The following is a 56,398-nucleotide window of genomic DNA, read 5'->3' as shown; positions in this document are numbered from 1 at the left end:
CTCCATCACGAAGCCGATCAGCCCGAAGGCGGCGACGCAATAGACCGCGAACAGGTTGTTGCCTGCCGTGGCGAAGGCGCCGACCGCGCAGAAGATCATGATCACCGGCATCACCGCCGAGCGCGGCGCGCCGACCACCTTGCTCGCCAGCCTGATCATGATGATGCCGAGCGGGATCATGATGATGTTGCCGATGATGAAGATGATGTAGAGCGCGTACATGCTCGACGCCTGCGATGTGAACAGCGTCGGGCCGGGGTTGAGCCCCTTCATGTAGAGCACGCCGATCGCGATCGCGGTGATCGTGTCGCCGGGGATGCCGAAGAGCAGCGCCGGCACCCAGCCCGAGGCGAGCGAAGCGTTGTTGGAGGCGCCGGCCTCGATCAGTCCCTCCGGGTGGCCGGTGCCGAACTTCTCCGGCGTCTTTGAAAAGCGCTTGGCCATGGCGTAGCTGACCCAGGCCGCCATGTCGGCGCCGGCGCCCGGCAGCACGCCGATGATGATGCCGACCAGATTCCCGCGCGCCTGCTGCTTCGGATATTTCTTGGTCAGTTCCCACTGACCCTTCAGGATCGAGCCGAGCCGGCGGTTCTCCAGCTTGGGGGGATCGCGCTCGGTCAGCGAGCGCATCACCTCGGCCAGCGCGAAGACGCCGACCAGCGCCGGGATCACCTCGATGCCGCCCAGCAGGTCGGTCGAGCCCAGGGTGAAGCGCGGCACGCCGCCGGGATTGTCGATGCCGATGCAGGTGATGAGGAGACCGAGCAGCATCGCGGCAATCGCCTTGATCGGCGAGGAACGCGCCACCAGCGTCGAGCACATCAGCCCGAGCATGGCGAGCCAGAAGTTCTCATAGGTCGAGAAGGACAGCGCCATCTCGGCCAGCAGCGGCGCGATCAGCATTAGCGAGAGCGTGCCGGCGATGCCGCCGAGCGCCGAGAACCACAGGCAGATGCCGAGCGCGGTTTCCGCCTCGCCCTTGCGCGTCATCGCATAGGCTTCGTCGGTATAGGCGGCCGAAGCCGGCGTGCCGGGGATGCGCAGTAGGCAGCCAGGGATGTCGCCGGAGAAGATCGCCATCGCCGACGCCGTGATGATCGTGGCGACCGCTGCGATCGGCGAGAGGTAGAAGGTGACGGGGACGAGCAGCGCCGTCGCCATCGTCGCCGAGAGCCCGGGCAGCGAGCCGACCAGAAGTCCGTAAACGGCGGAAGCGAAGATCGCGATCAGCACATCCGGGGCGAAGACGAGGCCGAAGGCTTGGATGACGGTGTTCATCGCGGCCTCACCAGGGGAAGGGCAACAGACCGCCGGGCAAGGGCACGCGCAGCAGCTTGAGGAAGATCAGGTTGATGACGAAGGGCGCGATCAGCGCGAGCGGCACGGCGAGCTTGGGCCTGGCGCCGAAGGCGAGGCTGGCGATCAACACCATGATCGCCGCCGTCGGCAGGAAGCCGAGCCTCTCCGAAACGAGCGCATAGAACAGCAGCAGCGCCGGCGGCAGCAGCGCCAGCCAGTTGCGCCAGGCCGGCAGCGGCTCGAGCAGTTCCGGAGCGCTATGGCTCGCGACATCGGCCTCGGCGACCTCCTCGAAATGCCGGCCGACGCCGAGCACGATCATCACGCCGCAGAGCACGAGCCCGGCGCCGACCACCATCGGGAACGCCGAGGGGCCGACCTGCTGGCCCGGCACCGGCGGCAGTTTCGAGCCATAGAAGAAGGCGGCGGCGCCGAGCGTCGCGATCGCGCCCCCGGTCACGCGGTCTGACAACAACATGCTGCGATTTCTCGTCGAACTGGCATCGCGCCGCGCCGGCGCACTCTGAAACGGACGGGGCGGACGGGCGTCTTCGCCAGTCCGCCCCGTTTCGGAGAGGTCAGGCCTTGGCCAGGCCGGCGGCCTTCATCGCCGAGGCCATCGAGGCGTCGCTATCGGCCATGAACTTGGCGAAACCGGCGCCGTCGGCGAACTTCATGCCGAAGCCGCGCGAGTTCATGAAGTCCTGGTATTCCTTCGAATCGAAGGCCTTCTTCAGCGACGCCGTCAGCTTGGCCTGGATGTCGGCCGGCACCGCCTTGGGCGCGCCGATGCCGCGCCAGGCGCCGACCGAGTAGTTGATCCCCAGCGTCTCGTTCAGGGTCGGCACGTCCTTGAACTGAGGATTGCGCGCGCTCGCCATGATCGCCAGCGCTTTCGCCTTGCCCGCATCGATCATCGCGCGAGCTTCAGGCACCGAGCAGGTGACGATGTCGATGCCGCCGGCAGCGAGATCCTGCATGCCGGGCGCGGCGCCGTTCGACGGCACCCAGGCGACATGATCGGGCTTCAGCCCCATCGCGACCAGCCAGCCGACCAGCGCGAGATGCCAGATGCCACCCTGACCGGTGCCCGACGCCTTGAGTTTGCCGTGCGGCGCAGCCTTGATCGCCGCAGCCAGCTCCTTGATGTCCTTGTAGGGGCTCGAGGCCGAGACCTGCACGCCCGGCGGGTCCTCGTTCATCAGGCCGAGCGCGGCGTAGCTGGTCGACTTGAGATCGGTCAGGCCCTGATGATGCATCATCGCGATCTCGACCGTCAGCATGCCGATCGTGTAGCCGTCCGGCGCGCCCGACGCGATCGCCTGATGCCCGACGACGCCCGAGCCGCCGGTGCGGTTGACCACGTTGAAGGGCTGGCCGAGATCCTTCTCCAGCAACTGCGCGACGATGCGCGCCGTCGCATCGGTACCGCCACCCGCCCCCCACGGGCAGATCAGGGTCACCGGCCGGCTCGGATACTGCGCCTGGCCAATCGCCGGGCCTGTGATCAGCCCGGCTGCGCCGGCTGCCGCCGCGCCCTTGAGGACTGAACGTCTGCTGATTCTGCTCATAGTTAGTCTCCTCCCCGTTCAATCGATTTAAAATTTGAAAGCTTCTTCACCTGACGGCGCGGCTTCCTTGGTCTTCTCGCTATCAGAACCGATTGCCGCTGACGAGGCAACAGTCTTTGTATGCTGTATGCACGATCACGCCGGTGGGATCAGAGCCCGCAGGCGATCGGCACCACGCTCTTGCCGGCAGCCTCAGCAATCGCGCCGGTGCTCAGTTCGCCGCCCGCTGCGGTGGCGGCAGGCTTGGCGTCGGCTTTCTCGAACATCGCCTTGAGCTGCATGACGCCGGCGATCGCATGATTGCGCTGCGGCGCGACCCCGGCGATCAGGGCCTTGTCGGAAGGGTTGGCAGTGACCAGCCCCGCGAGCCGGCCCTGCCGGTCGAAGACCGGGCTGCCCGCACCGCCGGGCTGCAAGGGCGCGAGCACGGCATCGCTCATCACCTCGCCCGGCAGCGCGACCGCGGTGCGCGCGGCGGCGGTTCCGTCATAGGCGAGCACGACCACCGCCTCTTTCGCGGCGGGTGCGGCATCGCGTAGCCCCGGCACGGCGCCGGGTGCCAGACCCGGCACATCGAGCAGCGCAAGCCCGCTCGCCTGATCCTGCAACCGCAGCTTTGCCGGACGCGTGCCAACCTTGATCCCCTTGCAGGGATCGACCGCAACACGCGCCGTCAGCACCAATTCCTTGCCGACGACGAGGCCGACGCCGAAGCGTTCGGTCACCGGCTGGGCAGGGGCGGTCGCCACGGCAGGCGCACCGGGCGCTGCCGGCGTCGGAGCGGGAGCCGGCGCCGCCCCACTCGGGAACGGCTCGAAGCTGTCGGCGATCGCGGTCACCACCTTGTCGAAGGTTGCGGCGACGCCCTTGTCGTAGCCGACCGAGAAACCGCGCAAGCCTGACGGGCCGAGCGCCTGGCGCCGGAAGAACTTTCCGGTCGGCGTCTCGCCGGCGACGACGAAAAAGGTCGGCTGCAGCAGCTTATAAGTGACCTTGCGCTGGATATTCGGATTGACCGCGATGGCGCGCTCGAAGATCGCCTGGAGCGGCTCGGTCGCAGGACCTGCGCTGACGTCGAGGGTGACCTTGCCGTCGCCGCTCTGCCAACGGCTGCCGCCGGCCGCCGTCGCCTCGCGCTTCGGCAGCAGCTTTTGCGGGATGCCGATGCGCACGCCGGTCGGCTGGTCGGTGATCACGGCAAAGCCCGCCGCATCGCGCGCCGTCCTGGCGAGCCGCGCCAGTTCCTGCCGCTCGGCCGGTGTCAATTGCCCGTTCGGCTCGCCGCGCCCGGCCTTGAAGCTGTTCACGGCGCGGAAGGTCAGCGACCCGAAATTGCCGGTGGCGGCACTATTGAGATGCCCGGTCCAGATCAGATCGGCCTGGATCGCCTTGCGCTCGGCCTCGGGCAAGGCGGAGAAGCTCTGCGTCGCAGCGGCCAGGCGCGGATCGGCCGGCTGTTGCGCCTGCGCGACATTGAGGCAGGCGAGGATGGCGGTAATGCCGATCAGCGCGGGAACCTTGAACACGACCATCTCCTCGTTCCAGACCGCGCCGCGACGCGGCGCCATTCAGCGTCAGCCTTGCCGCAGAGGCAAGAGGCGAGAAGGGCTCAACCGATCGCAAGCCGAGTTGCGCCCGACGCGCCCGGTGCTAGCTTCGCGCAGCGCAACGTGATGACCCGTCATCGCGTCGACGCCTGCCGCGGCCAGTATCCTGCCGCCCGCCTTTTCGGAGACCGAGCCATGCGCCATCTCGTCCGTCTCGCCCTCCTGCTCGGCCTGACTGTCGCCGCCGGAACCGCTTTCGCCCAGAAGGCCTATGTCCGACCAGATCTCGCCAGCGACGGCCAGCGCCTGGAGGAACGGCTAAAGCGCGAGATCTCGGTCGGTCAGCGCCCCTTCGCCACGCTGTTGCGCGACGGCACCGCCGCGCTCAATCGCGGCGACGCCCGCGCCGCCCTGCCCCTCGCCACCGCCGCAGCGGTCGCCGATCCCGCCAATCCCGGCGGCTGGCGCCTGATGGCGCAGGCGGCGAGCGGCATCGAGCCGCGCGATTATCGCGAGCGCTACGAGCTGCGCGAGCGCGCGATCAGCGCCGCCTATCTCGCCTATCAGCGCTCGACCTCACGTCCCGACGAAGCCTCCTCGCTCGGCGTGCTCGCCCGCGTCTTCGAGAAGCACGAGCTTTGGCGCCCGGCCCTGACCACCTATCGCCTCAGCCTCGATCTTTCCGACAACGCTTCGCTGCGCACCGACTACGAGGCACTGCGGGCCCAGCGCGGCTTCCGCCTGATCTCCAACAAGGTCGATTCCGACGCGGCGAGCCCGCGCGCCTGCTTCGAATTCTCCGAGCCGCTGTCACGCGGCCGCGTCGACTTCGCGCCTTACGTCGCCATCACCGGCAAGGGCGACTTCGCCGTCAGCGGCGAGGAGCGCCAGCTCTGCGTCGACGGCCTGCGCCATGGCGAGCGCTACGGCTTCGTCATCCGCCAGGGCGTGCCCTCGGCCATCCCCGACGAGAAGCTGCTGAAATCGGCCGATTACGAGGTCTATGTCCGCGACCGCGCCCCGTCCGTCCGCTTCACCGGCAAGAACTACGTGCTGCCGCGCACCGGCCAGCAGGGCGTGCCGCTGGTCTCGGTCAATGCCGACAGCCTCGATCTCGAAGTCATGCGCATCGGCGACCGCAACCTGATCGGCTCCGTCCATTCCGACGACTTCCTCAGCCAGCTCGGCAGCTACAACGCCAACCAGATCGCCTCGGACAAGGGCTCGAGCGTCTGGAAGGGCACGATGGCGGTGAAGTCCGAGCTCAACAAGGACGTCACCACCGCCTTCCCAGTGCTGGAGGCGGTCGGTCGTCTCCAGCCCGGCGTCTACGTCATGTTCGCCAAGCCGACCGGCAGCACGCGAACCGCCAGCTCCTCGGACAGCGATGGCGACTATGACGACGGCACCACCCGCGCGACGCAATGGTTCGTCGTCTCCGATCTCGGCCTGACCTCCTTCTCCGGGCCGGACGGCGTGCATGTGCTGGTGCGGTCGCTCGCCGATGCCTCGCCCGTCGCCAATGCCGAATTGCGCCTGATCGCCCGCAACAACGAGGTGCTGGCGACCGTCCGCTCCGATCGCGACGGCTATGCCCGCTTCGACGCCGCCCTCGCCAAGGGCCAGGGCGGCAACGCGCCGGGTATCGTCACCGCCAGCGTCGCCGAGGATTACGGCTTCCTCGACCTGAAGCAGACCGCCTTCGACCTCTCCGATCGCGGCGTGAAGGGCCGCGTCGCCCCGGCCGGGCTCGACGCCTTCCTCTACACCGAGCGCGGCGTCTACCGCTCCGGCGAGACCGTCTACCTGACGACGCTGCTGCGCGACGCCAAAGGCGCCGCGGTCTCTGGCCTGCCGCTGACCCTCGTCGTCCGGCGGCCCGACGGCGTCGAATATCGCCGCCGCCAGGTCGAGGACCAGGGTGCCGGCGGACGCGCGCATTCGATCCCGCTGATCTCCGGCGCCCAGACCGGCACCTGGCGCGTCCAGGCGTATTCCGATCCGAAGGGCGCCGCGATCGGCGAGATCTCCTTCCTGGTCGAGGACTATGTCCCCGAGCGGCTGGAGCTGACGCTTTCGCCGAAGAAGCAGGTGCTGCAGGCCGGCGAGCCCGCGGAGATCGACGTCAACGCCCGCTATCTCTACGGCGCGCCCGGCTCCGATCTCGACGTCACCGGCTCGATGACCGTGCGCTCGGCCGCGCAGACCGCGATCCCCGGTTTCTCCGGCTATGAGGTCGGCCTGACCGACGAGGCCTTCGAGCCACAGCAGAGCGAGTTCGAGGACGCCGCCAAGACTGGCGCCGACGGCAAGGTCACGATCGCCAATCCCGTAGCCCAACCTGAGACCAACCGGCCGCTCGAAGTCGAACTGACCGTGCGCGTCGGCGAGCCCGGCGGGCGCGCCATCGCCCGCTCCGTCACCATGCCGATCGTGCCCAAGGGCGCCGCCATCGGCGTGCGCAAGGCCTTCAAGGAGGGCGAGCTCGGCAACGGCCAGACCGCGACCTTCGACGTGATCATGGCCCAGGGCGACGGCCGCCGCATCGCCCGTCAGGGCGTGAAATGGACGCTGTCCAAGGTCAGCCGCAACTATCAGTGGTTCTACCAGGACGGCCGCTGGAACTATGAGGGCGTGAAGACGACCCGCCGCGTCGCCGATGGCGAGATCGCGGTTGCCGAGAACGCCCCGGCCCGCATCGCCGCACCCGTGCAATGGGGCAATTACCGGCTCGACGTCAGCGCCGACGGCGCCGAGGCGACCGAGACCAGCGTCTCCTTCAATGTCGGCTATGAGACCGAGAAGACCGCCGATCAGCCGGATGTGCTCGACGTCGCCCTCGACAAACCCTCCTACGCCAATGGCGAGAGCATGCAGGTGCGTCTCACCCCGCGCTTCGCCGGCAAGGCGACGCTCGCGGTGATGAGCGACCGCGTCGCCGAGATCCGTACCGTCGACGTGCCGGTGGGCGGCACCACCGTGACCATCCCGGCCAAGTCCGACTGGGGCGCCAGCGCCTATCTCGTCGTGCTCGCCCACCGCCCGATGGACACGGCTGCCCAGCGCATGCCCGGCCGCGCCATCGGTCTCGCCTGGTTCAGCGTCGGCAAGGAAGAGCGCAATCTCGCCATCGACCTCGGCGCGCCCAATCTGGTGCGCCCGCTCTCGACGCTGTCGCTCCCGGTAAAGGTGACCGGCGCCAAGGCCGGCGAAGACGCCTTCATCACCGTTGCGGCGGTCGATATCGGCATCCTCAACCTGACGCGATTCGAAAGCCCCGATCCGAGCAAGTACTTCTTCGGCCAGCGCCAGCTCGGCCATGAACTGCGCGATCTCTACGGCTATCTGATCGACGGCATGCAGGGCGTGCGCGGCGCGATCCGCTCCGGCGGCGACGCCGCCCCGCAGCTCAATGGCGAGGCCCCGACGCAGGAACCGCTGGCGCGCTATTCCGGCGTGGTCAAGCTCGGGCCTGATGGCACCGCCAAGGTCGACTTCGAACTGCCGGCCTTCAACGGCTCAGTCCGCGTCATGGCCGTGGCCTGGAGCGCCGGCCGCACCGGCCAGGCCAGCGCCGACGTCTTCGTGCGCGACCAGATCGTGGCGCAGGCGACGCTGCCGCGCTTCCTGGCGCTCGGCGACCAGTCGCGCTTCCACCTGCAGATCGACAATGTCGAGGGGCCGGCCGGCTCCTATCTCGTCGATCTCGACGTCAAGGGCCCGGTCGTCGTCGCCGCCGACGCCACTCGCCGCAGCATGACCATGGCCGCCGGCGCCAAGAGCTCGCTGACGATCCCGGTCACCGCCGCCGGCCTCGGCCGCGCCAGCTTCGACGTCAAGGTCACCGGCCCGAACGGCATCGGCACGGTGCAGAACCTTGCCGTCAGAGTGCAGCCCTCGACCCAGACGATCGCGCGCCGCATCGTCCGCCCGATTCCGGGCGGCGGCTCGCTCACCGTCTCCTCCGATCTGATGGCCGATCTCGTGCCGGATTCCGGCGCGGTCTCCGTCTCGGTCTCGCCGGTCGCGGCGCTCGATGTCGCCGCCGTGCTGAAGGCGCTGGACCGCTACCCTTATGGCTGCACCGAGCAGACGATCAGCCGGGCGCTGCCGCTGCTGGTCGTCAACCGGCTCGCCTCGATGGAGCAGCTGGCGCTCGACGGCAATGCCGACGAACGCGTCAACGCCGCGATCGAGCGTGTGCTCGCGCGCCAGGGCAATAACGGCTCCTTCGGCCTCTGGGGCGTCGGTGGCGAGGATCTCTGGCTCGACGCCTTCGTCACCGACTTCCTGACCCGCGCCCGCGAGCGCCAGTTCGCGGTGCCGCAGACCGCGTTCAACATGGCGCTCGACCGCCTGCGCAACCAGGTCGTCAACACCAGCGAGATCAACAAGGAGGAAGCGGCCGGCATCGCCTATGCCCTCTATGTGCTCGCCCGCAATGGCCGGCCGGTGATGGGCGATCTGCGCTATCTCGCCGACAACAAGCTCGGCGATTTCGGCTCGCCGCTGGCCCGCGCCCAGATCGGCGCCGCGCTCTCGCTGCTCGGCGACCGCACCCGCGGCCGTGCCGCCTTCACCAGCGCTCTGGGGACGCTTCAACAAGCCAACGATGACGGTCTGTCGCGCGCCGATTACGGCTCGCGGCTGCGCGACGGCGCCGGCATCCTCACTTTGATCGCCGAGAGCAATGGCGAGCGCGCCGATCTCTCCCGCGCCGCCGACATCGTCCAGAACGCCCGCCAGAACGCGCGCTACACCTCGACGCAGGAGAACATGTGGATGGCGATGGCCGCGGCCGCCATCGCCAAGGATGCCGACGGCCTGACGCTGACCGTCGACGGCGCCGAGCGCAAGGGCGCCTTCTACCGGACGGTTCCGCAGGCCTCGCTCGAAGCGAAGCCGCTGGTGATCGGCAATCCCGGCACCGCCTCGGCCAATGCGGTGATCACCGTCTCCGGCATCCCCGCGACGCCAGAGCCGGCGCTGAACCAGGGTTTTGGGCTGGAACGCACGCTCTTCACCATGAAGGGCGAGCGCGTCGATCCCTCGCGCCTGCGCCAGAACGAGCGCTATGTCGTCGCGCTCAAGGTCACCGAGCCGGCAGCGCGCTATGGCCGCCTGCTGCTGGTCGACCCCGTCCCGGCCGGCCTCGAAATCGAGAACGCCAAGCTGACCGAAGGCGCCTCGGTCGAGGGCCTCAACTGGTTGAAGCAGGAGGTCTCGCCGGTTCATACCGAGGCGCGCGACGACCGCTTCGTCGCCGCCTTCGAGCGCAGCGGCGGCAAGAACGATCCGCTGGGCTACACGGTCGCCTATATCGCCCGGGCCGTCTCGCCCGGCCGCTATGTCGCGCCGGCGGCGGTGATCGAGGACATGTACCGGCCGGATCGCTTCGGGCGGACGGCGTTCGGCACGATCGAGATTTCGTCGGCAAGGTAGGTCTGAGGTGAACGCGCCGCACGACAGGCCAAGCGCGACAGAGCCCCCTCCCACCTCGGGGGAGAGGGATGGGATGAGGGCCGGCGCGACGGATAATGGGCTTGTCGCAAGCTGGGCGGCCCTCATCCGTCAGCGCTTCGCGCTGCCACCTTCTCCCCCGAGGGGAGAAGGTAGGCGCGCCTGGCCGCGCCGGCTCGCCTATACCGGCCTTGGCGTCGTTGCGCTGGCCGCGACCACCGCCGCCGCCCTCTTTTGGTACGCCTCCGCCCTGCCCCCGATCGATTTCGCCGCCGCACGCGATCGCTCGACCGTGGTGCTCGACCGCGAGGGCAAACTGCTGCGCCCCTTCGTCACCAGCGACGGGCGCTGGAAGCTACCGGTCGGCGCCGATGACGTCGATCCACGCTACCTGTCCATGCTGAAAGCCTTCGAGGACAAGCGCTTCGACGACCATGCCGGCATCGACCCGCTCGGCGCCGTGCGCGCCGCGGGACAGATGCTGGCAAACGGCCGCATCGTCTCAGGCGGCTCGACGCTGACCATGCAGGTCGCCCGCCTGCTCGAGCCGCGCCAGGAACGCTCGCTCCCGGCCAAGCTCCGGCAGGCGGTGCGCGCGGTCGAACTGGAGCGTCGCTTCAGCAAGACTGAGATCCTCGACCTCTATCTCACCCTCGCCCCGTTCGGCGGCAATCTCGAAGGCGTGCGCGCCGCGAGCTTCGCCTATTTCGGCAAGGAGCCGAAGCGGCTCTCGACCGCGGAAGCCGCGCTGCTGGTCGCCCTGCCGCAATCGCCGGAGACGCGCCGGCCCGACCGTTTCCCGGAGGCCGCGCGCAAGGCCCGCGAGCGCGTGCTCGCACGCGTCGAAGCCGCCGGCCTCGCTACGCCGGATGAGGTCGCCGCCGCCCGCGAAGAGCCGGTCCCGACGGCGCGAAAACCCTTCCCGAACCTCGCTCCGCACACCGCCGAGCAGGTCGTCGCCGAGGCGCCGGAGCAGCGCAGCCAGCGCCTGACCATCGAGGCGCGCTGGCAGGCGAGCCTGGAGCAGCTCGCCCGCGAGCGTGCCATCGGCCAGGGACCACAGCTCTCGATCGCCATTCTGGTCGCCGACAACGAGACCGGCGAGATCCGCGCCTCAGTCGGCGGCGTCGACTATTTCGACGCCGGGCGCGCCGGCTCGCTCGACCTGACGCAGGCGCTGCGCTCGCCCGGCTCGGCGCTGAAGCCCTTCATCTACGCGCTCGCCTTCGACAACGGCCTCGCCCATCCCGAGACCATGCTGGAGGACCGGCCGACCCGCTATGGCCTCTATGTCCCCGAGAATTTCGACCTCGGTTTCCAGGGCATGGTCAGCGCCCGCAAGGCGCTACAGCTCTCGCTCAACCTGCCGGCGGTCGAGCTGCTCTCGGCGCTGGGCCCGCAGCGCTTCCTGTCGCGGCTGAAGGATGCCGGCGCCGCGATCGCCATGCCCAGGGACGGCGGCGCACCCGGCCTCGCCATCGGCCTCGGCGGGCTCGGTATCACACTCTCCGACCTGACCCGGCTCTATGTCGGCCTCGCCCGTGGCGGCGAGGTCGTGCCGCTGCACGTGAAATCGGCGAGCGGTGCCGGCGAGCCGCCCTTGCGTCTCGTCGAGCCGGTCGCCGCCTGGTATGTCGCCGATACCTTGCTCGGCGCGCCGCCGCCGCTCAACGCCCCGCCGGGCCGGATCGCCTACAAGACCGGCACGTCCTATGGTTATCGCGACGCCTGGGCCGTCGGCTTCGACCGCAAGCACACGATCGGCGTCTGGGTCGGACGACCCGACAATGGCGCGGTGCCCGGCCTCGTCGGGCGTGTGGTCGCGGCGCCGATCCTGTTCGACGCCTTCGCCCGCATCGGTCTCGATCCCCATCCCTTCGTGCAGCCGCCCGGCACCATCACCGCCAGCAGCGCGACGCTGCCGCCGCCGCTCCGGCATTTGCGCCAGGACGTACCAAAGACCGTCGCCGCGCTGGCGACGCCCGGCCTCAAGCTCGTCTTCCCGCCCGAGGGCGCGAAGATCGATCTTTCCGCCTCGGCTGTCGACGGCAGCCCGCAGCTCAACCTCAAGGTCACCGGCGGCGTCGCCCCCTTCACCTGGCTGGTCGACGGCGCGCCGGTGATGGCGGCGGTGAAGCGCCGCGAGGCCGCCTGGCAGCCACCCGGCAAGGGCTTCCTTCGCATCTCGGTGATCGACGCCGCCGGCGCCAGCGAGAGCGTCTCGGTCAGATTGCAGTAGCGGGCAGCGTCACTCGATCTTGACGCCGCTCGCGTTGATGATCAGCGCCCAGCGTTCGATCTCGGCGCCGACAAAGCTTCGCAAACCAGCCGGCTCCTGCAATTCGGCCGAGGGGATTTCGGCGCCGAGCTCGTTGAGCTTGGCCTTCACAGTCGCGTCGGCGAGCGCCGCCTTCAACGCCTGATTGAGCTTGGCGACGACCGGCGCCGGCGTGTCTTTCGGCGCGAACATCGCGTTCCAGACCTCGACCTTGAAGCCGGGCACGCCGGCCTCGGTGCTGGTCGGCACATCGGGCAGGGCCGTGGCCCGGTTCACCGAGGCGACGGCGAGCGTCTTGATCGTACCGGCGCGGTGCTGCGGGGCGACGTTCACCGCCTGGTCGCAGAGATAGTCGACCTGGCCGGCGACGAGATCGTTCATCGCCGGGCCGGTGCCGCGATAGGGTACGCCGTTCGGCTTCACCCCGACGACGGTGTTGAACAGCAGGCAGGTAGTGTGGCTGACCGAGCCGACGCCGGCATGGGCATTGCTGGCCGCCTTCTCGTTCGCCTTCACCCAGGTGACAAACTCGGCGAGCGTCGCGCTCGGATGGGTCTTGCGGACGGTCAGGAAGATCGGGTTGGTGTTGACCAGCCCGACCGGGGCGAAATCCTCGACCGGCCGATACTTCAGGTTCGGATTGAGCGAGACGGCGGCGGCATGCGTGCCGGTATGGCCGATCAGGATGACATGGCCGTCGGCCGACGAGGCCATCAGCCGCTGCCCGGCGAGCGTGCCGGCGGCACCGACAGCGTTCTCGATGATCACCGGCTGGCCGAGCGTACGGCTCATATGCTCGCCGACGAGGCGGCCGACGACATCGGTCGGTCCGCCCGCCGCGAACGGGATCAGCATGGTGACCGGCTTGCTCGGGAAGGTTTGAGCCTGCGCGGTGGAAGCAGAAATCGCTGCGCAAGCGGCGAGCGCCGCAAGCTTGAGCCAGAAACCAGTCCTCATGCCGTTCCTCCCGTCTGTAAACGAGCGGCCGCCTGAGTTCTTGCTCATTGGGCGCCGCCGCCGGACGGGTTAGCGTCGGGCGGCGGCGAAAGCGAATAGACGTTTCCGCTAAGGGCTATCCGGATATCCTCTACCCGAACCGAGGAGCGTGGGCGCTCCGAAACCAACTGCGACGCTGACCCAACGCGTCATGTTCGGCCCTGTGCCGAGCACCCACGTCTTGAACAGCGCATTCGATCAGCGAAGGCGTGGATGGTCGGGACTAGCCCGACCATGACGGAGAAAGCCGGCGCCTACTCCGCCGGTTGCGGATGGGCCTCGGCCGGGGCGTGGCGCGAGCCGTGCTTGGTCCGCGCCATGTAGCTGTAGGCCACCGGCACGACATAGAGCGTGAGCAGCGTGCCGAAGGTCATGCCGCCGACGATCACCCAGCCGATCTGCGAGCGGCTCTCGGCACCGGCGCCTTCAGCCAATGCCAGCGGCACGGCGCCCAGCACCATCGCGCCCGTCGTCATCAGGATCGGTCGCAGACGCAGCTCCGCCGCGTCGACCAGGGCATCGATCATCTCGTGCCCCTCCTCGCGCAGCTGGTTGGTGAATTCGAGGATCAGGATGCCGTGCTTTGTGATCAGGCCGACCAGGGTGATCAGGCCGATCTGGCTGTAGACGTTGAGCGTGCCGCCGGAGAAATAGAGCGCCGCGAGCGCGCCGGTGATCGAGAGCGGCACCGAGACCATGATCACCACGGGATCGACGAAGCTCTCGAACTGCGCCGCCAGCACCAGATAGATGAAGCCGAGCGCCAGCAGGAAGACGAGCAGGATCGACGAGCCAGACTGCTTGAACTCGCGGCTCTGGCCGGAATAGTCGGTCTGGAATGAAGCCGGGAGCACCTTCGCCGCACCCTGTTCCAGCACGTTCAAGGCATCGCCGAGCGAGTAGCCCGGCCCGGGCACGGCGGTGATCGTCGCCGAGCGCAGCTGGTTGAAGCGGATCAGCTCCTTGGGCGCGACGTTCTCCTCGATCTGGACGAGGCTGGAGAGCTGCACCGCCTGGCCGCCGCGACCCATCAGGTAGATCGACTGCAGCGCCTGCGGCGTGCTGCGCTCGGCACCCGCGACCTGCAGCATGACGTCGTACTGCTCGCCGTTCATGTTGAAGCGCGTGACCTGGCGGCCGCCGAGCAGCGTTTCCATGGTCCGTCCGATCACGTCGACGCCGACGCCGAGATCGGCGGCGCGCTGACGGTCGATCGAGACCTTGATCTGCGGCTTGTCGAGGATGAGGTTGGTCTCGATATTGGTCAGCGCCGGATGGCCCTGGACCTCGGCGATCAGCTTGTCGACGTTCTCCTTGATCGTGACGTACGGATCGGAGGAGCGCAGCACGAATTCGACCGGCTTGCTGTTGGCGCCGCCCTGGCCGAGCGAGGGCGGGTTGGTCGCAAACAGGCGGATGCCGGGAATCTGCGACAGCCCCTTGTTGATCTCGGCGACGAGATCCTGCTGCTTGCGATGACGCTCTTCCCAGGGCTTCAGCCGCGCAAAGGCGATCGCCCGTGTCACGTCGGGGAAACCGACGATGACGAGATAGGTCTCGACCTCCTGGATCTTGCTGAAATAGGTCTCGACCCGCCGGGCATAGTCGGCGGTGAAGGCCATGGTCGCGCCTTCCGGCGCGACGCCGATCGCGGTGATGGTGCCGCGATCCTCGACGGGCGCGAGCTCGGAGCGCAGATTGGTGAAGAACCACCAGCTGCCGCCAGCGACGAGAAGCGCCAGCAGCACGACCACCGGCCTGACCGACAGCGCAAAGCGCAGCGAGCGGCGATAGCCGCTGGCAAGCGCCTCGAAGAAGCGCTCCAGGATGTTGTAGAGCCAGTTGTGCTTGTCGTGGTGCTTCAGCAGCTTGGCGCACATCATCGGCGTCAGCGTCAGCGCGACGAAACCGGAGACCAGCACCGCACCGGCGAGCGTCAGCGCGAACTCGACGAAGAGCTTGCCGGTACGCCCGGTCGAGAAGGCCATCGGGGCGTAGACGGCGACCAGCGTCAGCGTCATCGCGACGACCGCGAAGGCGATCTCGTTGATGCCCTTGATCGCGGCCTTGTTCGGCTCCATCCCGTCCTCGATGTGACGGTGGATGTTCTCCAGCACGACGATGGCGTCGTCGACGACGAGGCCGATGGCGAGCACCATCGAGAGCAGGGTCAGCGTGTTGACCGTGAAGCCCATCGCATACATCAGCGCGAAGGCGCCGATCAGCGAGACCGGAATCGTGACGAGCGGGATCAGCGTCGCCCTGAGCGAGCGCAGGAACAGGAAGATGATCAGGACGACGAGGATCACCGCCTCGCCGATCGTCGTGTAGACCGCCTTGATCGAGCGATCGATGAAGATCGAGGTGTCGTAGGAGGTCGCGATCGCCATGCCGTCGGGCAGGTCCTCGCGGATGCTCGGCAGCGCGGCGACGACGCCGGCGGACACGTCGAGCGGGTTCGCCGTCGCCTGCTTGACGATGCCGATCGTCACTGACGGGTTGCCGCCGAACCAGGCGGCATTGCGCTCCTCGCGAGCACCGAGCTCGACCTTGGCGATGTCGCGCAGCTTCACCGGGAAGCCGTTGGCATCCTTGACCGTGATCTCGCGGAACTGCTCGGGCGTGTTCAGGCTGGTCTGCGAGAGCACCGTGAATTCGCGGTCGTTGCTCTCGATCCGGCCGGACGGAATCTCGACGTTCTGTGCCCTGAGCGCCGCCTCGATCTCCTGGACCGTGATGTTGTAGGCGGCGAGCCTGGCGCGATCGAGCCAGATGCGCATGGCGTACTGCCGCTGGCCGAGGATGCGGACCTCGGCGACGCCGGTGATGTTCTGGACGCGGTCGGCGATGAAGCGGTCGGCGAAATCGGTCAGCTCCAGCGGCGAATGCCGCGAGCTGGTCAGCGACAGATACATCACCGGCTGGGCGTCGGCCTCGACCTTGGCGATGATCGGCTCGTCAATCTCGTCAGGCATGCGGCCGCGCACGCGGCTGACGCGGTCGCGCACGTCGGAGGCGGCGACGTCGGGATCGACGTCGGGCCGGAAGCGCACCGATATCTGGCTGCGCTCCTGGCGGCTGGTCGAGTTGATGATCTCGATGCCTTCGATGCCGGCGATCGAGTTCTCCAGGATCTGCGTGACCTGCGTCTCGATGATCTCGGCGCTGGCGCCGCGATAGGTCGTCTGCACCGAGACGATCGGCTCGTCGATGTTCGGATATTCGCGCACCGTCAGGCGCGTATAGGAGACGAAGCCGATCAGGACGACGAGCAGGCTGAGGACGGTCGAGAGGACCGGCCGGCGGACGAAGAGCTCGAACAGGCTCATCGCTGCACGGCGCCCGGCAGCGAGCTGGTCTGGACCACGGTCCGTTCCTTGATCGCGACGGTCGCGCCCTCACGCAGGCGCATCTGCCCGGCAGTGACGATTTGCATGCCGGCCTTCAGGCCCTTGACCACCTCGACCTTGCCGGTCAGGCGCTTGCCGAGCTCGACCGGCAGGCGCTTGGCCTTGCCGTTCTCGATGATGAAGACCGTCTTGCTGAGACCATCGGGCACCACCGCCGTTTCCGGGATGACCAGGGCATTCTCGCGCTTGTCGACCATGATGGTGACGCGGGCGAACAGGCCCGGCTTCAGGACGAGGTCGGCATTGGGAATGGCAGCGCGCAGCTTGACCGCGCGGCCGTTGACGTCGACCACCGGATCGATCGCGAAGATCTTGCCGGCGAAGGGCCGGTCGGGCACCGCATCGACCTTGAGCTGGATCGGCTGGCCGACTTTCAGCTGGGTCAGGTAGATCTCGGGCACGCGGAAATCGACCTTGATCGGGTCGATATTGGTCAGCGTGATCAATTGCTTGCCGATCGAGACATAGTCGCCGACGCCAACCGAGCGCAGGCCGACCACGCCGCTGAACGGCGCCTTGATCGTCGCGAAAGCGAGCTTGGCCTGGGCGAGCTGCAGGCGCGCCTCCTGGGAGGCGAGCTGCGCCGTCGCCTGCTCCAGCGCGACCTGCGTGCCGGCACCGCGCTGCACCAGCGAGCGGTTGCGGTCATAGGTATCGCGGGCGAGCGATAGATCGGCCTGGGCCTGCTTCAGCTCCGCGTCGAGGATGGCGGTATCGAGCATAACCAGCGGCTGGTCCTTTTCGACCCGCTCGCCCTCCTTGAAGCCGAGCGAGACGACACGGCCGGCGATCTCGGGCGCGATCACCACGGATTCGTCGGCCGCCAGGGTTCCCAGCGCCTCGACTTCCTCGGCCACCGAAACGAGCTCGATCGTCCCGACCTCGACCGGAACGGCAGGGCTTTGCGCGCCGGAGACGGCCTGCGCCTGCGCCTGCTGATTGGTCGCCTTGGTGTAGTAGCGGTGACCGTAATATCCGCCGCCCGCCAGCCCGGCGATCAGGAGAAGGAGGAGAAAACGCTTCATCAGGCTGGACGCTCCGGTAAGACGGACATATTCTAGACTGGACGGTCTAGTTTGATAAGCACCCTTTAAGGGCGGAAGCGTGACGGAATGATCAATGCACGGACGCTCTAGCGCCCCCGCTGCAGAAGCAAGACAGATGCCGGCCGAAAGATCACGGCCGGATAAACATGACGCAATCACCCGGGCTGCATCGGAAACGTTCCTGGCCGAGGGCTTCGACCGTGCCAGCCTCGACCAGATCGCCCAGCGCGCCGGCGTCTCCAAGCAGACGATCTACAGCCATTTCGCCGACAAGCAGGCGCTGTTCCTGGCGATCTGCAGCGAACTCACTGAAAAGCTGACGATTCCGCTGCGCCGCCCGCGCAGCGAAGCCGGCGATCTGCGCACCATTCTGCTGCGTCTCGGTGAGGACGCGCTGGCGATGATGCTGCACCCGGCCTCGCTCGATCTGCATCGTTTGATCGTCGGAGCAACCGCCCGTTTTCCCGAACTGGGACAGGCCGCCTACGAGGCGGGAGCAGGCCGCATGATCGCCGAGCTCTCCGCCTTGCTGGAGCAGCGGTCACGATCCGGTGATGGCCTGTCCCGGGCGCTCGCGCGCGATGAAGCCGACAGGCTCGCCGAGCAGTTCATCGGCATGCTGCGCGGCTTCCACCAGGTGCGTGGCCTGCTCGGCATCGACCCTGCTCCCGACGCCGAGCGCAGGGCCTATGTCGCGGCCTGCGTCGACCTGCTCTTGCGCGGAGGCTGACTTTTCCGCCGAAGCCTGATCGCGGGCCGTCTCATGGTTGACGCTTGATGACCGCGGTCCGGGCCTGACCGTCCCGGAATGCGCCGCCTGCTGTCACGGCGCTGTCATCTGCCGCCGATACCGCATCATCCCGCAATCGCGGGAGAGTGTTGATGCTGCGTATCGAAGGTCTGACCAAGCGTTTCGGCGGCAAGGCCGCCGTCGACAACGTCAACCTGTCGATTCCGCGTGGCGAGATGGTCGGTGTCATCGGCCGCTCGGGTGCCGGCAAGTCGACGCTGCTGCGCATGCTCAACCGCCTCGCAGACGCGACCGAGGGCCGTATCCTCAGCGAGGAGCGCGACGTCACCGCCCTGCGCGGCGCGGCTCTCAGGGCCTGGCGGCGCGACACGGCGATGATCTTCCAGCAATTCAATCTGGTCGGCCGCCTCGACGTTCTGACCAATGTCCTGCTCGGCCGCCTCAACCATCGCTCCGCGGCGCTGACGCTGGTCAAAAGCTTCTCCCAGGACGACAAGGTCCGCGCCATCGCCGCGCTTGAGCGGCTCGACATGGGTCACCTCCTCGCCCAGCGCGCCGAGACCCTCTCGGGCGGCCAGCAGCAGCGCGTCGCCATCGCCCGCGCGCTGGTCCAGGAGCCCAAGATCATCCTCGCCGACGAGCCGATTGCCTCGCTCGACCCACGCAATACGCAGGTCGTCATGGACGCGCTGTTCCGCATCAATCGCGAGGACGGCATCACCGTGGTCTGCAATCTCCACCACCTCGACATCGCCGCCAAGTACTGCGACCGGCTGATCGGCATGGCCGCCGGCAAGGTCGTGTTCGACGGCCCGCCGCATGCGCTCACCAGCGAGCTCGCCGCCGAGCTCTACGGCATCGAGGCCAAGGACGCCGGGGCCGAGGCGCTCGATCAGCTCGACGCCATCGCCACCGAGGAAGCCAAGCGCGCCAAGCAGACCGCCGCCTGAAGTCGGCCCGCGCCTTAAGCCTGCAATTGAGCCTGCCCCTTCACTGCTGATCGTCTTTCAAAGGAGCACCACCATGCTGACCCGTCGTCATACGCTTACGCTCGCCGCGGCCGGCCTTGCCGCCACGCTCACCGCCCCGGCCTTCGCCCAGGACTGGAAGGCGAAGTATCCCGAGCTCGTCTTCGCGATCATCCCAGCCGAGAACGCCTCTGGCGTCGTCGAGCGCTACACCCCCTTCGTGAACTATCTCGCGAAGGAGCTCGGCACCAAGGTGACGCTGCGCATCGCCAATGACTACGCCGCGATCATCGAGGGCCAGCGCGCCGGCAACATCCATATCGGCATGTACGGCCCGGCCTCCTTCGCCCGCGCCCTGATGACCGGCGCCAAGATCGACGCCTTCGCGATCGAGACCAATCTCGACGGCACCAAGGGCTACTATTCGGTCTTCTACGTGAAGAAGGATTCGCCCTATCAGAAGATCGAGGACCTCAAGGGCAAGAATCTCGGCCTCGTCGACCCGAACTCGACCTCGGGTAATAACGTCCCGCGCTTTGCGCTCGACGGCATGAAGATCGAGCCCGAGACCTTCTTCGGCAAGGTCGTCTACACCGGCAGCCACGAGAACGCGGTCATCGCCCTGCAGCAGGGCACCGTCGACATCGCCGCCAACTGGTGGAACGACGAGCAGGAATCGAACCTGCTGCGCATGGACCGCAAGAAGATGGTCAAGGCGGAGGATTTCCGCATCATCTACAAGTCCGAGCAGATCGTGAACTCGCCGATGGCGTACCTCTCCGAGCTGCCGACCGAGCTCAAGGCCAAGATCCGCGACGCGGTGCTGAACCTTGCCACCAAGGACAAGGCCGCCTTCGACAAGATCTATGAAGGCAAGCAGGGCCCGCTCGTCGCCGTCGACAACAAGTCCTACGACCCGATCATCGAGCTCAACAAGTTCGTCGACGCGCTTCGCAAGAAGAAGTCCTCGTAAGTCTTCTTACCCGCTCCCCGTCATGGTCGGGCTTGTCCCGACCATCCACGCCTTCGCTTTGCTGATCGCGCGCGGCGTTCAAGACGTGGATGCTCGCCACAAAGGCGAGCATGACGGCGGCGGCGCGCTCTAGCCGCCTCCTCTTTCGGCGACGGACCCCACCATGACACTCGCGATCGACCGCAACGACCCGGCCATTGTCGCCCATGCCGAGCTCTATCGGCGCGAAATGGCGGCGAAGCGGCTGCAGACGCTGCTTGGCGCGGCAGTCTTCATCGTCTGCGTCGTGCTCGCCGGCATCGGTGCCGAAGTCGACTTCGCGAAATTCGCCGAGAACGCCTGGCGCTTCCCGAAATACATCCTCGAGACCATGCCGACGCTGCGCCTGACGACGCTGGGGGCCGACCTCAAGGAATGGTACTGGGGCCTGAACGGCTGGCTGAAGCTACTCTGGCAGACCCTGCTGATCGCCTATATCGGCACCGTGCTCGGCGCGGTCGGCGGCTTCCTGCTCTGCTTCACCGCCGCCAGCAATCTCGGCCGCTCGCCCTGGCTGCGCTGGGGCACGCGCCGCTTCCTCGAGTTCTGCCGCACCGTCCCCGAGATCGTCTTCGCGCTGATCTTCGTCATCGCCTTCGGGCTGGGACCGCTGCCCGGCGTGCTCGCCATCGCCATCCACACGATGGGCGCGATGGGCAAGCTCTTCTCCGAGGTGGTCGAGAACATCGACATGAAGCCGGTCGACGGCCTGACCGCGACTGGCGCCGGCTGGTGGCAAACCATTCGCTTCGCCGTGGTGCCGCAGGTGCTGTCCAACTTCGCCAGCTACGCGCTGCTGCGCTTCGAGATCAATGTCCGCGGCGCTTCGATCATGGGCTTCGTCGGCGCCGGCGGCATCGGCCAGGATTTGATCGAGGCGATCCGAAAATTCTACTTCACCGATGTCAGCGCCATCCTGCTGCTGATCATCGTTACCGTCATGCTGATCGACTACGGAACCGAGCGCTTGCGCCACGCCCTCCTGAGCCTGGAGCACGGCAAATGACGCTCGCCCTTTCCGCCTCCGACCGCGCCGCGCTGATCGCCCGCCACAAGGCCGCGATCGACGGTTCGCTGAGGAATCGCCTTACGACGATCGCGGTCATCGGCGGCCTCGTCGGGCTCTTCCTCTACGGGCTGACGACGCTCGAGACCTCGCTCTGGAAGATCATCGCCGGCTTCGCCAATCTCGGCACCTTCGTGGTGTTGATGCTGCCGCCCGATCCCGGCTCGTTCGCGCGCGCCGTCATCTTCGTCAAGGCGCTGTTCGAGACGATCGCCATCGCCTTCCTCGGCACGATCCTGGCGGCGATCCTTGCCTTCCCGCTCGGCTTCCTCGCCGCCAAGAACGTCGTCGCCAACCGCGTCGTCCATTTCCTGGCACGCCGCTCGATGGACACGGTGCGCGGCGTCGACGCGCTGATCTGGGCGCTGATCTGGGTCAATGTCGTGGGCCTCGGCCCGTTCGCCGGCATGCTCGCCATCATGACCAGCGATCTCGGCGCGTTCGGCAAGCTGTTCTCCGAGGCGATCGAATCCGCCGACCGCAAGCCTGTCGAAGGCGTCGCCTCGGTCGGCGGCGGCAAGCTCCATGAGATCCGCTTCGGCCTGATCCCGCAGGTGCTGCCGGTGATCGCCAGCCAGGTGCTGTACTACATCGAGTCGAACACCCGCTCCTCGACCATCATCGGCATCGTCGGCGCCGGCGGTATCGGCCTCTACCTCGCCGAGACCATCCGCACGCTCGAATGGCAGCAGGTCTCCTTCCTGATCCTGCTGGTCCTGGCGGCAGTGACGGCGATCGACTTCCTCTCGAACAAGCTGCGCTTCGCCATCATCGGCAAGCGGGCGGTGTGACGTCTTCCTTCTCCCCTCGGGGGAGAAGGTGCTGGCAGGCGGATGAGGGCGGCACGACTGGGTGAGGTGGCGGCCAATTGATGCCGCCTTCCCTCATCCGTCAGCGCTTCGCGCTGCCACCTTCTCCCCCGAGGGGAGAAGGAAAATCCTCAAACGGCTCGACCACCATCTCCATCCGCTCGCCGGCGAATACGCTGTTGACGATGTGGATCGGCGTCAGGTCGGGCAGCGCGTCGAGCGCATCCGAGGTCAGCACCGCCGCGCCCGGCTCGATCTTGAGCAGCGCCGCCTCGCGCTCGCTGGCGAGCCGCGCCGCCAGCCGGGTCGAGCGCCGGACATAATCGGCAATATCGCAGGCCTTGAAGGCGGCGGTGATCGATGACCCCGCTTCCGTCAGAATCTCGTCGAAGCGTGGAAAGCGCTCGACGCTGAGATAATGGATGCCGGTGCCGACCGGCGTGCCGCCGGCCCGGCTCAAGGTCTCGATCGCCCAGAGCGGCGTGCCCTCCGGCAGCCCTAGCAGCGAACAATGCTGCGCCTCGCCTGCAACGACCTCGGAGGCCAGTACGGCGCCGGAGACGGCGATGCCGGCCGCCCCGAAATTGGTGCGCATGCTGACGCGGCGGCCGAGCTTGTAGGGGAAGCGCGGCGCCGTCACCTGCGTGCCACGCCCGCGTGAGACCGTGACCAATCCGCGCTCGGCCAGATGCCGGAAGGCCTGGCGCACCGTGTGCCGGTGCACGCCATAGCGCTCGGCCAGCGCGACCGAAGCCGGCAGCGTGTCGCCGGGCTCGTACTCGCCCTGCTCGATCGAGGCCGCCAGCGCGTCGGCGATCCGCCGCCAGGCCGTGCCGCCATCGCCGCCCTGATTGTCCGGCGTTCCCGTCATCAAAATTTCATCCAAAATGTATAGACCTTTTCCGACGACAGACTTATCTTAGTCTAGACATTAGCGCTTGGCGAGAGGCCAACACGGCATGACGGACATCGCGACACGCCAGCATTGGATGGCAGTTCTGGCCCGTGCCACGCAAGGCGAGATCGGCGCCTTGCTGGAGCAGGCGGGACCGCTGCCGACGCATGAAATGCTGAAAGCCCCCGAGACCGGCACCGTCATGGTCGAGGGCCGCGCCGGCGGCGCCGGCCGCCGCTTCAATCTCGGCGAGGCCACGGTGACGCGCTGCGTCGTTCGGCTCGACAGCGGCGCCATGGGCTTCTCCTACGCACTCGGCCGCGACGGCCGCAAGGCGCGGCTGGCGGCGGTCACCGACGCGCTCCTCCAGGGCGAAACCGAGACCGGGCCGCTGCGACGCGGCGTCTTCGCCCTGGCGCAGAAGCAGCAGGCGGCCCGCGAGCTCGCCTCGCGCAAGGCGGCCGCCACCAAGGTCGATTTCTTCACGCTGGTCAGGGGCGGCTGATGGCTCACGACGACACGCACATCGGCGCGGGCTTCGCCGACCCGGTCTTCCAGTCGCAGGGCGCATTTCGCGCTTTGCTGGCAGCACTCTCTGAGCCTGGCCTCGCCTGCGATCTCGGCGAAGCGATCGTGCCGCCCACCGGGCTCGAACCGGCGACTGCCGTCGCCCTGCTGACGCTTGCCGACTACGAGACCCCGATCTGGCTGCCGGCTGCCCTGCGCGACGGTCCCGCCGGTGCCTGGCTGCGCTTCCATTGCGGCGCCGCCCTCGTCGACGATCCCGCGCGTGCCGCCTTCGCCGTGATCGACGGCGCTGCGGTCGAGCCGAAGCTCGTCGCCTTCAATGCCGGTGAGGACCAGTTCCCCGATCGCTCGACCACGGTGCTCGTCCAATGTGGCGAGTTCGAAGGCGGCAAGGCGGTCACGCTCGAAGGCCCCGGCATCGCCGGCCAGCGCAGCATCGCCCCGACTGGCCTGCGCCCCGGCTTCTGGGCCGAGGTCGAAGACAACGCTGCAGTCTACCCGCTCGGTGTCGATCTGCTGCTGGTCCATGGCGGCGAGGTGCTCGGCCTGCCGCGCTCGTCGCAAATCGTGGAAGCCCGCTGAATGCCCCGCCGGGAGCTTTACTGATGTATGTCGCGGTCAAGGGCGGCGAAGCCGCCATCCTCGCAACCCATGATCTCGTCGCCGAGGCAAGGCGCGGCGACGAGAGCGTGCCGGAGCTCGGCGTCGCGCAGATCCGCGAGCAGATGGGCCTCGCCTGCGCCCGCGTCATGAACGAGGGCTCGCTCTACGACCCTGATCTCGCCGCGCTAGCGCTGAAGCAGGCACAGGGCGATGCGATCGAGGCCGCTTTCCTGATGCGGGCCTATCGCACCACTTTGCCGCGTTTCGGCTCCTCCGAGCCGTTGGATACCGCGAAGATGGCGATCCGCCGCCGCGTCTCCGCCACCTACAAGGACCTGCCGGGCGGACAGGTGCTCGGCCCGACCTATGACTACACCCATCGGCTCTTCGATTTCACGCTGATGGACCAGGCGGCTCCCGCGGAGAGCCAGGCTCGCCCCGCCGCGCAGCCGCTCGACGCCTCGATGCCACGCGTGCCCGACATTCTCGGCGCCGAGGGCCTCATGGAAGAGGAAGCGCCCCCTGAAGGTGATCCGCGTCCCTTCGATCTCACCCGCGAGCCCGTCACCTTCCCGGCTGACCGGGATGTCCGCCTGCAGGCGATGGCGCGCGGCGACGAGGGCTTCATGCTCGGCCTCGGCTATTCCGTGCAGCGCGGCTACGGCAACTCCCACCCCTTCGTCGGCGAGGTCCGGGTCGGCGAGGTTGCGGTCGAGTTCGTGCCAGAGGAGCTCGGCTTTGCCGTCGATCTCGGCGACGTCACCCTGACCGAATGCCAGATGGTCAACCAGTTCGCCGGCTCAAAGGAAGTCCCACCGCAATTCACCCGCGGCTACGGGCTCTCCTTCGGCCATAGCGAGCGCAAGGCGATGTCGATGTCGCTGGTCGACCGGGCGCTGAAAGCGCGCGAGTTCGGGGAGGCGACGACCTATCCGGCCCAGCAGGACGAATTCGTCCTCTACCACTCCGACAATGTCGAGGCGGCCGGCTTCGTCGAGCACCTGAAGCTGCCGCACTATGTCGATTTCCAGGGCGAGCTCGAGCTGATCCGCCGCATCCGGCGTGAGCGCGAGCAGCGCCTTGCCGAGCAACAGGAAGCCCTGCCGGAGGCCGCGGAATGACCGTGCACCAGAGCATCAGCGACGAGACCAGGCCAGCCTACAACTACGCCTATCTCGACGAGCAGACGAAGCGGATGATCCGCCGCGCCCTGCTCAAGGCGGTCGCAGTTCCCGGCTACCAGGTGCCGTTTGGCTCGCGCGAGATGCCGCTCGCCCGCGGCTGGGGCACCGGCGGCATCCAGGTCACCGCCGCGATCATCGGCCCGGACGATACGCTCAAGGTCATCGACCAGGGCGCCGACGACACCACCAACGCTGTTTCGATCCGCCGCTTCTTCGAGCGCACCGCCGATGCCAGGACGACCGAAGCGACCGACGAGGCGACGATCATCCAGACCCGCCACCGCATCCCCGAGGCGCCGCTGACGGCCGGCCAGATCATGGTCTACCAGGTGCCGCAGCCCGAGCCGCTCAGGAAGCTCGAGCCGCACGAGGCCGAGACCCGCAAGATGCACGCCTGGGCCGAATACGGGCTGATGCAGGTCAAGCTCTACGAGAACATCGCCCGCTTCGGCGAGGTGACGACGACCTATGACTATCCGGTCATGGTCAATGGCCGCTATGTGATGGCGCCCTCGCCGATCCCGAAATTCGACAATCCGAAAATGCAGATGTCGCCGGCGCTGCAGCTCTTCGGCGCCGGCCGCGAGAAGCGCATCTATGCGGTGCCGCCGCATACCAGCGTGCGCAGCCTCGATTTCGACGACCACCCCTTCCGCATCCAGAGCTGGGAGCAGCCCTGCGCCCTTTGCGGCGCCGCCGATTCCTATCTCGACGAGGTGGTGATCGACGATCAGGGCGGGCGGATGTTCGTCTGCTCCGACAGCCATCATTGCGAGACGCGGCGGGCCGAAGGCCATCGCGGCGCTATGCTCGCCGACGCCTCGGCTCTGCATCTGGTCGAAGACGAGGCCAAGCCATGAATATGCAGGTCAACCCGCACGAGCTCGCGCTCGATCCTGCCCCGCTGCTCTCGGTCGCCAGCGTCAGCCGCTTCTATGGCGAGCGCATCGGCTGCGCCGAGGTCTCCTTCGACCTCTGGCCGGGCGAGGTGCTGGGCATCGTCGGCGAATCCGGCTCCGGCAAGTCGACCCTGCTGCGCTGCCTTGCCGGCATCGACAAGCCTGACGAAGGCGAGGTCCTGTTCCGCGGTGGGCTTGAGCCCCTCGACATCTATTCGGTCGCCGAGCAGGAGCGGCGCCGGCTGATGCGCACAGCCTGGGGCATCGTCCACCAGAATCCGCGCGACGGTTTGCGCATGGACGTCTCGGCCGGCGGCAATGTCGGCGAGCGCCTGATGGACAATGGCGCCCGCCATTACGGCAGGATCCGCGAGACTGCGCTCGACTGGCTGCAGCGCGTCGAGATCGCCGCGGGCCGCATCGACGACCGGCCGCGCCAGTTCTCCGGCGGCATGCAGCAGCGCCTGCAGATCGCCCGCGTGCTGGTTTCCGAGCCCAAGCTCGTCTTCATGGACGAGCCGACCGGCGGTCTCGACGTCTCCGTCCAGGCTCGCCTGCTTGACCTGCTGCGCGTGCTGGTACGCGATCTCGGCCTCGCCGCGATCATCGTCACCCATGATCTCGCCGTCGCGCGCCTGCTCACCGACCGCTTGATGGTGATGAAGGATGGCCATGTCGTCGAGCAGGGCCTGACCGACCAGGTCCTCGACGATCCCCAGCACGCCTACACGCAATTGCTCACCTCGGCGGTGCTGACGGTATGAGCAAGCGCGAGCACGTCATTCTCGGGCGGAGCGCAGCGGAGACCCGAGAAGCTCCGGCCAGAGATGCTCGGGTCAAGCCCGAGCATGACGGCAGCGCTTCCGTCACACCCCCGTCACCGCGCCGGCACAAGGCACTGACACCATGACCACGATGATTCACGTCGAGAACGTCGCCAAGGAATTCACCCTGCACAACCAGGGCGGCGTGCGCCTGCCGGTGTTCGACAACGTCAACTTTTCGGTCGCCACCGGCGAGGCGCTGGTGCTGGCGGGCGCGTCCGGCGCCGGCAAATCCAGCCTGCTGCGTATTCTCTATGGCAATTACCGGCCGACGTCGGGCACGATCGCCATCACCCATGGCGGCCGGCCGATCGACATCGTCTCGGCGGTACCGCGCACCGTACTCGACATCCGCCGCCGCACGCTCGGCTTCGTCTCGCAGTTCCTGCGGGTGATCCCGCGCGTCTCGGCGCTCGACATCGTCCGTGACCCGCTGCTCGCCCGCGGCGCCACACCCGAGGAGGCGAGCGAGCGGGCGAAAACCATGCTCGCTCGCCTCAACCTGCCGCAACGGCTATGGGAACTCGCCCCGGCGACCTTCTCCGGCGGCGAGCAGCAGCGCGTCAACATCGCGCGCTCCTTCGTCGACCCCTCGCCGATCATGCTGATCGACGAGCCGACCGCCTCTCTCGACGCCAATAACCGCAACGTCGTGGTCAAGCTGATCGCCGAGGCGCGCGAACAGGGCTCCGCCATCGTCGGTATCTTCCATGACGAAGCCGTGCGAGAGGCTGTCGCGACCCGCTATCTCGACATCACCGATTTCCGGAAGGCCGCCTGATGTCCACCATCCTGACCAATGCCCGCCTGATCCTCGAGGACGAGGTCGTCACCGGGACCATCGCCTTCGACGAGAGCGGCATTCTTTCCGTCGACCAGGGCCGCTCCTCGCTGCCGGAGGCGATCGACGTCCAGGGCGACTATGTCGCGCCCGGGCTCGTCGAGATGCACACCGACAACATGGAAAAGCACTTCATGCCGCGCCCGAAGGTCTTCTGGCCGAACGGGCTGGCGGCGGCGCTGGTCCATGACGCGCAGATGGCGGCTGCCGGCGTCACCACCGTCTATGATGCGATCTGCGCCGGCACGCCCTTCTCGGCCAAGGACTACCGCAAGGACATCTTCGCGGACGTGATGGATGCGCTGCGGCTCGGTACTGCCGAGAACGTCTTCCGCATCGACCATCGCATCCATATGCGCTGCGAACTGACCAGTCCCGATTTGCTCAGGGACATCGAGCCCTACCAGGACGACAGCCTCGTCCAGCTCGTCTCGCTGATGGACCACACCCCCGGCCAGCGGCAATGGCGCGATATCGCGCATCTGCGCACTTATGCGCTCGGCAACGGCAAGACCGAGGCCGAGTTCGAGGAGGACGTCGTCGTCCGCCAGCGCGAGGGCGCTGACAATGTCGGGCGCAACTGGAGCGCCGTCGTCGAGATGTTCCAGGCGCGCGGCATCCCGATCGCGACCCATGACGACACCACGATCGAGCACGTCGAGGCCGGCATCGCCTCGGGCGCGGTGATCTCGGAGTTCCCAACTACGGTCGAGGCCGCCGAGGCCGCCAAGCAGCGCGGCCTCGCCACCATCGCCGGCGCGCCCAACGTCGTCCGCGGCGGCTCGCATTCCGGCGGCGTCTCGGTCGCCGAGCTGGCCGAGAAGGACCTGCTCGACGGTCTCTCCTCCGACTATGTCCCGGCGAGCCTGCTGCAGGCCGTGCTCAAGCTCAACGACAAGCATGGCATCGCCCTGCCGGCGGCGATGGCCAAGGTCACCTGGAAGGTCGCCGACATCCTTGGCCTCGCGGATCGCGGCCATCTCAAGCCCGGCCTGCGCGCCGATCTCGTGCGCTTCCGGGCGCTGGGCGCGACGCCGGTGATCAGCACCGTCTGGTCGCAGGGGCGCCGGGCCTTCTGAGCGCAGCATGACCCAACCCGCGCCGCGCTACGCGCTCTACTACGCTCCCGCCGCCGACAGCGCCCTCTGGCGCTTCGGCAGCGCGACGCTGGGCTATGACGCCATCACCGGCGCGGACATCGATTTTGCCATCCCGCCGGGCTGCGAAACGCTCGACTGGCCGGAGGTGACGGATGAGCCGCGCCGCTACGGCTTCCACGCCACGCTGAAGGCGCCGTTCGAGCTGGCCAATGGCCGCAACGAGGGCGCCTTGCGCGCCTTCGCGCGCAATTATGTCGCCGGGCGCCCGCCGGTCAGGCTTGCTGGGCTTTCCGTCAATGCGCTCGGCCGCTTCATCGCGCTGACTCCATCCGAGCCGAGCGACGAACTGCAGCGCTTCGCCTTCGACATCGTGCAGGCCTTCGAGCCGTTTCGCGCGCCGCTCTCGCAGGCCGACCTGGCGCGGCGCCTGCAAAGCCCACTGACGCCGGCGCACCGGGCCTATCTCGAAGCCTATGGCTATCCTTATGTCGGCGATGCCTTCCGCTTCCACATGACGCTGACCGGCTCGCTGCCGGACGAGCACGTCTCTCCGGTCAAGGCAACGCTGACGCAGGCCCATGCGCAGGCTGTTCCGACTGGCCCGGTGCTGATCGACCGCGTCGCCATCTTCAAGCAGGAGAGTCGCAGCAGCCGTTTCGTCCTGCTCGACAGCATCCCGCTCGGCTAGCGCATCGTTCAAGGAAGCCCGTCATGGCAGGCAAGAAGCTCGGGCTCGAGCCCGTGATTGATCCGACCGCGAGGGTCCGCGACGCGGTGCTCGGCCGCTATACCGAGATTGGCGCCCGCACCGCCTTCGCGGAATCGACGCTCGGCGACTATTCCTATGTCGTCAACGATTCCGACGTGATCTACACGACCATCGGCAAGTTCTGCTCGATCGCGGCGCATACCCGAATCAACCCCGGCAACCACCCGATGCAGCGGGCGAGCCAGTCGCATTTCACCTATCGCGCCAGCGCCTATTTCGAGGATGCGCAGGACGACGCGGCCTTCTTCGACTGGCGCCGCTCGACGCCTGTGACGATCGGCCACGATGTCTGGATCGGTCACGGCGCCATCATCCTCGCCGGCCGCAGCATCGGTACAGGCGCGGTCGTCGCAGGTGGCGCCGTCGTGACCAAGGACGTGCCGGACTACACCATCGTCGCCGGCAACCCGGCCCGTATCATCCGCCGGCGCTTCCCGGAGGAGATCGCCGAACGACTGAAGACACTGGCCTGGTGGGACTGGGAGCACACTGCATTACGCGCCGCGCTTGACGACTTTCGGGCGCTGCCGGTCGAGGTATTTTTGGAGAAGCATGAGGGCTGACTACTGAAAAGCGTCATGCTCGCCCTTGTGGCGAGCATCCACGTCTTGAGCACCGCACTTGATCCACGAAGACGTGGATGGTCGGGACAAGCCCGACCATGACGGAAACGACTGGTAGGCTTGGCCTCAACCCTTTTTTGCAGCCTTGGCCCGCTCGATCGCCTCGACGATCAGCTGCTTGGCCTTGGCAGCGTCACCCCAGCCGGTCAGCTTCACCCACTTGCCGGGCTCGAGATCCTTGTAGTGCTCGAAGAAGTGCTGGATCTGGTCGAGCGTGATCTGCGGCAGATCGGTGTAGTTCGTCACGTTCTCATAGCGCTTGGTCAGCTTCGGGACCGGCACGGCGATGATCTTCTCGTCGCCGCCACCCTCGTCCTCCATCATCATCACGCCGATCGGGCGGACAGCGATGTAAGAGCCCGGCACCAGCGGGCGCGTATTGGCGACCAGAACGTCGCAGGGGTCACCGTCTTCCGACAGCGTATGCGGAATGAAGCCGTAATTTCCGGGATAGCGCATCGGCGTATAGAGGAAGCGATCGACGAACAGCGTGCCCGCTTCCTTGTCCATCTCGTACTTGATCGGTTCGCCGCCGATGGCGACCTCAATCACGACGTTGACCTCGTCCGGGGGATTCTTGCCGATGGCGATGGCGTCGAGCCGCATGTACCTGACCTGTCGATGACAAAACTTCCGCGGCCTTATGCGCGGTTGCGGCGCAAAGGCCAAGCCCGGCTTTTAGTCGGAGTTACCGATTTGCGCAGCGGGGCCGGCGCTGCTATCGGGCCGGCATGACAGGTGCGATCCCATGCTGAACCGCTGGCGGCGGCCGGAAGACCGCTATGCAAGGCGCATGGCGCGGATCGCGCGCTGGGACCGTCCCTTGAGCGGCCGGCTCGATCGCGCGCGTGCCTGGGCCAACATGCTGCTGGCCGATCACGGCATCTTCCGGCTCGCCTATCTCAACGCCCACCGCATCACGCCGCAGCTCTGGCGCGCCGCCCAGCCCGCGCCCACCGACATCGCCTGGTTCGCCCGCCAGGGCGTCAAGACCATCGTCAACCTGCGCGGTGGCCGCGAGCACGGCGCCTGGCCACTGCAGAAGGAAGCCTGCGAGCGCCATGGCATCGCACTGGTCGAGTTCGTGCTGCGCTCGCGCGGCGCGCCGGACCGGGACACCATCCTCGCCGCGCCGGCTTTCTTCGCCGGCCTCAAGACGCCTGCGCTGGTCCATTGCAAATCCGGCGCCGACAGGGCCGGCTTCTTCGCCGCGCTCTATCTGCTCGTCCATGAGAAGCGGCCGCTCGCCGAAGCGATGGCGGAACTCTCGCTGCGCTACGGCCATTTCCGCTTCGCCAAGACCGGCATCCTCGACGCCTTCTTCGAGACCTATGCCCGCGAAGGCGCCAGCAAGGGTACGCCGTTCCTCGACTGGGTCGCCCGGGACTACGATCCCGAGCGGCTCGAGCGGGAGTTCAAGCCTGGCTTCTTCTCCTCCCTGCTCGCCGACCGGCTGATCCGGCGCGAATAGAGCGGTTCCGGCGGGAATGCGCCGCGGTTCTGCATCGGGAATAATGTCAGAGCGGTCGGATGGCGCTCAGACACGGGCGCCGATCGGTTGCATCTCACCGATCCCGGTCCAGGTCAGGTGCAAATGCAGCAGCAGTCGCGCCAGCGAGACCAGGCCGATCACGGCAAGCAGCGTCTGTGACAGGCCTCCAAAGCCCCAGATCACGACCGCCACGGCCACCAATGCCACTGCATTGGCCGCCATCTGGCTATGGGGACGAGAAGAGAGCGCGCCCATTTCCTGCAGCGGCCCGACAAGCGCGCCGCAGCCATAGAACAGGGCCATGACCGCCATCACCCCGCCGACGCCATCCCATTTGGTACTGCCGAGGATGATTGCGTCTGCGCCCAGCGCCACAAGTGCGATCGCGAGAAAAAGCGCTGCCACGATCACCACCATACCCAGCGTGAGCAGGCGCGCGCGCTTCTGGCGATCCTGGCCCTGATGCTTGCGCAGATCGCTCATCACCAGCGGGATCGCCACGGCACCGAACATCTGCGACGGCATGTCGAGCAGGCGCGACGCCAGAGCCACATGTGCCGCCAGCACCGGATTGCCTGCCATCGGCAGAGCCAGCAGCGGGGCCGCCGAGAAACCGAAAGACAGGAGCGCCGACGGCAACAGATAGGTCGGCGAGCTCCGCCACTGCCAGGCCGAAGTCCGCAGCTCGGCGCGCGACCAGCGCGAGGGGTGCAGCAGCGGCAGCAGCGAGTAGCGCCGGCGCCAGGCGAGATAGATGGCAGCCACGGCATGGCCGAAGGCGTCCGCGGCGAACAGCGCCAGGACCGTCGGTCCCAGCGGCCAGATCAGGAGGATCATCATCGCGGGCTGGACCAGCGCCTGGACGATGTTGCTGTTGCCGATCGTCTCGAAATCGCCCTCCGCCGTGGCTTCCGCCAGAATCAGCCGGATCGCCGCCCGGCTTGCCAGCGAGATCAGAAAGAGCGCTCCGAAGCCGCGCAGCACCCAGCCCTCCGACGCCGCGAACAGGATCGCGACCGCCATCGCACCGAGGACGATCGTGCCGGCAGCCAATGCAAGCCGAAAGGCACGGCCGAGATGCAGGCGGCCGCTGTTTTGGAAGAACACCGCCTCGAAGCGCAGCAGCGCGGCGATCGAGACGAAGTTCGCCAGTGCAGCGAAGATCGCGAAATCGGCGAAGACCTTGGGCGGACACAGCGCGGCCGCCAGCAGCAGGCCCCAGATCGAGAGGAAGCGCGCCTGCACGAAGCGCAGCGCCAGCAGCGCCCCATCCCGGAAACCGGCATGTCGGCTGAGCGAGGCGAAGGCCGCTTTCGGCCCGGCTGGCGGCCCGATCAACTCCTTGGCCAGGCTGACCCGGGTCAGGGCAAGCTGCGCCGCCATATCCGGGTCCTCCGTCAGGAGTTCCGGCAGCTCGTGCGCGCCTGGCGGCTCGCCATGACGCCCCGTTGCCGGAACCTGCGCGTGATCAACCGGCTCGATCACGTCGTATCGCTCCGCGGACAAGAGGCTGCGCCTTTATGGTTAACGCTTGGTAAATCCTAGGGCATCCGTCATGTCACCGGACAACCATCCGTACCGCATGGCTTAGGGCGGAAAAGTGGCGACTGACGTCATTTATCAGTGATCGGGCCGTGACGTTAGATCCATTGCCCGAAATGAAAAACCTCCGCCGGCGATCCGGCGGAGGTGGGGACGGGCCCAACGAGCCGAAAGCTGGTCGTGTTCAGCCGAAGTCGCGCTTCAGCACCTCAAAACGGGCGACCTGATCGGCAAGCAGTTCGCGCGCCTCGTCGCGGCGGACGAAGACCTTGAACATCGCCTCGCCTGCACCGTTGAAGAACTGCACCGAACAGGAGCGGCGGCCATGGAACAGGCGGTCGACCAGATAGATCGCCGTGCAGTTGCCGGCCTTGATATGCCCGCCGATCGGGCTGTCGCCATGGATATTGTAGTAGCCATGGCCGAAGGAACCGACCGGCAGCGATCCCTCGCATTCGAGCACGATGTCGGGCGTGTGCACGATGAAGAGCACCGTGCCCCAGGTCGACAGCTCCTGCCAGAGCGCCTCGAAGCGCTCGGCGGCGATGAAGCGGCGCTGCTCGTCCGGCGTCGCTTCCAGCACGGCGAGCGTCGAGACGCCATGCTCGCGCGCGACCGCCTCGATCACGCCGTCCGGCTTGGCGGCAAGCGCAGCCCGGACTTTTTCCATGACCTCGGCGGGAGCGGCGGGAGCCAGAGTTTCAGCCAGCGACATCGTCTGGAACCTTCTTACTCGGCTGCCTGGCGCGGCAGATGCGGGTTGCGCTCGGTCAGGATCGTCTCGAACCCCTCGAATTCGGGATGGCCGAGATAAAGCGGCGTCGGCCGCGGCTGACCGGCGCTGCGGTGTGACTCGCGGAACTGCTCCGACTTGGTCCAGGCGGTGAAGTCCTCCTTCGAGGCCCAGGTCGTGTGCGAGGAGTAGAGGGTGTGATCCTCCTTCTCCGGGCCCTTGAGCAGGTGGAAGGCGATGAAGCCCTGCATCTCGTCGAGGCGGGTCTTGCGCGAGGACCAGACCGTCTCGAAGGCCTCCTCCTCCCCCTTGACGACCTTGAAGCGGTTCATGGCGATGAACATCGGGAAATCCTCGGCGGTTCCGGAAAAGGTGATGGTCGGGCGGCTTGCGCCACTCTTGACCCTCATTAGTAAAGCCGAATATCACCGTCAATAACGGCTCGATGATCATTGTTTTGAATGATTATAAGATGAGCCAATACTTTGGAATGACTGTAGAGTAGGAAGCTGCCGCCGGAGGCCGCTTGCTGCGCTGCGGCGAGCCCTCGAGATGCTCATGCACGACCTGTCATCGCCTGCGCCGAACCCGCTCGCTGGACTGAGGGCAAAACGCCTCGGCCGAGAGCTCGCCGCAGCTATCGGCCTCAGCGCATTGGCCGCCCTTGGGTTCGCGGGCGACCTTCGTTCCGGCAGCTTCATCGCCACCGCCCAGGCTCAGACTGCCGAGCGCATCGTCGCGGCTGGCGGCGTCGTCACCGAGGTACTCTACGCGCTCGGCCTGCAGGACCGGATCGCCGGCGTCGACACCACCAGCCAATGGCCCCCGGAAGCGCTGAAGGACAAGAAGAGCGTCGGCTATGTCCGGGCACTCTCGGCCGAAGGCGTGCTCTCGCTCAAGCCCTCGCAGGTCATCGCCGTCGAGGGCGCCGGTCCTCCCGACGCGCTCGCCTTGCTGAAGGAATCCGGCACGCCGATCACGATGATCCCGGAAGCCCTGACGCCGGAGGCGGTCGTTTCCAAGATCGCCGCCATCGGCAAGGCGGCTGGTGCCGCCGAGCCGGCGCAGCAGCTCGCTGCGAGCGTCAAAACTCGTTTCGACGAACTCGACAAGCTCCGTGCCGGCCTGCCGAAGCAGAGGCGCGTGCTGTTCGTGCTCTCCCTGCAGAACGGGCGCACCATGGTTGGCGGCCGGAACACCACTGCCGACGCGATCATCGCGCTCGCCGGCGGGGTCAATGCGGCCAGCGCCGTCGAAGGCTTCAAGCCGATGACCGACGAGGCGATCATCACGGCTGCTCCCGACGTCGTGCTGATGATGCGTCATTCCAGTGCACACAATGCCGGCCCTGACGAACTCTTCGCCATGCCGGCCTTCTCGCAGACGCCGGCGGCCAAGCAGAAGTCGCTGATTCGCATGGACGGACTCTATCTGCTCGGCTTTGGCCCGCGCACGCCGAACGCAGCGCGCGACCTGATGGCCGAACTCTACCCCGACGCCAAGGTCGCCCAGCTCTCCGCCGCGAAATGACGCTCGCCGTGAAGCAGACCCCGAGTGCGAGTGCTGCCGCGCTGGCGGCGCTCACGGCCGGCCACCGGCGCAAGGGCGTCATCGCCATCGCAGCGCTGGTCGGTTTCTGCCTGTTGCTGATGCTGCTCTCGCTCGGGGCCGGAGCCTTTTCGATCGCGCCCGGCCGCGTCGCCGACATCCTGATGGCGAAGCTCGGCTTCGGCTCGGCCGATCTGCTCGACAGCCGCGAGGCGCTAGTCGTGCTCAATATCCGCATGCCGCGCCTGTTGCTCGGCGCGCTCGTCGGGGCCGCCCTCGCCATTTCCGGCGCCCTGATGCAGGGCCTGTTCCGCAACCCGCTCGCCGATCCCGGCCTGGTCGGCGTCTCCGCCGGCGCCGGCCTTGCCGCGGCTGCCACCATCGTCCTGGGCGACCGCTTCCTCTCCGCCTTCGCGATGAAGCTCCCCTTCGCGGTGCTGCCTTTCGGCGCCTTCTTCGGCGGCCTCGTCTCGACGCTGGCGCTCTATCTGATCGCGACGCGCCAGGGCCGCACCTCGGTCGCGACCATGCTGCTCGCCGGCGTCGCTCTTGGCGCGCTGGCCGGCTCACTCACCGGTCTGCTCGCCTTCATCTCCGATGACCGGCAATTGCGCGACCTCACCTTCTGGTCGCTCGGCAGCCTCGGTGGGGCCAGCTGGACCAAGCTCTCGGTGGTCGCGCCGATCGTGCTGCCGCTTCTCTTCGCCGTGCCGCTGCTGGCGCGCGGCCTCAACGCACTGATGCTGGGCGAGGCCGAGGCCTATCACCTCGGCATCCCCGTGCAGCGCATCAAGGCGCTCGCGATCCTGCTCGTCGCGCTCGCCGTGGGCGCCAGCGTCGCGGCGGCCGGCGTGATCGGCTTCGTCGGCATCGTCGTGCCGCACCTGATCCGGCTCTCGATCGGACCCGATCACCGCCTGCTGCTGCCGCTCTCGGCGATCGGCGGTGCCGCCCTGCTGGTCGGTGCCGACATCATTGCCCGCCTCGTCGTCGTCCCGGCGGAGCTGCCGATCGGCATCGTCACCGCCTTCATCGGCGCGCCCTTCTTCCTCTGGCTGCTGCTGCGCCGCGGCCGGATCGCGGAGCTCTAGAGCATGGCTGCGATCCTCGAAGCGGACGATCTCTCCTTCTCGGTCCGTGGCAGCATTCTGGTACGCGGCGCCTCGCTCGCGCTCGAAGAGGGTGCGACCACGATCGTCGTCGGCCCCAACGGCGCCGGCAAGTCGACCCTGCTCAAGCTCCTCACCGGTGAGCTGTCGCCCTCGCAGGGAACGGTCCGCATGAACGGGGCGGCGCTGCCGCAGATTCCGGCCTGGGAACTCGCCTGCCGGCGCGCCGTGATGGTGCAGAACCAGCGCCTCGCCTTCCCCTTCAGCGTCTATGAGGTCGCGCGCCTTGGCCTGGAAGGCGTCGGCCGGGCGCAGCCGCGTGCCCGCAAGGAACAGATCATCGCCCAGGCGCTGGAGACCGCCGGCGTCATTGGCCTCGCCGGCCGCCAATACCAGACCCTCTCCGGCGGCGAGCAGCAGCGCGTCCAGTTCGCCAGGGCGCTCTGCCAGCTCGAGGCCGGCCGCAGCGTCGCGCAGCGCCAGATTCTCTTCCTGGACGAGCCGATCGCCAGCCTCGACCTCTGCCATCAGCTCTCGCTGCTCGATGCGGCGCGGACCATCGCCGCGCAGGGCGCGTCGGTTCTGGTCGTACTGCATGATCTCAACCTTGCCGTGACCTATGCCGACCGGCTGGTGGTGATGCATGAGGGCGCGATCGTCGCCCAGGGCGAGCCGTCCGCTATCCTCGACGACAACCTGCTGCGTGGCGTCTTTCGCGTCTCGCTCTCCTTCAGTCGCCTGCCGCCCGCCGGCCAGCCCTTCCTGCTGCCGCAGCAGCACCTGACGCCGGTCCCGCCGGGTGGCGTCGTGCCCTTGCGTGCGGCGAGCGCCTAGCTGGAACCGAGCGCGACAACTTTGCGGTTGTGCGCTGCGACAACAGGTCTATAGCGGGCGCTCCGGCGCCTTCCGCCCGACCAGGCGAGCGGGCGCATCGCTGGACCGTCGAGCGCGCCATGAACCTCCCCACCGACCGGCTTTCCTTCCCGAAGGACCGCCTCCGTGTCCTCCTGCTCGAGGGGATCAACGATTCCGCCGTCGCCGCCTTGCAGCAGGCCGGCTACACCAATCTGACCCGCCTGCCGAAGGCGCTCGACGAAGCCCAGCTGATCGAGGCGATCGAGAAGACGCATATCCTCGGGATCCGCTCGCGCACCCAGCTCACCGAGCCGGTATTCGCCGCCGCCAAGCGCCTCTTCGCCGTCGGCTGCTTCTCGGTCGGCACCAACCAGGTCGATCTCGACGCCGCCCGCCTGCGCGGCGTCCCGGTCTTCAACGCGCCCTTCTCCAACACCCGCAGCGTCGCCGAACTGACCATCGGCGAGATCGTCATGCTGCTGCGCCGCATTCCCGACCGCTCGCGCTCGGCGCATGAAGGCGGCTGGGACAAGTCGGCCAATGGCTCGTTCGAGGTCCGCGGCAAGGTGCTCGGCATCGTCGGCTACGGCAATATCGGCAGCCAGCTCTCCAACATCGCCGAGGCGATGGGCATGCGCGTGATCTATTACGATCACACCGACCGCCTGCGCCACGGCAATACCGAGCCGGTCGAGAGCCTGAAGGCCCTGCTCGCCAATAGCGACGTCGTCTCGCTGCATGTGCCGGAGACGCCGGCCACGCACAACATGATCGGCAAGGCCGAGATCGCGGCGATGAAGCAGGGCGCCTATCTGATCAACAACTCGCGCGGCACGGTGGTCGATCTCGATGCCCTCGCCGAAGCGCTGCGCAGCGGCGCGCTTGCCGGCGCCGCTGTCGACGTCTTCCCGAAGGAGCCGGCCTCCAACAGCGAGCGCTTCGTCACCCCGCTCCAGGGCCTGCCCAACGTCATCCTGACCCCGCATATCGGCGGCTCGACGGAAGAGGCGCAGGAGCGCATCGGCGCCGAGGTGGCGCGCAAGCTGGTCGATTATTCCGATGTCGGCTCGACCGTCGGCGCGGTCAATTTCCCGCAGGTACAGTTGCCAGCGCGCCCGGCCGGCACCCGCTTCATCCAGGTCCAGCGCAATGCGCCCGGCATGCTGCGCCGCCTCAATGACGTCTTCGCCAGCCGCAACATCAACATCGCCGCCCAGAATTTTCAGACCGACGGCGAGATCGGCTATGTCGTGATGGAGGCCGATCCGGTCGGCGAGGTCGCGCGCGAGATCATCGAGGAGATCCGGGCGCTGGACGGCACCATCCGCGCCCGCCTGCTCTACGAGCGCGGCTGAGCTCCCAGTTCGCCACTTGAGGCGTCGCGCACCGATCAAGGGTGCGGGAAACCCTTCTCCCGAGTGGGAGAAGGGCAGGGATGAGGGCCTGCCCTCGCCACAGAAGGCGCAGCGGCACCGCCTCGCCTCAACAATCAGCGGCGGTCCCTCACCCCTGCCCCTCTCCCATCCGGGAGAGGGGTTCTGGCATGTCTCACGCGCTGTGCAATTTCGCATTTTTCTGAAGCCGTATCACACATCGTGATGCGCCATCGCACAAGATATCTCGTCGGCATCCAAACTTCGGAGCAAGCCGATGACCCCGATCGACCTCTACACCTACCAGACCCCGAACGGTTACAAGGCCTCGATCATGCTCGAGGAAACTGGGCTGCCCTATGTCGTCAATCTCATCGACATCGAGGCGGGCGACCAGCACCGGCCGAGCTTCCTGGCGCTCAACCCGAACAACAAGATCCCGGTCATCGTCGATCACGACCATGACCGGACCATCTTCGAATCCGGCGCGATCCTGCTCTACCTCGCCGAGCGCTCCGGCGTGCTCCAGCCCAACGGCGCCCAAGCGCTGAACAAGACGCTGCAGTGGAGCTTCTTCCAGGCGGCACATGTCGGGCCGATGATCGGCCAGCTCTGGCACTTCAAGGTCTTCGCCAAGGAGAAGCTGCCTTATGCGATCGAGCGCTATGAGCGCGAGACCGCCCGCATCCTGCGTGTCCTCGACGGCGAATTGGCCCTGCGGCCCTATCTGGTCGAAGCCAGCTACGGCATCGCCGACATCATGGTCTGGCCCTGGATCGACGCCCTGCCCAAGCTCGGCGTGAGCCTCTCCGACACCCCTCACCTCAAGCGCTGGCACGAGACGATCGCAGCCCGCCCCGCCGTGCAGCGCGGCCTTGCCGTGCCGGCGCTCGCGCACGCCGACACCTGAACGCGCCGCTCCCGACAGGATTCTCATCATGGATACCCTCTTCATCCCCCTCTCCCTCGCCGCCGGCGGCCTGCTCGCGGTACAGGCCGGGGCCAATGCGCAATTGTCGAAGGCGACGGGGAGCCCCTTCGCCGCGACGACGATCCAGGTCGTCCTCGCCGCCCTCCTCTTGCTGATCGTCGCGATCGCCACCGGCACGGCCGCCGCGTTCGGCGGGCTGCGCGCCGTGCCCTGGTGGCACGCGGTCGGCGGCGTCGCGACGGCGCTCTATGTCGCCTCGACCATCCTGATCTTCCCGCGGCTCGGCGCGGTCGTCGCGGTCGGCCTGTTCATCGCCGGCCAGATGCTGGCTTCGCTCGGCCTCGACAGCTTCGGCCTGCTCGGCGTGCCCCAGCAGACGCCGAAACCGGCGACCCTGCTCGGCACGGCCGCCGTGCTCGTCGGCGTGGTCGCGATCGTCTTCGGCCAGAAGGGCGCGACCAAGGAACTCTCCGGCTCCAAGCTCGGCTGGATGCTGCTCGCCCTCGTAGCCGGTGCGGTTCTGCCGGTGCAGGGTGCGATCAACGGCCTGCTGCGGCAGGATCTCGGCGCGCCCTTCGTCGTCGGCACGATCAGCTTCGTGGTCGCGACCCTGTCGATGATCGCAGTGCTGCTGGTGACACTGCTGCTGATGGGTGGCGCGAAGCCGCAGCTTGGCGGCCTCAGGACCATGCCCTGGTGGGGCTGGATCGGCGCGGTCTGCGGCGCGACCTATGTCACCACCGTCTTCGTCGCAATCCCGGCCATCGGCACCGCCGCGACCGTCGGCCTGACCGTCGCCGGCCAGCAGATCGTCTCGCTCTTCGTTGATCGTTACGGCTGGTTCCGTCTGCCCCAGCGCGAGATCTCGCCTCTGCGCTTCGCCGGCGTCCTCGTCCTGCTGCTCGGCGTCGCCGCGATCAAGCTCTTCTGAACCTCCGCCTTCTGACGGCGCCGATCCGGCGCCGTCCTCGCCATTCTCAAGGAGACACCCCATGTCCTGGTTGCTGCTCACCGGAGCCGGGCTGCTCGAGATCGTCTGGGCGATCGCGCTGAAACAGGCCGGCGGCTTCACCCGTTTCTGGCCGAGCCTGATCGGCATCGTCTCGGCGATCGTCAGCTTCGTCATGCTGTCGCTGGCGCTGAAGCAATTGCCGGTCGGGACCGCCTATGCGGTCTGGGTCGGCATCGGCGCGCTCGGCGTCGCCCTCGCCGGCATCCTCACCCTCGGCGAGAGCGCCTCGCCCATGCGCCTCGGCCTGCTCGCGCTGATCCTGATCGGCGTGATCGGCCTCAAGCTGGTCGAGGCCTGAGCACTCAATCGGAAGGCACGCCCTCGCCTTCCAGCAAGGCGCGGCGCTTCCGGAAGGCGCCATAGGCGAACTCGGTGAAGGCGCGGACGCGGGCGGCGGCGCGTAAGTCCTCATGGGTCAGGATCCACAAGGCCGTCTCCATCTCGGGAAGCGGCCGGCGTACGCAAGTCAGGGCCGGCACGCTGTCGCCGAGATAACAAGGCAGCGCCACCAGCCCGAGACCTGCCACCGCCGCCTGCTGCATCGCCAGGAGTGAGTCGGCCCTCAGCACGATCTCGCTCTTCGGCAGCTTCGTCTGCATCCAGCGCGCCACCGAGGTCCCGCCGAGCGTGTCATCGGGCCCGACCCAGCGGTGCTCGGCGAGATCGGCGTGGTCGTGACGCGCGAGATAGGCTGGCGCGGCGTAGATCGCGAAGGCGATCTTGCCGACCCGGCGCCCGACCAGCGTCGCTGGGGGATTGTCGGCGGTGCGCAAGGCGACATCGGCATCGCGCTTGGTCAGGTTGAACATCAGGTTGGAGACGGCGACCTCGAGGGCGATGCCGGGATGGGCTTCGCCGAACTCCGCGAGGATCTCCGGCAGGATCGAACCCATCAGCGTGTCGGGCGCGGTGATCCGGAGCGTACCGGAAAGGCGCAGGTCCTGACCGGCGATCCTGCGTTCGAGCTCGGTGACGGTGCCGGAGATGCTCCGCGCCGCCGCGACGAGCTCCTCGCCGCCGGCCGTGAGCACATAGCCGGTCGGCAGGCGCTCGAAGAGGCGTAAGGCCAGCTGTTGCTCGAAGGCCGCGATGCGGCGGAGCACAGTCGAATGATTGACGCGCAATTCGCGCGCCGCGCCGGCAAGCGAGCCAGCCTCGGCGACCGCGAGAACATAGCGCAGGTCATCCCATTCGAGCGCGGCCATGGGCCTCCTCGCCAGCTGTTAGGGATCAGGCGACGCCGAGTGCCAGGAGATCGTGGACATGGACGAGGCCGACGGGCCTGTCATCGGCATCGGCGACGATCAGGGCGGTGACGCGCAACCGGTTGACCATCTCCAGTGCCTCGGCGGTCAGCGCATCCGGCGCGATCTTGCGCGGATCCCTTGTCATGACGTCGCGCGCCAGCCGTCCGCCCCAGCCGCTGCCCAGCTTGCGGCGCAGATCGCCATCGGTGACGACGCCGGTGAGCTTGCCGTCGGCATCGACGACGACGGCGCAGCCGAAGCCCTTGGCGGTGATCATCGCGACGACATCGGCCATCGCCGCGGTCTCGCCGACGACCGGCAGGTGCTCGCCGGAATGCATGATGGTCGCGACGGTCTTGAGCTGCGCCCCGAGCTTGCCGCCGGGATGGTAGACGTAGAAGTCCTGGCGCGAGAAGCCGCGCGCTTCCAAAAGGGCGACGGCGAGCGCATCGCCGAGCGCCATCTGCATCGTCGTCGAGGTCGTCGGCGCGAGCCCGTTCGGGCAGGCTTCTTCGGCCTTGGGCAGGACGAGCGGGATATCGGCCTCACGGCCGAGCGCGCTGTCGCGATTGGCCGTGATGGCGATCAGGCCGACGCGGAAACGGCGAGTATAGCCGACGATGGCCGAAAGCTCGACCGCTTCGCCCGACCAGGACAAAGCGATGACGACGTCCTCGGGCTGGACCATGCCGAGATCGCCATGACTGGCCTCGGCCGGATGGACAAAATGCGAGGGCGTGCCGGTCGAGGCGAGCGTCGCCGCGATCTTGCGGCCGACATGGCCGGATTTGCCCATGCCGGTGACGATGACCCGGCCCGAGGAGGCGCGGATCATCTCGACGGCGGCGGCGAAGGGTTCGGCGAGGCCGTTGCCGATCGCCTGGTGCAAGGCGTCGAGCCCGGCGCGCTCGGTGGCGATGGTACGGAGGGCGGAAGCGCTGATGGTCGCGGTCATGGAGCGCGCCTCTAGCATGCCTGACGCTGCGCTGGCCACCGCGGGAGCTGCGTTGACGCAGCATTAACCCTCTTCGTTCTAACTCCGTTAACCATGCGCGCCTTCCCGGCGCGCAAAGCCTTTGCCTCGCCGGAGCAGCGTCCGCCTCGTGTCCCGTTTCGCCCAGATCTGCTGGCTGGCCGGCGTCGCAGGCTGCTGCGGCGTCGCCGGGCTGACGGCGTGGCCGGAGCAGGCATGGGCGCAGACGCAGCCGATCGACATGCCGGCGCGTACCCGCACGCCAGCCTTGCGAACCGGCACGCCCGATTACGTCGCTCAGAGGCAGAATCCGGCCCCTGGCAATGCGTCGGCGCTGCCGGACGCCGCTGGCGACCCCATCGCCCCGCCTCCCGCCCGCTCCAGCGCGATCTCACGTACGCAGCCGGCCCGCGCCAGCCAGCCGATCCAGTCCTCGCGCCTGCGCGGCGTCACCCAGCGTCAGTTCAGGGCGCCGCAGCCGACGGTGTCGAACCTGCCGCCGGAACTGCCACCGCCGCCTCAGCAGCGCCGGCGCAAGCTGCCGGAGGAAGACCCTTACGCACCGCTCGGCCTGCGTCTCGGCAACGTCGTGCTGCGGCCGGCGATCACCGGTTCGGTCGGCTATGACAGCAATCCTTCGCGCGTCTCGGGAGCAAGCAAGGGCTCGCTGTTCAGCCGCACCGAGGGCGAGCTCGGCATCCAGTCCGACTGGAACGTGCACGAGCTCACCGGCATGCTGCGCGGCGGGTACAGCCGCTATTATCGCGACGACAGCGCCTCGCGTCCGGACGCGGAAGGCAACATGTCCTTGCGCCTCGATGCGACGCGCGACACCCGCATCCTGCTCGAATCGCGTTTGCGCCTCGACACGCAGCGCCCGGGTTCGCCCGATCTCACCGCCGCCGTGCAGGGGCGGCCGATCACCTGGGCCTATGGCGCCGCGGCCGGCATCACCCACGACATCAATCGCCTGCAGTTCACCCTGCGCGGCTCGGTCGACCGGCAGGACTATGAGGATGCCGAGCTCAGCAATGGTCGCAAGCTCAGCCAGGCCGATCGCAACCAGACCCAGTACGGCCTGCGCCTGCGCGCCGCCTATGAGGTGACGCCCGGCTTCAAGCCCTTCGTCCAGGCCGAGATCGACACGCGCCAGTTCGACGAGAAGGTCGATTCCAGCGGCTATATGCGCTCCTCCGACGGCTATACCGCGCGGGTCGGCTCGACCTTCGAGATCAGCCGCATGCTCACCGGCGAGGTCTCGGCCGGCTATCAGGACCGCAAATACGAGGATGGGCGGCTGCGGAACCTGCGCGGCTTCGTCGGCGACGCCGCGATCCTGTGGACGCCGACGCCGCTGACCACGGTCACGCTGCGCGGCACCTCCGAGCTCGGCGACACCACCATCGCCGGCTCGAGCGGTACCACAGCCCGGCGCGTCAATCTCGAAGTGGCGCATGCCCTGCGCCGCAACCTCATCGTCACCGGCTTCGCCAGCTATGGCCGCACCGAATATGATGGCCAGGACCTGCGCGAGGACCTGTCGACCGTCGGCGCGCGGATCGAATACAAGCTGACCCGGACCTTCTCGGTCCGCGCCAGCTTCACGCATGAGCGCCTGAACTCGACCAATCCCGGCTCGGACTACACCGCGAATATCGCGCAGGTCGGGTTGCGGGTGCAGTTCTGAGGGCCGCAGCCGTCATGCTCGGGCTTGACCCGAGCATCTCCTGAACATTGGGCTTGCTCCAGAGAGCCTCTTCCGGCCTGAGATTCCCGGGTCTGCGCTTCGCTTCGCCCGGGAATGACGCGGGACCTTACCGTTTCAGCAACCGCTCGATCTCGCCGCGCAATTGCGGGCCGAGATCGCCGCGCTCCAGCGCATAGGCGACATTGGCGGAGAGGAAGCCGATCTTCGAGCCGGTGTCGTAGATGTCGCCGTCGAAGCGCACTGCGAAGAATTTCTCCTGCTGCGCCAGCGCGATCATCGAATCGGTCAGCTGGATTTCGCCGCCAGCGCCCTTCTCCTGCTTGGCGAGCAGGTCGAAGATCGTCGGCTGCAGGATGTAGCGGCCGGTGATGTGCAGGTTCGACGGCGCCGTGCCCTTCGGCGGCTTCTCGACCATCTTGCTGATCTGCGAGACCTTGGCCTTGGCATCATGCACGCCGACGATGCCATATTGATGGGTCTGGTCTTCCGGCACCGGCGCGACGGCGATGTGATTGCCGCCATGCTCCTCATAGGCCGCGATCATCTCGGCGAGGCAGCCCTCGCCCTTGCCGTGATGCAGCATGTCGGGCAGCAGCAGCGCGAAAGGCTCGTCGCCGATGATGTCGCGCGCGCACCAGACGGCGTGGCCGAGGCCGAGCGGCGCCTGCTGGCGGGTGAAGCTCGCCGTGCCCGCCGCCGGCAGATCGTGCTTCAGCGCCTCGAGCTCCTTCACCTTGCCGCGCTTGGCCAGCGTGTCGTCGAGTTCGTAGGCCATGTCGAAATGGTCCTCGATCACGGCCTTGTTCCGGCCGGTGACGAAGACGAAATGCTCGATCCCGGCGGCGCGCGCCTCGTCGACCACGTGCTGGACCACCGGCCGGTCGACGATGGTCAGCATCTCCTTCGGGACTGCCTTGGTGGCGGGCAGGAAGCGGGTGCCGAGACCAGCGACGGGAAAGACCGCCTTGCGGATTTTCTTGATCATGCGCGTCCATCTCGCGCGCTTGCAGCGCGCGCCTGCTGAGGTCAGAGGGCTTAGGGAGAGCCGGCTTTGCCCCATTCATGCCGGCCGGTTCAGGCTGGCCGGTGATTTTGGCGAAAGCCGGGCCGGCCCAATTCTTGAATACCAGTCGCGCCTTGCCGACACGTCAATGCTTTTGCACTAGCCTGCCGGATTTGGGGCCCTCCCCGGCAGCACCGCACGGCTTCCTCGGAACCGTGCCCGAGAATAGCCATGTCGCGCCGACAGGCTGGTTCGAACTGTCGTGATTCCGGTTTATGCCGGTCACGTGACGAGGAGACGAAGATGGCAATTCTGGTTTCGGGCGGTGCCGGCTATATCGGCAGCCACATGGTCCTCGAGCTGCTTGACCGCGGCGAGAAGGTCGTCGTGCTCGACGATCTTTCGACCGGCTTCTGGTGGGCGGTACCGCAGGAAGCGACGCTGGTACGCGGCGACATGGGCGACCAGGCCCTGGTCGAGCGCACCATCGCCGAGCATGGCATCACCGAAATCGCCCATTTCGCCGCGAAGATCGTGGTGCCGGATTCAGTGTCGGATCCCCTCGGCTACTACCACAACAACACGGTCAAGACGCGGGCGCTGCTGGAAAGCGCCGTGCGCGGCGGCGTCAAGCACGTGATCTTCTCCTCGACGGCCGCCGTCTATGGCGAGCCGCCGGTCTCCCCGGTGCCGGAGGAGATCGCGCTCAACCCGATCAATCCCTATGGCCGCTCCAAGCTGATGAGCGAATGGATGCTCGGCGACGTCGCCCGCGCCCACGGCCTCACCTACGTCGCGCTGCGCTATTTCAACGTCGCCGGCGCCGACCCCAGGGGCCGATCCGGCCAGTCCAGCACCAATGCCACCCATCTGATCAAGGTCGCGAGCCAGGCGGCACTCGGCCAGCGCGCCGGGCTCGACATCTTCGGCACCGACTATGCGACGCCGGACGGCACCTGCGTGCGCGACTATATCCACGTCACCGACCTCGCCCGCGCCCATCTGGCGGCGCTCGACCATCTGCGCTCCGGCGGCCCGAACCTGACGCTCAACTGCGGCTATGGCCGCGGCTATTCGGTCAAGGAAGTTGTCGAGGTGGTGAAAGAGGTCTCCGGCGTCGATTTCCCGGTCCGGCTCTCGCCGCGCCGCGCCGGCGACCCGGCCGCGCTCGTCGCCAAGGCCGACCGCATCCGCGCCGAGCTCGGCTGGCAGCCGGAGCATGACGATCTCACTGAGATCGTGACGCAAGCGCTCGCCTGGGAGGAGAGCCTGCGCAAGCGCAACGCCAGCTAGTACAGGATTTGGCGCAGCGTTAACCCATGGTTAACCTCGCTCGGGCGCTGTGGTGGAAAGACCAGCGCCCGAGCCAGAGGAGCAACCATGCGCCCCGTCACCGTTCTCGCCTTCGCTGCGGCGCTCGGCCTCGGGCCGACGCTCGCGCAGACGACGGGTTCGATCAATCCGGCGCGGGCGCAGACACCCAAGCCCGAAGCGCGCCCGGCCGCGCCGGGCTTCGATGGCTTCCTGAAGACGCTCTGGCCGATGGCGCAGGCGCGCGGCATCTCGCGCAAGACCTTCGACCTGGCCTTCCAGGGCGTGACGCCCGACCCCTCCATCGTCGCGCTGACGCACAAGCAGTCGGAATTCGTCGCGCCGATCTGGAGCTATCTCAACAGCGCCGTCGGCGGCGGCCGCATTTCACGCGGCCGCGAGATGCTGGAGGCCCATGCGAGCGTGCTGGCGCAGGCTGAATCGCGCTATGGCGTGCCCAAGGAGATCATCCTCGGCATCTGGGGGATGGAGACCAATTACGGCTCGTTCAAAGGCGACAAGGACGTGATCCGCTCGCTCGCAACGCTGGCGAACATCCGCTATCGCGGCGACTTCTTCCGTGACGAGCTCCTGACCGCGCTGGAGCTGATCGAGAAGGGCCATGTCGAGCGCAGCGAGCTGCGCGGCTCCTGGGCCGGCGCCATGGGCCATACCCAGTTCATGCCGTCGAGCTACATGAAATATGCGGTCGACCAGACCGGCGACGGCCATGCCGACATCTGGACCTCGACAAGCGACGCCATCGCCTCGACCGCCAATTACCTCAAGGGCTATGGCTGGACCCCCGGCCTGCCCTGGGGCATCGAGGTCGTGGTGCCCGAGGGCTTCGACCACAATCTGTATCGCGCCAGCTTCTCCTCCTTCCGCTCCGCCGGAGTGCGCCGCGCCGATGGCGGCTCGCTGCCTTCTTCCGGCGAGGCCCGGCTGTTCTACCCCGCCGGCCATACCGGCCCGGCCATGCTGCTGACCGCTAATTTCGACGTCATCAAGAAATACAATTCCTCCGACGCCTATGCGCTCGCCGTCGGCCATCTCGGCGACCGGATCGCTGGTCGCCCCGCTTTGCAGGGCGACTGGCCGGTCAAGGCGCCGCGGCTCGACAAGGCAGGGATCACCGACGTCCAGCGCCGGCTGAAGGGTCTCGGCCTCTATAATCACGACGCCGATGGGCGCATCGGCACCGGCACGCGCGAGGCGGTCAGGCAGTACCAGCTGCGCGTCGGCATGCTCGCAGACGGCTATCCGACGCCGACGCTGCTGGCGCGGATGAAGGCGCCCCGCTGACGAACAGGGTGATCCGCCCTATATTGGTCGGCGGCGCCTCCTCCTGACTGGCGCCGATCGAGAGCACGATGCGCCCGCGTTCGCTCTTCATGGTTCTGGCCTCGGCCCTGCTCGTGCTCGCCACCGGCGGGCCGGTCTCGATCGCCCAGAACCCGGTGCCGCCAGGTCGGATACCGCAAGCGCCGCCGCCGCAGGGCCGTAGCCTGTTCAACATGTTCTGGCAGATTCCGGAGCGGCCGACCGTGCAGCCACGGCAACAGCCGCGCCAGCGCGTCGCGCCAGTCCAGCGCCGAGCCCCGACCCGCGTCGTCGTCCGGGACGATCCGGTCATCCCCAAGGTCGACGTCAATCACCACGTGCTGGTCATCGGCGACACTTTGGCCGGGCAGATCGCCGAAGGGCTGGAGGACAGCCTCGAGGATCGCGCCGATGTCGCTGTGGTCAACAAGGCCAAGGCCGATAGCGGCCTGGTCCGGACCGATTTCTACGACTGGCCGAAAGCGGCTGGCGAGCTGCTGGCGGCCGACCCCAAGGTCATGGTCGGCGTCGTCATCCTCGGGCCGAACGACCGCCAGGTGATCCGCGAGGGCGAAGTCACGCATGAGCCGCTGAGCGAGCGCTGGCTCCAGCTCTACAAGGCGCGGATCGAGGCGGTCGCCTCGGCCTTCGGCGCCAGACGCGTGCCGCTGATCTGGGTGGGAGCGCCGCCGATGCAGAATCCCCGTCTATCGGCTGACCTGATCACGCTGAACGACCTCTTCCGCAAGAGTGTGGAAGCGGGCGGCGGTCAGTTCGTCGACCTCTGGGGTGCCTATGTCGATGGCGAGAACCGCTACACCGCGACCGGGCCGGATGTGAGCGGACAGATCGCCAAGCTCCGACTCGGCGACGGCGTCCATTTCACCAAGGCCGGCGCCCGCAAGGCGGCACATTTCATCGACGTCGGCATTCGCCGCCTGCTGGAGGGCGCGCCGACGCAAAACGTTATCGCGCTGCCGACCTCCCCGGAGACTGGCGCCCCGGTCACGCCCGAACTGCAGCCGGGTGGCGTCGAGCGCCTGATCGACCGCATGGTCAGTGGCCTACCCGCCGATCTCGGGCTGATCCCGGTCGTTCCACAAAGGCCGCTCGCCGGCCCGATCCTGCCGCTGACAGGCGCCATGCCCGGTAGTGGCGACGCTGCGCTGATCACCTCGGTCCAGGAGGCGCGCGGCCGCGGCGACGTCGCGGCAGGGCTCGACCGCGTCTTCGGCCAAGGCATCGCACCCGAACCGCGCCCCGGCCGCGCCGACGATTTCCGCTGGCCCCGACTGAACTGAACCGCCGTCAGCCGAGCTGAAACCGCTCGAAGCGCTGCATCTCCTCGTCGACCTGCCGCTTCAGCTCGAGCGACGGCTCGGGCTCCAACCAGGTCCATTGCTGCACCAGAAGCTTGCGCGCCGCCCGGTCGGTCTTGAGGTCGGCGACGGCAACGATGCGGTCGCCCGCCAGCACCGGCAGGCCGAAATAGCCGAAAACGCGCTTCTCCTTCGGCAGATAGGCCTCGAAGACATGGTCGTAGCCGAAGAACAGCTTCAGCCGCTTGCGCTGGATGATCAGCGGATCGAAGGGCGACAGGATGTGAACCAAGCTGTCATCGGCCGGCTCGGATGGCTCCAGGGCCTCCGGTGTCGCCCAATGCGGCGTCTTGTCTGCACTTCCGATCGCAACCGGCACCAGTTCCTTGCGCCGCACGCGGCCTGCAATGAGCTCGGCGATCGCCTTCTTGCTGGGCGCATCGAGATGGCAGATCGAATCAAGGCTGACGATGCCCTGCGCCCGCAGGGCGCGGTCGAGCTTGTAGGCCGCGACCTGGCGCTCCGACGCCGGTGCCGGCTGCTTCTCCCAACCGAAATGCCGGTCGAGCAGCTCATAGGTCTTGAGCATGCCCGAGCGGGCGGAGATCACGAGCTCGCCGTCGTAGAAAGCGCGTTCGAGCAGGCCCTTGGACGGCTTCTTGCTCGCCCAGAGATGCGTCTTCTCGACCAGCACGTCGGTGTCGATGTCACGGATGGTGAGCGCCCCGTCCTTGCGGATGCGGCGCAGCAGCTTGCGTGTCTCCTCGCGACCGCCGACCGAAGCCCAGCGCTTCGGCTCGGCGCGATGCGCCTTCATCGCCGGCAGGAAATAGCGGAGGTCGGCGGTGGGGACATAGGACAGCGCATGCGTCCAGTACTCGAACACCGACTTGTCCAGCGACTGCGACTGCGCGAGGTCGTCGCGGCGATAGTCCGGAATCCGGCTGAAGAGGATGTGGTGGTGGCAGCGTTCGATCACGTTGATCGTGTCGATCTGGACGTAGCCGAGCTGAGCCACGGCTGCGGTCGTCGCTTCCGGGCCGCCGCCGAAGGGTTCACGCGTGTCGAGCCTCTGGGCCTTGAGCCAGATCCGGCGCGCTGCCGCCTTGTCGAGTATCGGGATTTTCCGCGGTCGCGTCGCCATGAGAACAAGCTAGCGACGGCATCGCCAAAGGTTAAGGCACGCAGCCGCCACCTGCTGACACATCATGGCGGTGGTCTTCACTGGCTCAGCCTGCGTCGGACAGCGCCCGTGCCAGCGCCTCCGGCGTCAGCTCCGCCAACCCCATCTGGACCTTGAAGGCCCTGGTCTTCTCGCCGGGCTTCATCACCAGGATGACCGTTTCGGTGCCGGGGCAGGCGGGATCGGCGCAAAGGATCTCGTTGACCGCGATCACGGCATTGTCCGGCAGGTCGAGTATCTCCCGCACCTGCCGCTTGGCCTGCGCCGCGGCATCGGCCCCGGCGGCATCGCGCTTGTCCTTGCCGAACAGGCCGAAGCGCATCGAGTCCTCAGCCGCCCGGCAGCGTCAGCACGCCGGCAGCGCCGTCTTCGGCGCCGAAGGCCAGGCGCTTGCCAAGCTTGTCCCAGGCGAAGGCGGTGATGCCGCTGCCGCGCTGCGCCGGCCGTACCAGCAATTCCGAGGCGTCGGTCAGCCGGATCATCAGGATGCAGCCATCGTCATAGCCGACGGCCAGCACCAGCGCCTTCGGATGGAAGGCGACGCGGGTGACTTTGGCATGGCGCGCCCCGCATTCACGCGGCGCCTTGCCCGTCGGCCCCTCACCCTGGAACGGCCAGACGATCGCGGCGTCCGCGCCACTGGAGGCAAGCCAGAGCCCGTCATGCGACCAGGACAGCGAGCGGGGCTTGGCCGGATAGCCGGTCATGCGCATATGGTTCGGCTTCTCGCCGAGGCGCCAGCCATGCAGCGCGTTCTCCTGCATGGCCGTGACGACGAAGCGCCCGTCCGGCGACCAAGTCACGTCGAGATGCGAGCCCTTCCATTCCAGGAAATCGGGCCTGGCCTCGGTGTTGGGATACCAGAGCAGCACGCCGTTCATCTGCGCGATCGCGAGGCGGTAGCCCTTCGGCGCGAGGCTGAGGCCCTGCGGCGTCGAGGCGACATCGATCGACCTGAGCTTGCCCTTGTCGTCGCGGGCCTGGACATCGCGACCGCTGTTCCAGGCGAGGCTGCCGGAGGGCGATACCGTGACGGCGTCGATCCAGCGCCGCTTCGGATCGCGTGCAAGCTCCTCCGGCGCGCCATCGGCTGCTGTCGCGACGACACGGCCGTCATCGCCGCCGCTGATCAGGCGCGCGCCGTCCGAGGCAGCGCAGAGCAAACCGCCGGCATGCGCTTCGACAGCCTCCGTCTCGCCGTCGCGCCAGCGCAGCACGCGCCCGTCCGAGAGGGCGAGCGCCAGCGTCTGCTTCAGCCAGACTGCGCCGACGACATGTTCGCCGGCTTCGATGGGAACGACATGCTCGCGCAGCGAGACGGGTTTGGTGATGGTTTCCATAGCCTTGGCTTTAGCTCAAGCCGCGCAGGCCATGAACCCCTTTCGCAGTGCCGCCTCGTCGAGATCGCGGCCGATGAAGACGAGGCGCGATTCGCGCGTCTCGCCAGACTTCCAGTCGCGCTGCAGGTCGCCGTCGAGGATCATGTGCACGCCCTGGAAGACGAAGCGGCGCGGCTCGTCCTTGAAGGCGAGGATGCCCTTGGAGCGCAGGATGTTCGGGCCCTGCACCTGGCTGATGTCGTTGATCCACGGCATGAACTTGTCGGGGTCGACATCGCCGGGGATGGTGAAGGACATCGAGCGGACGTCCTCGGAATGATGGTGATGGTGGCCGGCCTCGAGGAAATCCGGCTCGATGTCGAGGATGCGGTCGAGATCGAATGCGTTGCGGTCAAGCAGCTCGGCTATCGGCAGGTCGCAGCGCGTCGTCTTGTGTAGCTTGGCATAGGGGTTGATCGCGCGGATCGTCGTCTCGACCTCGGCTAGCTCCTCAGGCGTCACCAGATCCGTCTTGTTCAGGATGATCACGTCGGCGAAGGCGATCTGGTTCTTGGCTTCCGGCGCATCCTTGAGCCGATCCTTCAGCCACTTGGCGTCAGTGACGGTCACGACCGCGTCGAGCTTGGTGGCGTCGCCGACATCCTGGTCGACGAAGAAGGTCTGGGCGACCGGGGCGGGGTCGGCGAGGCCGGTGGTCTCGACGATGATCGCGTCGAACTTGCCCTTGCGCTTCATCAGGCCGTCGAGGATGCGGATCAGGTCGCCGCGCACCGTGCAGCAGATGCAGCCATTGTTCATCTCGAACACTTCCTCGTCGGCGCCGACGACGAGGTCGCCGTCGATGCCGGTCTCGCCGAACTCGTTGACGATCACGGCGAATTTCTTGCCGTGGTCCTCGGTGAGGATGCGGTTGAGGAGCGTGGTCTTGCCGGCGCCCAGATAGCCGGTGAGCACCGTGACGGGAATCTTCTCGGACATGGGAAACGACCTGGTTGGTGGCGCTGCGATGATCGCGACCCGGTCAGGCCGGGCCGGCGACGAGCGCCTTCTCGATCTGGCTTATATTGTGTTTCATCATCGCGATGTAAGTCCCGGCGGGACCACCAGCGGCCGAGAGCGCATCCGAATAGAGCCGCCCGCCGATCTTCGCGCCGCTCTCTTTGGCGATCTGTTCGGCCAGGCGCGGATTGGTGATGTTCTCGAGGAACACCGCCGGCACCTTCTCCGCCTTGATCTGGCGGATGATGCGGGCGACGTCCTTGGCCGAGGCCTCGGCCTCGGTCGAGACGCCCTGCGGCGCGATGAACGCGATGCCGTAGGCCTTGGCGAAATAGCCGAAAGCATCATGCGAGGTGATCGCCTTGCGCCGGTCGGCCGGAATGCGCGCGACGGTCGCTTTGATTTCGGCTTCGAGCGCATCGAGTTTGGCGAGATAGGCGGCAGCGTTGGCCTCGTAGGCGACCTTCCCAGCCGGGTCGGCTGCGATCAGCGCATCGCGGACATTGCCGACATAGAGTTTGGCGTTGGCGACGCTCTGCCAGGCATGCGGATCCTCGCCGCCATGGCCGTGGCCGTGATCGTCAGCCATCTTCAGCGGCGTGATGCCGGTGGTCGCCGTCGCGACCGTCGCCTTGGTGCCGGACGACTTCACCAGCCGGGTCAGCCAGCCCTCGAATTTCAGCCCGTTGACGACGACGAGCTTGGCGCCCGCGACCGTCTTGGCGTCGGCCGGCGTCGGCGAATAGACATGGGCGTCGCCATCGGGGCCAACGAGGAGCGATACCGCGACCCGCTCGCCGCCGATCTCGCGCACGAAATCGCCGAGGATCGAGAAGCTCGCAACGACGGAGAGCTTCTCCTGGGCAAGCGCCGGCAATGGCAGGACGCCACTGGCGGCAAGGCAGAGGAGGACGGAGCGGCGGTTCAGCATGGCATCTCTCGCGCTATATGAAACACTATAACATAACTAGCGCTGGAGATGAGCCTTCGGCAAGAGCCGTCGCGCAAGCCCGCCCTGCGATCCCAGCAGGAGCGAGCCGAGATAGAGCGCGCCGGCCGAGAGGATGATCGCCGGCCCGGCCGGGAGATTGCTGCCGGCGGCATAGGAGGCGACGAGGCCGATATAGCCCGAGGCCATGCCGAAGCCGCTCGCGAGCAGGATCAGCCGGGTGATATCGGCGGTCCAGAAACGGGCCGCGGCCGCCGGGAGCATCATCAGGCCAACGGCGAGCAGCGTGCCGAGCGCATGGAAGCCGGCGACGAGATTGATCACGACGAGGCCGAGAAACGTCAGATGGACGAAGCCGCCGGAGCGGCTGACCGAGCGCAGGAAGCCGGGATCGACGCATTCGAGCACGAGCGGTCGATAGGCCAGCGCCAGCACGCCGAGCGTCAGGCTGGCGACGCCGGAAAGCAGGATCAGCACATCGTCGTCGAGCGCCAGCACATTGCCGAACAGGACATGGAAGAGATCGACCGCCGAGCCGCGCAGCGAGACCAGGGTGACGCCGAGCGCCAGCGAGATCAGGTAGAAGGCAGCAAGCGAGGCGTCTTCCTTGAGTACGGTCACGCGCGCCACGGCGCCGGCAGCGAGGGCGACGGTGAAGCCCGCGACGAGGCCGCCCAGCGTCATCGCCGGCAGCGAGAAGCCGGCGACGAGATAGCCGAGCGCGGCGCCGGGCAGGATCGCATGCGCCATGGCATCGCCGGTCAGGCTCATCCGCCGCAGCATCAGGAAGACACCGACAGGGGCGCCGGAGACCGAGAGCGCGATCACGCCGACCAGAGCGCGGCGCATGAAGTCGAATTCGGCGAAGGGGCCGATCAGCAGGTCGTAGAACATCGGCCTTGTCTTGGGTCTGGACGATCAGGCGGCGCAGGGCGCTGCGTGGCTGTCGAAAGCTTCGACCATGCGCCGCGCCTTGAGCAGATTGTTCGCCGTCAGCACTTCGCCGGTTTCGCCCCAGGCGATCGCCTCGCGCGCCAGCAGCAGCGTCTGCGGGAAGGCACGCTTCACCGTCTCGATGTCGTGCAGCACGGCGATCACGGTGCGGTTCTCGCCATGCCAGCGCTGGACCAGCGCCAGCAGATCGGCGCTGGTGCGCGCATCGATCGCGGTGAAGGGCTCGTCGAGCAGGATGATGTCGGCGTCCTGGAGCAGGAGCCGGGCGAAGAGCGCGCGCTGCATCTGCCCGCCCGAGAGCGTACCGATGCTGCGGCTCTCGAAACCGGTGAGGCCGACCGCGGCGATCGCCGCCTCGATCTTGCTGCGCTGACCGAAACCGATCTTGCCGAAAATGCCGGCGGCGCCCCACAGGCCCATGGCGACGAGATCGTAGACATGGATCGGGAAGGAACGGTCGAGCTCGGCCGATTGCGGCAGATAGGCGAGGCGCTTGCCCTTGGCGAGCGTCACCGTGCCGTCGAGCGGCGAGAGCGCGCCGGCGATGGCCTTGAGCAGGGTCGATTTGCCGGCGCCGTTCGGCCCGACGATCGCCGTCAGGCTGCCCGGCGCGATCTCGCCGGAGAGATGATGCACCGCCGGATGGCGGTCATAGCCGAGGGTCAGATCGCTGAAACGGATGGCGGGCACGGGTCCGGTACTCTTGTTCACGCCAGATTCTTCATCACGCAATGACGGCGAAGGTCGCCGCCCACAGCACCAGGATCACGCCGAAGGCCAGGCCGAGCCTTTGCCCGGCCGACAGCCGCAACAGCGACCAGCCAGGAACCTCGGCGGCAGGCTGGCGGTGATGCGCATGATGATGAGCCATGCGGAATGATATAATGTTACGCGCAATCGAAGACAAGCAGATCTCAAGCGGGCAGCTGGTCCTGCTCTTCGACAACGGACGAAGGCGGAGACATCCACTGGGCCACCGCGCTGCGCCCTGTTGCAGTGAGCGCGTAAATCCCAC

52 protein-coding genes (2 of these 52 only partly in view) are annotated in these 56,398 nt (G+C 67.4%); 28 read left to right on the top strand and 24 right to left on the bottom strand.

Annotation, left to right across the window (positions count from 1 at the left end; translation table 11 throughout):
- From AC07O0_RS22810 to AC07O0_RS22795, 4 genes are all read right to left on the bottom strand, one after another.
- Positions 1-1,278, bottom strand: partial view of a tripartite tricarboxylate transporter permease gene (locus tag AC07O0_RS22810; protein WP_494625972.1) — the 5' portion only. It extends 225 nt beyond the left edge of the window; the window shows 1,278 of its 1,503 coding nt (coding positions 1-1,278); the start codon lies at positions 1,276-1,278; its stop codon lies beyond the left edge, outside the window.
- 7 nt (positions 1,279-1,285) lie between these two features.
- The gene (locus AC07O0_RS22805; RefSeq protein WP_494625970.1) at positions 1,286-1,777 is read right to left on the bottom strand and encodes a tripartite tricarboxylate transporter TctB family protein; all 492 of its coding nucleotides are present in this window, start codon (positions 1,775-1,777) and stop codon (positions 1,286-1,288) included.
- Between the two features lie 100 nt (positions 1,778-1,877).
- A complete protein-coding gene (locus tag AC07O0_RS22800) occupies positions 1,878-2,870 on the bottom strand; it encodes a tripartite tricarboxylate transporter substrate binding protein (RefSeq protein WP_494625969.1) in 993 nt (330 codons plus the stop codon).
- Between the two features lie 149 nt (positions 2,871-3,019).
- Positions 3,020-4,438: a trypsin-like peptidase domain-containing protein gene (locus tag AC07O0_RS22795; RefSeq protein ID WP_494625967.1), complete on the bottom strand. Its 1,419-nt coding sequence runs from the start codon at positions 4,436-4,438 to the stop codon at positions 3,020-3,022.
- Between the two features lie 174 nt (positions 4,439-4,612).
- On the opposite strand from AC07O0_RS22795, the gene AC07O0_RS22790 reads away from it, so the two are divergent.
- Together AC07O0_RS22790 and pbpC are read left to right on the top strand one after the other, a co-directional pair.
- Entirely contained in the window at positions 4,613-9,859 is a 5,247-nt protein-coding gene (locus tag AC07O0_RS22790) for an alpha-2-macroglobulin family protein (RefSeq protein WP_494625966.1), read from the top strand.
- 73 nt (positions 9,860-9,932) lie between these two features.
- Positions 9,933-12,116: a penicillin-binding protein 1C gene (gene pbpC, locus AC07O0_RS22785; protein ID WP_494625964.1), complete on the top strand. Its 2,184-nt coding sequence runs from the start codon at positions 9,933-9,935 to the stop codon at positions 12,114-12,116.
- A 9-nt stretch (positions 12,117-12,125) separates the two neighbouring features.
- On the opposite strand, the gene AC07O0_RS22780 is transcribed toward pbpC, so the two are convergent.
- The 3 genes from AC07O0_RS22780 to AC07O0_RS22770 all read right to left on the bottom strand — a co-directional run bounded on the left by AC07O0_RS22780 (position 12,126) and on the right by AC07O0_RS22770 (position 17,586).
- Positions 12,126-13,112: a tripartite tricarboxylate transporter substrate-binding protein gene (locus AC07O0_RS22780; protein WP_494625963.1), complete on the bottom strand. Its 987-nt coding sequence runs from the start codon at positions 13,110-13,112 to the stop codon at positions 12,126-12,128.
- Between the two features lie 293 nt (positions 13,113-13,405).
- Complete coding sequence (locus AC07O0_RS22775) at positions 13,406-16,480, bottom strand: efflux RND transporter permease subunit (RefSeq protein ID WP_494625962.1); 3,075 nt, start codon at positions 16,478-16,480, stop codon at positions 13,406-13,408.
- Positions 16,477-17,586, bottom strand: coding sequence for an efflux RND transporter periplasmic adaptor subunit (locus tag AC07O0_RS22770; RefSeq protein WP_494625961.1), 1,110 nt, complete (start codon positions 17,584-17,586; stop codon positions 16,477-16,479). Before AC07O0_RS22770 ends, AC07O0_RS22775 begins: the two co-directional genes overlap by 4 nt.
- 136 nt (positions 17,587-17,722) lie before the next feature.
- Here AC07O0_RS22770 and AC07O0_RS22765 point away from each other — a divergent pair, with 136 nt between their 5' ends.
- From AC07O0_RS22765 to phnE (AC07O0_RS22745), 5 genes are all read left to right on the top strand, one after another.
- Positions 17,723-18,337, top strand: coding sequence for a TetR/AcrR family transcriptional regulator (locus AC07O0_RS22765; protein ID WP_494625960.1), 615 nt, complete (start codon positions 17,723-17,725; stop codon positions 18,335-18,337).
- Between the two features lie 152 nt (positions 18,338-18,489).
- Entirely contained in the window at positions 18,490-19,308 is an 819-nt protein-coding gene (gene phnC, locus AC07O0_RS22760) for a phosphonate ABC transporter ATP-binding protein (RefSeq protein WP_494625959.1), read from the top strand.
- Between the two features lie 73 nt (positions 19,309-19,381).
- Complete coding sequence (phnD, locus tag AC07O0_RS22755; protein WP_494625958.1) at positions 19,382-20,299, top strand: phosphonate ABC transporter substrate-binding protein; 918 nt, start codon at positions 19,382-19,384, stop codon at positions 20,297-20,299.
- 163 nt (positions 20,300-20,462) lie between these two features.
- On the top strand, positions 20,463-21,344 hold the full coding sequence (phnE, locus tag AC07O0_RS22750) for a phosphonate ABC transporter, permease protein PhnE (RefSeq protein ID WP_494625957.1): 882 nt from the start codon (positions 20,463-20,465) through the stop codon (positions 21,342-21,344).
- Positions 21,341-22,195, top strand: a complete 855-nt coding sequence (gene phnE / locus AC07O0_RS22745; protein WP_494625956.1) for a phosphonate ABC transporter, permease protein PhnE — start codon at positions 21,341-21,343, stop codon at positions 22,193-22,195. Before phnE (AC07O0_RS22750) ends, phnE (AC07O0_RS22745) begins: the two co-directional genes overlap by 4 nt.
- A gap of 100 nt (positions 22,196-22,295) precedes the next feature.
- Here the strand turns inward: phnE (AC07O0_RS22745) and phnF are convergent, their stop codons facing one another.
- Positions 22,296-23,084 (bottom strand): phosphonate metabolism transcriptional regulator PhnF, encoded by a 789-nt coding sequence (gene phnF / locus AC07O0_RS22740; protein WP_494625955.1) that lies wholly within the window; start codon positions 23,082-23,084, stop codon positions 22,296-22,298.
- An 88-nt stretch (positions 23,085-23,172) separates the two neighbouring features.
- Between phnF and phnG the strand changes: the two genes are divergently transcribed.
- The 9 genes from phnG to AC07O0_RS22695 all read left to right on the top strand — a co-directional run bounded on the left by phnG (position 23,173) and on the right by AC07O0_RS22695 (position 30,419).
- Positions 23,173-23,613, top strand: a complete 441-nt coding sequence (phnG, locus tag AC07O0_RS22735; protein WP_494625954.1) for a phosphonate C-P lyase system protein PhnG — start codon at positions 23,173-23,175, stop codon at positions 23,611-23,613.
- Positions 23,613-24,218 carry a phosphonate C-P lyase system protein PhnH gene (gene phnH, locus AC07O0_RS22730; protein ID WP_494625953.1) on the top strand — a complete coding sequence of 202 codons (606 nt, stop codon included), beginning with the start codon at positions 23,613-23,615 and terminating at the stop codon, positions 24,216-24,218. The genes phnG and phnH overlap by 1 nt, the downstream gene beginning before the upstream one ends.
- A gap of 23 nt (positions 24,219-24,241) precedes the next feature.
- A complete protein-coding gene (locus AC07O0_RS22725) occupies positions 24,242-25,360 on the top strand; it encodes a carbon-phosphorus lyase complex subunit (RefSeq protein ID WP_494625952.1) in 1,119 nt (372 codons plus the stop codon).
- The gene (locus AC07O0_RS22720; protein ID WP_494625951.1) at positions 25,357-26,283 is read left to right on the top strand and encodes an alpha-D-ribose 1-methylphosphonate 5-phosphate C-P-lyase PhnJ; all 927 of its coding nucleotides are present in this window, start codon (positions 25,357-25,359) and stop codon (positions 26,281-26,283) included. Before AC07O0_RS22725 ends, AC07O0_RS22720 begins: the two co-directional genes overlap by 4 nt.
- A 2-nt stretch (positions 26,284-26,285) precedes the next feature.
- Positions 26,286-27,086, top strand: coding sequence for a phosphonate C-P lyase system protein PhnK (gene phnK / locus AC07O0_RS22715; protein ID WP_494626291.1), 801 nt, complete (start codon positions 26,286-26,288; stop codon positions 27,084-27,086).
- 142 nt (positions 27,087-27,228) lie between these two features.
- Positions 27,229-27,927: a phosphonate C-P lyase system protein PhnL gene (phnL, locus tag AC07O0_RS22710; RefSeq protein WP_494625950.1), complete on the top strand. Its 699-nt coding sequence runs from the start codon at positions 27,229-27,231 to the stop codon at positions 27,925-27,927.
- A complete protein-coding gene (locus AC07O0_RS22705; protein WP_494625949.1) occupies positions 27,927-29,066 on the top strand; it encodes an alpha-D-ribose 1-methylphosphonate 5-triphosphate diphosphatase in 1,140 nt (379 codons plus the stop codon). Before phnL ends, AC07O0_RS22705 begins: the two co-directional genes overlap by 1 nt.
- Positions 29,067-29,073: 7 nt before the next feature.
- A complete protein-coding gene (locus AC07O0_RS22700; RefSeq protein ID WP_494625948.1) occupies positions 29,074-29,775 on the top strand; it encodes a DUF1045 domain-containing protein in 702 nt (233 codons plus the stop codon).
- A 23-nt stretch (positions 29,776-29,798) separates the two neighbouring features.
- On the top strand, positions 29,799-30,419 hold the full coding sequence (locus AC07O0_RS22695) for an LbetaH domain-containing protein (protein ID WP_494625947.1): 621 nt from the start codon (positions 29,799-29,801) through the stop codon (positions 30,417-30,419).
- 126 nt (positions 30,420-30,545) lie between these two features.
- Here the strand turns inward: AC07O0_RS22695 and ppa are convergent, their stop codons facing one another.
- The gene (gene ppa, locus AC07O0_RS22690; protein ID WP_436098302.1) at positions 30,546-31,085 is read right to left on the bottom strand and encodes an inorganic diphosphatase; all 540 of its coding nucleotides are present in this window, start codon (positions 31,083-31,085) and stop codon (positions 30,546-30,548) included.
- A gap of 142 nt (positions 31,086-31,227) precedes the next feature.
- Here ppa and AC07O0_RS22685 point away from each other — a divergent pair, with 142 nt between their 5' ends.
- On the top strand, positions 31,228-31,950 hold the full coding sequence (locus tag AC07O0_RS22685; RefSeq protein ID WP_494625946.1) for a fused DSP-PTPase phosphatase/NAD kinase-like protein: 723 nt from the start codon (positions 31,228-31,230) through the stop codon (positions 31,948-31,950).
- A gap of 66 nt (positions 31,951-32,016) precedes the next feature.
- Here the strand turns inward: AC07O0_RS22685 and AC07O0_RS22680 are convergent, their stop codons facing one another.
- The 3 genes from AC07O0_RS22680 to hmuQ form a co-directional block, all read right to left on the bottom strand.
- Entirely contained in the window at positions 32,017-33,456 is a 1,440-nt protein-coding gene (locus AC07O0_RS22680) for a polysaccharide biosynthesis protein (RefSeq protein WP_494625945.1), read from the bottom strand.
- A gap of 241 nt (positions 33,457-33,697) precedes the next feature.
- Positions 33,698-34,228, bottom strand: coding sequence for a heme utilization cystosolic carrier protein HutX (hutX, locus tag AC07O0_RS22675; RefSeq protein WP_494625944.1), 531 nt, complete (start codon positions 34,226-34,228; stop codon positions 33,698-33,700).
- A 14-nt stretch (positions 34,229-34,242) separates the two neighbouring features.
- Positions 34,243-34,590, bottom strand: a complete 348-nt coding sequence (gene hmuQ, locus AC07O0_RS22670; protein ID WP_494626289.1) for a heme-degrading protein HmuQ — start codon at positions 34,588-34,590, stop codon at positions 34,243-34,245.
- A 214-nt stretch (positions 34,591-34,804) separates the two neighbouring features.
- Between hmuQ and AC07O0_RS22665 the strand changes: the two genes are divergently transcribed.
- From AC07O0_RS22665 to AC07O0_RS22635, 7 genes are all read left to right on the top strand, one after another.
- Positions 34,805-35,776, top strand: a complete 972-nt coding sequence (locus AC07O0_RS22665; protein ID WP_494625943.1) for a heme/hemin ABC transporter substrate-binding protein — start codon at positions 34,805-34,807, stop codon at positions 35,774-35,776.
- The gene (locus tag AC07O0_RS22660; RefSeq protein WP_494625942.1) at positions 35,773-36,885 is read left to right on the top strand and encodes a FecCD family ABC transporter permease; all 1,113 of its coding nucleotides are present in this window, start codon (positions 35,773-35,775) and stop codon (positions 36,883-36,885) included. Before AC07O0_RS22665 ends, AC07O0_RS22660 begins: the two co-directional genes overlap by 4 nt.
- 3 nt (positions 36,886-36,888) lie before the next feature.
- Positions 36,889-37,737, top strand: coding sequence for a heme ABC transporter ATP-binding protein (locus AC07O0_RS22655; RefSeq protein ID WP_494625941.1), 849 nt, complete (start codon positions 36,889-36,891; stop codon positions 37,735-37,737).
- Positions 37,738-37,856: 119 nt separating this feature from the next.
- A complete protein-coding gene (gene serA / locus AC07O0_RS22650) occupies positions 37,857-39,113 on the top strand; it encodes a phosphoglycerate dehydrogenase (RefSeq protein ID WP_494625940.1) in 1,257 nt (418 codons plus the stop codon).
- A 295-nt stretch (positions 39,114-39,408) separates the two neighbouring features.
- Positions 39,409-40,041: a glutathione S-transferase family protein gene (locus AC07O0_RS22645; protein ID WP_494625939.1), complete on the top strand. Its 633-nt coding sequence runs from the start codon at positions 39,409-39,411 to the stop codon at positions 40,039-40,041.
- A gap of 28 nt (positions 40,042-40,069) precedes the next feature.
- On the top strand, positions 40,070-40,993 hold the full coding sequence (locus tag AC07O0_RS22640; protein WP_494625938.1) for a DMT family transporter: 924 nt from the start codon (positions 40,070-40,072) through the stop codon (positions 40,991-40,993).
- A gap of 61 nt (positions 40,994-41,054) precedes the next feature.
- Positions 41,055-41,372 carry a DMT family transporter gene (locus tag AC07O0_RS22635; protein WP_494625937.1) on the top strand — a complete coding sequence of 106 codons (318 nt, stop codon included), beginning with the start codon at positions 41,055-41,057 and terminating at the stop codon, positions 41,370-41,372.
- Positions 41,373-41,376: 4 nt separating this feature from the next.
- On the opposite strand, the gene AC07O0_RS22630 is transcribed toward AC07O0_RS22635, so the two are convergent.
- The gene (locus AC07O0_RS22630; RefSeq protein WP_494625936.1) at positions 41,377-42,279 is read right to left on the bottom strand and encodes a LysR family transcriptional regulator; all 903 of its coding nucleotides are present in this window, start codon (positions 42,277-42,279) and stop codon (positions 41,377-41,379) included.
- 25 nt (positions 42,280-42,304) lie between these two features.
- The gene (locus AC07O0_RS22625; RefSeq protein ID WP_494625935.1) at positions 42,305-43,276 is read right to left on the bottom strand and encodes a KpsF/GutQ family sugar-phosphate isomerase; all 972 of its coding nucleotides are present in this window, start codon (positions 43,274-43,276) and stop codon (positions 42,305-42,307) included.
- Positions 43,277-43,424: 148 nt separating this feature from the next.
- Here AC07O0_RS22625 and AC07O0_RS22620 point away from each other — a divergent pair, with 148 nt between their 5' ends.
- Positions 43,425-44,981, top strand: a complete 1,557-nt coding sequence (locus tag AC07O0_RS22620) for an outer membrane beta-barrel protein (protein ID WP_494625934.1) — start codon at positions 43,425-43,427, stop codon at positions 44,979-44,981.
- Positions 44,982-45,108: 127 nt separating this feature from the next.
- Here AC07O0_RS22620 and galU read toward each other — a convergent pair whose 3' ends face one another.
- Positions 45,109-45,987 (bottom strand): UTP--glucose-1-phosphate uridylyltransferase GalU, encoded by an 879-nt coding sequence (galU, locus tag AC07O0_RS22615; protein ID WP_494625933.1) that lies wholly within the window; start codon positions 45,985-45,987, stop codon positions 45,109-45,111.
- 321 nt (positions 45,988-46,308) lie between these two features.
- Here galU and galE point away from each other — a divergent pair, with 321 nt between their 5' ends.
- From galE to AC07O0_RS22600, 3 genes are all read left to right on the top strand, one after another.
- The gene (galE, locus tag AC07O0_RS22610) at positions 46,309-47,298 is read left to right on the top strand and encodes a UDP-glucose 4-epimerase GalE (RefSeq protein WP_494625932.1); all 990 of its coding nucleotides are present in this window, start codon (positions 46,309-46,311) and stop codon (positions 47,296-47,298) included.
- Positions 47,299-47,385: 87 nt separating this feature from the next.
- Positions 47,386-48,621, top strand: coding sequence for a lytic murein transglycosylase (locus AC07O0_RS22605; RefSeq protein WP_494625931.1), 1,236 nt, complete (start codon positions 47,386-47,388; stop codon positions 48,619-48,621).
- A gap of 68 nt (positions 48,622-48,689) precedes the next feature.
- A complete protein-coding gene (locus AC07O0_RS22600; RefSeq protein WP_494625930.1) occupies positions 48,690-49,940 on the top strand; it encodes an SGNH/GDSL hydrolase family protein in 1,251 nt (416 codons plus the stop codon).
- A gap of 7 nt (positions 49,941-49,947) precedes the next feature.
- On the opposite strand, the gene AC07O0_RS22595 is transcribed toward AC07O0_RS22600, so the two are convergent.
- The 9 genes from AC07O0_RS22595 to AC07O0_RS22555 all read right to left on the bottom strand — a co-directional run.
- Positions 49,948-51,102 carry a winged helix-turn-helix domain-containing protein gene (locus tag AC07O0_RS22595; RefSeq protein ID WP_494625929.1) on the bottom strand — a complete coding sequence of 385 codons (1,155 nt, stop codon included), beginning with the start codon at positions 51,100-51,102 and terminating at the stop codon, positions 49,948-49,950.
- 85 nt (positions 51,103-51,187) lie between these two features.
- Positions 51,188-51,463, bottom strand: a complete 276-nt coding sequence (locus AC07O0_RS22590) for a hypothetical protein (RefSeq protein ID WP_494625928.1) — start codon at positions 51,461-51,463, stop codon at positions 51,188-51,190.
- 7 nt (positions 51,464-51,470) lie between these two features.
- The gene (locus tag AC07O0_RS22585; RefSeq protein WP_494625927.1) at positions 51,471-52,481 is read right to left on the bottom strand and encodes a WD40 repeat domain-containing protein; all 1,011 of its coding nucleotides are present in this window, start codon (positions 52,479-52,481) and stop codon (positions 51,471-51,473) included.
- Between the two features lie 15 nt (positions 52,482-52,496).
- Entirely contained in the window at positions 52,497-53,459 is a 963-nt protein-coding gene (locus AC07O0_RS22580; RefSeq protein ID WP_494625926.1) for a CobW family GTP-binding protein, read from the bottom strand.
- A 43-nt stretch (positions 53,460-53,502) separates the two neighbouring features.
- A complete protein-coding gene (locus AC07O0_RS22575) occupies positions 53,503-54,411 on the bottom strand; it encodes a metal ABC transporter substrate-binding protein (protein WP_494625925.1) in 909 nt (302 codons plus the stop codon).
- Between the two features lie 36 nt (positions 54,412-54,447).
- Positions 54,448-55,323, bottom strand: coding sequence for a metal ABC transporter permease (locus AC07O0_RS22570; RefSeq protein WP_494625924.1), 876 nt, complete (start codon positions 55,321-55,323; stop codon positions 54,448-54,450).
- 24 nt (positions 55,324-55,347) lie between these two features.
- Positions 55,348-56,094 carry a zinc ABC transporter ATP-binding protein AztA gene (aztA, locus tag AC07O0_RS22565; RefSeq protein ID WP_494625923.1) on the bottom strand — a complete coding sequence of 249 codons (747 nt, stop codon included), beginning with the start codon at positions 56,092-56,094 and terminating at the stop codon, positions 55,348-55,350.
- 13 nt (positions 56,095-56,107) lie between these two features.
- A complete protein-coding gene (locus tag AC07O0_RS22560; protein WP_494625922.1) occupies positions 56,108-56,254 on the bottom strand; it encodes a hypothetical protein in 147 nt (48 codons plus the stop codon).
- A gap of 43 nt (positions 56,255-56,297) precedes the next feature.
- A protein-coding gene (locus tag AC07O0_RS22555) for a DUF2161 domain-containing phosphodiesterase (RefSeq protein WP_494626287.1) crosses the window boundary here: on the bottom strand, positions 56,298-56,398 show its final stretch. Its footprint extends 589 nt past the window's final position; the window shows 101 of its 690 coding nt (coding positions 590-690); its start codon lies off the right edge, out of view; its stop codon occupies positions 56,298-56,300.

Source organism: Allobosea sp. GW821-FHT10B12, assembly GCF_059415545.1.
This window is presented reverse-complemented; position numbering and strand designations above follow the sequence as displayed.

Coding starts and splice junctions, on each gene's coding strand:
- phnE (WP_494625956.1), top strand. CDS start 21,341: ATGACGCTCGCCCTTTCCGCCTCCGACCGCGCCGCGCTGATCGCCCGC.
- galE (WP_494625932.1), top strand. CDS start 46,309: ATGGCAATTCTGGTTTCGGGCGGTGCCGGCTATATCGGCAGCCACATG.
- AC07O0_RS22575 (WP_494625925.1), bottom strand. CDS start 54,411: ATGCTGAACCGCCGCTCCGTCCTCCTCTGCCTTGCCGCCAGTGGCGTC.
- phnL (WP_494625950.1), top strand. CDS start 27,229: ATGACCACGATGATTCACGTCGAGAACGTCGCCAAGGAATTCACCCTG.
- AC07O0_RS22665 (WP_494625943.1), top strand. CDS start 34,805: ATGCACGACCTGTCATCGCCTGCGCCGAACCCGCTCGCTGGACTGAGG.
- AC07O0_RS22655 (WP_494625941.1), top strand. CDS start 36,889: ATGGCTGCGATCCTCGAAGCGGACGATCTCTCCTTCTCGGTCCGTGGC.
- AC07O0_RS22635 (WP_494625937.1), top strand. CDS start 41,055: ATGTCCTGGTTGCTGCTCACCGGAGCCGGGCTGCTCGAGATCGTCTGG.
- AC07O0_RS22590 (WP_494625928.1), bottom strand. CDS start 51,463: ATGCGCTTCGGCCTGTTCGGCAAGGACAAGCGCGATGCCGCCGGGGCC.
- pbpC (WP_494625964.1), top strand. CDS start 9,933: ATGAGGGCCGGCGCGACGGATAATGGGCTTGTCGCAAGCTGGGCGGCC.
- ppa (WP_436098302.1), bottom strand. CDS start 31,085: ATGCGGCTCGACGCCATCGCCATCGGCAAGAATCCCCCGGACGAGGTC.
- AC07O0_RS22580 (WP_494625926.1), bottom strand. CDS start 53,459: ATGTCCGAGAAGATTCCCGTCACGGTGCTCACCGGCTATCTGGGCGCC.
- AC07O0_RS22595 (WP_494625929.1), bottom strand. CDS start 51,102: ATGGCGACGCGACCGCGGAAAATCCCGATACTCGACAAGGCGGCAGCG.
- phnD (WP_494625958.1), top strand. CDS start 19,382: ATGCTGACCCGTCGTCATACGCTTACGCTCGCCGCGGCCGGCCTTGCC.
- phnK (WP_494626291.1), top strand. CDS start 26,286: ATGCAGGTCAACCCGCACGAGCTCGCGCTCGATCCTGCCCCGCTGCTC.
- galU (WP_494625933.1), bottom strand. CDS start 45,987: ATGATCAAGAAAATCCGCAAGGCGGTCTTTCCCGTCGCTGGTCTCGGC.
- AC07O0_RS22725 (WP_494625952.1), top strand. CDS start 24,242: ATGTATGTCGCGGTCAAGGGCGGCGAAGCCGCCATCCTCGCAACCCAT.
- AC07O0_RS22795 (WP_494625967.1), bottom strand. CDS start 4,438: ATGGCGCCGCGTCGCGGCGCGGTCTGGAACGAGGAGATGGTCGTGTTC.
- phnC (WP_494625959.1), top strand. CDS start 18,490: ATGCTGCGTATCGAAGGTCTGACCAAGCGTTTCGGCGGCAAGGCCGCC.
- AC07O0_RS22605 (WP_494625931.1), top strand. CDS start 47,386: ATGCGCCCCGTCACCGTTCTCGCCTTCGCTGCGGCGCTCGGCCTCGGG.
- AC07O0_RS22770 (WP_494625961.1), bottom strand. CDS start 17,586: ATGAAGCGTTTTCTCCTCCTTCTCCTGATCGCCGGGCTGGCGGGCGGC.
- phnG (WP_494625954.1), top strand. CDS start 23,173: ATGACGGACATCGCGACACGCCAGCATTGGATGGCAGTTCTGGCCCGT.
- AC07O0_RS22625 (WP_494625935.1), bottom strand. CDS start 43,276: ATGACCGCGACCATCAGCGCTTCCGCCCTCCGTACCATCGCCACCGAG.
- hutX (WP_494625944.1), bottom strand. CDS start 34,228: ATGTCGCTGGCTGAAACTCTGGCTCCCGCCGCTCCCGCCGAGGTCATG.
- AC07O0_RS22720 (WP_494625951.1), top strand. CDS start 25,357: ATGACCGTGCACCAGAGCATCAGCGACGAGACCAGGCCAGCCTACAAC.
- AC07O0_RS22645 (WP_494625939.1), top strand. CDS start 39,409: ATGACCCCGATCGACCTCTACACCTACCAGACCCCGAACGGTTACAAG.
- hmuQ (WP_494626289.1), bottom strand. CDS start 34,590: ATGTTCATCGCCATGAACCGCTTCAAGGTCGTCAAGGGGGAGGAGGAG.
- AC07O0_RS22700 (WP_494625948.1), top strand. CDS start 29,074: ATGACCCAACCCGCGCCGCGCTACGCGCTCTACTACGCTCCCGCCGCC.
- AC07O0_RS22790 (WP_494625966.1), top strand. CDS start 4,613: ATGCGCCATCTCGTCCGTCTCGCCCTCCTGCTCGGCCTGACTGTCGCC.
- AC07O0_RS22560 (WP_494625922.1), bottom strand. CDS start 56,254: ATGGCTCATCATCATGCGCATCACCGCCAGCCTGCCGCCGAGGTTCCT.
- AC07O0_RS22705 (WP_494625949.1), top strand. CDS start 27,927: ATGTCCACCATCCTGACCAATGCCCGCCTGATCCTCGAGGACGAGGTC.
- AC07O0_RS22695 (WP_494625947.1), top strand. CDS start 29,799: ATGGCAGGCAAGAAGCTCGGGCTCGAGCCCGTGATTGATCCGACCGCG.
- AC07O0_RS22780 (WP_494625963.1), bottom strand. CDS start 13,112: ATGAGGACTGGTTTCTGGCTCAAGCTTGCGGCGCTCGCCGCTTGCGCA.
- AC07O0_RS22660 (WP_494625942.1), top strand. CDS start 35,773: ATGACGCTCGCCGTGAAGCAGACCCCGAGTGCGAGTGCTGCCGCGCTG.
- AC07O0_RS22805 (WP_494625970.1), bottom strand. CDS start 1,777: ATGTTGTTGTCAGACCGCGTGACCGGGGGCGCGATCGCGACGCTCGGC.
- AC07O0_RS22800 (WP_494625969.1), bottom strand. CDS start 2,870: ATGAGCAGAATCAGCAGACGTTCAGTCCTCAAGGGCGCGGCGGCAGCC.
- serA (WP_494625940.1), top strand. CDS start 37,857: ATGAACCTCCCCACCGACCGGCTTTCCTTCCCGAAGGACCGCCTCCGT.
- AC07O0_RS22685 (WP_494625946.1), top strand. CDS start 31,228: ATGCTGAACCGCTGGCGGCGGCCGGAAGACCGCTATGCAAGGCGCATG.
- AC07O0_RS22585 (WP_494625927.1), bottom strand. CDS start 52,481: ATGGAAACCATCACCAAACCCGTCTCGCTGCGCGAGCATGTCGTTCCC.
- AC07O0_RS22600 (WP_494625930.1), top strand. CDS start 48,690: ATGCGCCCGCGTTCGCTCTTCATGGTTCTGGCCTCGGCCCTGCTCGTG.
- AC07O0_RS22570 (WP_494625924.1), bottom strand. CDS start 55,323: ATGTTCTACGACCTGCTGATCGGCCCCTTCGCCGAATTCGACTTCATG.
- phnF (WP_494625955.1), bottom strand. CDS start 23,084: ATGACGGGAACGCCGGACAATCAGGGCGGCGATGGCGGCACGGCCTGG.
- phnE (WP_494625957.1), top strand. CDS start 20,463: ATGACACTCGCGATCGACCGCAACGACCCGGCCATTGTCGCCCATGCC.
- phnH (WP_494625953.1), top strand. CDS start 23,613: ATGGCTCACGACGACACGCACATCGGCGCGGGCTTCGCCGACCCGGTC.
- AC07O0_RS22640 (WP_494625938.1), top strand. CDS start 40,070: ATGGATACCCTCTTCATCCCCCTCTCCCTCGCCGCCGGCGGCCTGCTC.
- AC07O0_RS22630 (WP_494625936.1), bottom strand. CDS start 42,279: ATGGCCGCGCTCGAATGGGATGACCTGCGCTATGTTCTCGCGGTCGCC.
- AC07O0_RS22775 (WP_494625962.1), bottom strand. CDS start 16,480: ATGAGCCTGTTCGAGCTCTTCGTCCGCCGGCCGGTCCTCTCGACCGTC.
- AC07O0_RS22765 (WP_494625960.1), top strand. CDS start 17,723: ATGCCGGCCGAAAGATCACGGCCGGATAAACATGACGCAATCACCCGG.